The sequence below is a fragment of the Arthrobacter sp. FW305-BF8 genome, from assembly GCF_021789315.1.
Lineage (GTDB): Bacteria > Actinomycetota > Actinomycetes > Actinomycetales > Micrococcaceae > Arthrobacter.
The window spans coordinates 4632451-4690121 of the sequence record NZ_CP084561.1; the positions used below are offsets into that span (position 1 = coordinate 4632451).

Consider the following 57671-nt stretch of genomic DNA (forward strand, 5'->3'; position numbering starts at 1 on the left):
CTCGCCGGTGGCAGCCACACCCTCACAGAACAGGGCCGCGCCGGGCTTGCGGATGATGAGCATCCCCAGGACCGCCGGAATCATCCAGCCGCCGGCGTAGAGGCCGGTCAGCGGAGGGTAGACGGCGTTGACCGGGGTGGAGATGAGGTTGGCGCCCTGGGACCAGGCCCAGAAGATGACGCCGCCGGCAACGGCGATGAGCGCCGCCACAACGATGTCCGCCACGCGCCAGCTGTAGCTGGTCTTCTTGATTGCTGCAGTTGTCATGATGGTCCTCCTGAGGAACAGGAGGGGAAAGCGTTCCCCCGGCTGCGGGTGGCTGGGCCTCGCGCTGCCGGGCACTCTGAGAACTCGACTCCCTTGCGCCGGTACTAGCCGGATCAGGTTCGAGGGTCTGCGGCTGTCCGCACTCTCAGCGCCCTTCCGCGGTTGCTCTGGCAGTTGCCTTTGCATCCCGACGGCGGCGCTCCCCTGTCGTGATAAATCTGCCCTTGTGGGCTGATCCAGTTTACACCTCGTCCGGCCATGAAATCGGGGGTCGCTGTCACAATGCCGGAGTTTACATGCGGCGTCGCGACGGCGGCCCGGAGTAGATTGGGGCCATGACGCAACAGGACTCGGGCACCGCCGCCTTGCCCGCCTTTGACCCCGATTCCTCCGCCGAACAGCCGGCGGGAGCCCTGGAAGCCATGATTGGGCAGATCGAAGGGGAGATTGCTGAACTCCAGTTCCCGAGGTTCAGTAAGGACGATGCCCTGGCGCTGGGCCTGGAACTGGTCGAACGGGGCAAGGAGGACAACCTGCCCATCGCCATCGACATCACCAAGGGGGAGCAGGTGCTCTTCCATGTGGCGCTCGAGGGCGCCACACCGGACAACGAAGGCTGGGTGCGGGCCAAACAGCGGACTGCCGTGCGCTACGAGGAACCGTCGCTGTTGGTGGGCCTGCGCGGCAGGGCCGGCGGCGGACGGATCGAGGACAACGCCTGGTTTGACCAGTCGACCTACGCTGCGCACGGCGGAGCCTTCCCCGTCTATGTGCGGGGTGTGGGGGCGGTGGCTGTGGTCACCGTGTCCGGGCTGCCGCAGAAGGCGGACCACGACCTCGTGGTGCAGGCGTTGCGGGAGATCCACCGCTCCATGCGGCTAGGCTAAGGAAAGACCAGTGTTCATCACGCGAGGAGTTCCGCAATGAGTTTCTTCATCAAACTGCTTGGCACAGGCATCAGCCTGCTGGCGGGGTTCGCCGGCACCAAGGCCGTCGACACCATCTGGGAAAAAATCACGGGCCGGAAGCCGCCCAAGGGCGACAAGGACGACGTCCCCACCACACTGCGCACGGCCCTCACGTTCGCCCTCGTGTCCGCCTCCGTGAGCGCGGTCATCCAGGTGCTGGCCAACCGAGGCACCCAGCGGGCCATTACCCGCTTCGCCAAGACACAGGACATTGTCTAGGCCTCCCTGCCGGGTCGCAGCTGTCAGGACCCACCACGCCGAGGCCCCCCACACGGGGTGGCTTGCCCGGCCGCCCCTTCTGGGCCGCGACCAGGTTTCCCAAAGCACGGCAGGCCATACTGCTTCTGTTCTGAATCTGGCAGTGCTGATGACCTCGGCCGGGCTCACAACAGCCGGACCCGGCACCGCAACCTGCGGCGCCGGGTCCTTTCGCATCCTGCCTCGGCGGCCCACCGCATGCCGCCTGGAGGCCTTGAGCACGGTCTCTACAAGAGCAGCGCGGGTCCCCCCACGGCACCGTAAGAAGCCTCGAATGCCAAGGTTTTTCCAACCCCGAACCCGAACGTTTTTCCAACCACCACGATTTTTAGTGGATGCCATCAGCGTCTTTACGAGGAGACAAAAATGGTATCTACACCACATTTCCTGTCAGCCCAGCGCCTGGCCCCCCGACATCGCGGCCCCAGCCCTGCGTCCCGCCGCCGCGGCATTGCTGCCGCAACTGCCGTCCTGCTTGCGGCAACAGGAGCAGGAGCCTCCCTAGCGGCAACCCAGGTAACCCAGACGAACACGAACAAGCTGACCGCCGTCGGACCTGTCAACACCGAGTACGGCTTCCCGTCCTGGTACGAAGACAGCAACAAGACCCGCGTCGAGCTTTGCCTGGACGCGGAGAACCCGCTCTGCGGTTTCCTGCCCGGGGACATCCCGGACGAGACCGCACCCATATCGTTCCCGGGCAACTTCCCGGAAGAGGCGTTCTACATGCTCTCCGGCTCCGAACTGACTCTTCCCGGCGGGGGCAAGGCCGTCCTGGTCCTCGGCCTGGAGGCGGCCTTCGCCAACACGGTCACCGAGGGGGACCAGGTCGTGTTCGGCCGCCAGCGCATCGTCGTCAAGGGCGCCCCGGCCAACACCACCCTGACCTTCCAGCACCCCTACGGCACCATCACCATCGATACCGACGGCTCCGGCGACGGCAAGCTCGTCGAAGACATCTCACCCGCAGCAGGCAACTTCAGCACAGCGCTGAAGAGCAACATCGGACCATTCCTGAAATGGGATCCCGCCACCGCCCCGGCAGCGCCCGAGGGGTACCTGGGAGACCCGGCCCAGGACCACACCGTCACCGGAAGCCCCACCGGCTACAACAAGTTCTCCGTAAACGGCGGCGGCCTGGCCCTGGAAACCGACCAGTTCACCGTGCAGGGCAAGATCTCCACCAACCAGGGCGTCAACACTGACAGCGCCGTCCTGAACGGCAACATGATCGACGTGTTCGCCAGCAGCGGCAACGGCGCCCAACTCCAGATCGACGGACAAGCCGGCACCTTCGAAACCACCCCCATGCTCAGCGACCCCGACACCGGACGCTACTACGCCCGCGTCCAGTTCACCGGCACCGCACCGACGTCGGTCAAGGTCACCAACATCGGCGACAAGCCCGCCAGCAGCAGCCAGATCAACGTCACCAAACCCAGCGGCCTCATGATCACCAAGGCCATCTACGACGGCACCAACCTGACCGTGGGTGCCACCTCCACCGCCGGCTACCCGCTCACCGTCACCGGGCTCGGCACCATGGAAGCATCAGCCACCGGAACCGGTGCCGAGAAATCCTGGCCGGTCAAAGCCCCGCCGGCCACCGTCACCGTGAAGACCCCCGAGGGCGGCACCGCTACCCTGCCGGTCACCATCTCCGGCGGCGCTGCAACGCCCGTCGGGCTGGATCCGGTCGCGCCCGCCCCGGACCCCGGACCCGTCGTCGACACCGGTACCGGGCCCGTAGCCGGCGAAACCCAGCCCGCCGCCGCGGTGGCGGCCGCCGCTTCCACCGCCATCACCCCCGGCGGAACCGTCCAGCTGGACGGCAGCACCTCCACCGGCGCCGCCAGCTACAAGTGGCTCCAAACCGGCGGCCCCAAAGTCGCCGTCTCCGGCGACACCACCGCCAAGCCAACCATCACCCTGCCGTTCTATGCCAAGAACACCGACACCGCTCCTTTGGCGGCCAGCACCAACGGCCCGGTTGTCATGCAGTTGATCGTCACGGACACGAACGGCATCGGCAGCGCCCCGGCAACAGTCAACCTCACGGTCCAGCCGGACACCGTAGCCGTCGCCGGCTCCCGGCACCGGCTCGGCACCGAACTTCGGGTCACGGGAACCTCGACACTGGCCGGCAACACCGCCGTCCTGGCCCCGGCCACCACCGTGGTCATCTACGACACCACACCCGGCCGGGCCGCCACCAAGATCGGCACAGCACAGGTGGACACCCTCGGCGCCTGGTCCTACCGGGCCAAGCCGGGACCGAACCGGCAGATCACCAGCGTCCTGGTCCAGTCCAGCCGCGGCGGCACCGCAACCGGGGTGCTCGCCACCCGGTAGATCCAGCGATCCGCCACTACAGGTCAGGCCCCGTCTGCACAGCAGACGGGGCCTGACCCGTTAAGGACGCGGTTCAGTCGTCGGCCTCTGATGCCCGGGCCGCCTTGGCGGCCTTCTGCACCACGGCCTCCAGCTCGTCTTTGCTGAGCAGCTCCTTGTGGAGGTGCTTGGTACGGTAGCCTGCGCGGCCTACCATATGGGCCGAAACGGGGACGGTGAGCAGCTGAAAAATCCAGGCCACCAGCAGCACCGGCCACACCCACCACGTCCGCAGCTGCAGGCCCACGGCCGCGAGCAGGAGGAACAGCCCGAGCACCTGGGGCTTCGTGGCGGCGTGCATGCGGCTCATCAGGTCGGGGAAGCGCAGCAGGCCGATGGCCGCGGCGAGGGACATCAGCGCGCCCACCACCATGAACACGGCCGAAACCGCGTCGATCACAGCGTCCACGATATTGGGTTCAGGGTTCACTGGGCTGCTCCCGCCTGTCGGCCACGAACCGGGCCACCGTCACCGAGCCGATGAAGCCGATAACGGAGATGGCAACCACGAGCATCAGGTTGTTCAGGTGCCGGTTCACGGCCATGTCGATGCACAGTGCCGCGCCGAGGATGGCCAGCAGCACGTCCGCTGCGAGGACCCGGTCCAGCAGCGACGGGCCGCGGCCGATGCGGATGATCGCACCCGCGGCGGCGAGGGCCAGCGCCACAGCCGTGACGGTGAGGACAAGCCCCATCATGCTCCAGCCTCCTGGTTCAGGGCGGCAAGCTCGTCCTTCGTTCCCATAATCCGGATGAGCCCCGCCTCGGTGTCCCTGACTTCTTTACGCAGTTTGAGGACGTCCTCCCCGTTCCTCACGTTCAGCCCGTGGATGTAGAGCGTGGAGGTGGACCTGTCCACCTCCACCACCAGTGATCCCGGAATCAGGGAGATCACGTGGCCGGTGGCCGTCACCATCAGGTCCGAATGGCTCCGCAACGGAACGGCGACGACGGCGTTGGTCACTTTGGGTCCTTGGGCCACCGCCAGGTAGAACACCTGGCAGCTGGCGGCTACCACCCGGCCGAGGAACGCCACTGCGAACGGAACGGCCCGCAGGACGTTGAAGCGTCCGCTCAGCTCCACCGGCGGCAGGTAGAACAGGCGCGCCACGGCAACGGCCAGGAGGGCGCCGAAGAGCAGGTTGCCCGGGCTGAAGTCCTGCCAGAGTGCTCCCCAGACGATGACCAGCCAGACCAGCAGCGGCAGTTCCTGCCGCAGGGACACCCTCCGCCGGCTCACTTTCCGCCTCCGCTCAGCGCCGCAGCCGGGACGGGCGCGGCGTCACCGAGCACCGCCTGGATGTAGGCGGACCTGTCCAGCATGGCCGCCGCGGACTGGTCCGCCACTTGGAAGAGCGGCCCGGCGAAGACGGTGAGCGCCACGCCCAGCACCACGAGGCCCAGCGTGGACCCCACCATGGTCCGCGGCAGCAGGCGCACCGCCGTCGCGCCGCTCTCGGGGGCTGGCACCGCCAGGAGCACCGGGTCGGGGTGCTCCGCGTCCTCGGCCTTGCGCCAGAACGCGCGGTTCCACACCCTGGCGACGGCCAGGAGGGTCAGGAGGCTCGTCAGCACGCCGCCGATCACCAGGGTGTAGGCCAGCGGGGTGCCCAGTCCGATGCCGGCCTGCATCAGGCCGAGCTTGCCCAGGAAGCCCGAGAACGGCGGGATGCCGGCAAGGTTCATGGCGGGAACGAAGAACAGCAGCGCCAGCAGCGGGGACAGTTTGGCCAGCCCGGCCAGCCGGTCCACCGAGGAGCTGCCGCCGCGGCGCTCAATGAGCCCGGTGACCAGGAAGAGGCTCGTCTGAATGGTGATGTGGTGCGCCACGTAGAACACGGCCGCCGCCAGTCCGGCCACGGAGGACATCGCCAGGCCGAACACCATGTAGCCGATATGGCTGACCAGGGTGAAGGACAGCAGACGCTTGATGTCACTCTGGGCGAGGGCGCCCAGGATGCCGACGATCATCGTCAGCAGCGCCACCACCATCAGCGGCGTGTTGAGGCTGTCCCCGGGGAACAGCAGGGTTTCCGTGCGGACCATGGCGTACACGCCCACCTTGGTCAGCAGGCCGGCAAACACCGCCGTGACCGGAGCCGGTGCGGTGGGGTAAGAGTCCGGCAGCCAAAAGGACAGGGGGAACACGGCGGCCTTAATGCCGAAGGCCACCAGCAGCATGACGTGCAGGAGCGTCCTGGTGCCCTGGTCCAGCTCCGAGAGCTTGATGGCCAGGTCCGCCATGTTGATGGTGCCCGTTGCGCCGTAGACCATCGCGATGGCTATCAGGAACAGCACCGACGACACCACCGAGACCACCACGTACGTGACGCCTGCGCGGATGCGCGGGCCCGTGCCGCCGAGGGTCATCAGCACGTAGCTGGCCGTCAGCAGGATCTCGAAGCCAACGTACAGGTTGAACAGGTCCCCGGAGAGGAACGCGTTGGAGACGCCGGCCACGAGGATCAGGTACGTGGGGTGGAAGATCGAGACGGGGGCGTCCTGGTCGCCGTCGGCCATGCCCTGCCCGGTGGCATACACCAGGACGGCGAGGCTCACAGCCGAGGACACCACGAGCATGAGCGAGGAGAACTGGTCCACCACCAGGACAATCCCCCATGGCGGCACCCAGCCGCCGATGTTCACCGCTGCGGTGCCGCCGTTCCAGACGGACGCCAGGAGCAGGCACTCCAGCAGAAGGGTGAGCGAGAGCAGGGCAATACTCACCGCGCGTTGCGCGCGGGAATGCCGGATCAGCACGAACGTCAGCGCCGCCCCCAGGATGGGAAGTACGACGGCGAGCGGGGCAAGGCTTGCCAGGTTCACTTCGTGCCACCTTCCGTGTCCGTGTCCGTGTCCGTGGTGAAGTTTGCGGAGCCGGGTTTCTCCTCCAGCGCCGCGTGCTCCGCCAGGAGCGTCCGCCCGCCTGCCTCGACGGTCGCCGCCGATTCGGCTGCGGCGGAACCGTCCGAGGCGAGCATGGGCAACGGGAACTCGGAGGTTTCCACGGGGATGACGGCGTCGTCCTCCGCGTCGAAGCTGGGGGTTTCGGCCACGCGGCGGTCCTCGATGTCGTCTTGGATGTCGTCCTGCCGGGCAAGCAGCCAGGTCCGGTAGATGATGCCCAGCATGAAGGCCGTGACTGCGAAGGAAATGACGATGGACGTCAGAATCAGTGCCTGCGGCAGGGGGTCGTTGTAGGACGCGGGGTCCGTGTCCTTGCTGAAGAAGGGAGCCAAGCCTGCGTAGCCGCCGGTGGCGAGGATCAGCAGGTTGGTGGCGTTGGCCAGCAGCATCAGCCCCAGCAGCACGCGCGTGAGGCTGCGTTCCAGGATCAGGTAGATGCCGCAGGCGTAGAGGGCGCCCATGACGGTCAGCAGGGTCAGGTTAACGGTCATGGCTTGCCGCCTTGGGTTGATCCGGCCGGAACGCCGGCGGGCACCTGGTTGCTGCCCTCGAAGCCTTCCTGCCCGGTACCCTCCTGCGCGTCCATCTGCAGGGGACGTTCCTCAAAGTGTTCGTCGATCTCGGCGCCAAGGCTGCGCAGCACATCCAGCACCAGGCCGACCACGACGATGTAGACCCCGGTGTCGAAAATCGTGGAGGTGACGAATTTGATGTCGCCAAAGACTGGAAGCCAGAACTCAATAATGGCGCTCTGGAACACCTGGCCGCCCAGCAGCACCGGCGCGGCACCGGACAACGCGGCGGTGGCCAGGCCGATTCCCAGGAGTGTGCCGGCGCTGATGGGGGTGGCTTCGTGCAGTTCGAAGCGGCCGCCCGCCAGGTAGCGCAGTGTGAGGGCCAGTCCGGCCATGAGTCCGCCCGCGAAGCCGCCGCCGGGGAGGTTGTGCCCGGCCAGCAGCAGGTAGAGCGAGAAGATGATCATAGAGTGGAAGACCAGCCGGGTGACCACTTCGAAGATGATGGAGCGGCGCTCCGGTGCCAGCGTGCGCCCGGCAACGAGCCACGGGTCCCGCGCGGCGGCCGCAAACTTGCGGGTCAGCGCCAGGGCGGCGCCGTCCCGCGATGATTTGTCCACGCCGTGGCGCCGGCCGACGGTCCCCTCAGCCACGGCGGACGCCGTGCGCAGCCGGTCCCCGCGGCCCCGGACGAAGATGAGGCTCGCCACGCCGGTCGCGGCGAGCGCCAGCACGGAGATTTCGCCGAAGGTGTCCCATGCTCGGATGTCCACCAGGGTGACGTTGACGATGTTGAGCCCGCCGCCGCCCTCGTAGGCCAGCTTCGGGAACTCGAGGGAGACGGGCGTGGCGATCCGGGCACCCATGGCGTGAATGGCGGCGAAGACCATGGTGGCGCCGAAGGACAGGCCGATGATCACGCGGACCACCCGGTACTTGCCGCCGGTGCGGTCGCGCAGCTCCGCAGGGAGGCTGCGCATGGCCAGCACGAACGCCACCAGGATGATTGTTTCCACGAGCATCTGCGTCAGGGCCAGGTCCGGGGCTCCCTGCAGCGCGAACATCAGGGCGATGCCGTAGCCGGTGACCGAAACCATGAGCACGGCAAGGAACCGCTTGTTGGCCCGAACGGCGGCGAGCGCCCCGATCACGATCCCGGCACCTGCCACCAGCTGCAGTGGCGAGTTGGGGTCGACGAAATACAGCCCTTCGGGAAGCGGCTTGTTCGCGGCGATCAGGGCGGACAGGGGCAGGACGAAGGCGACGCTGAGGATCACGGCCAGGTAGAAGTACAGCGAACCGCGCTGCGTGCGTCCGGTGATCCACACGGCGACGTCGTCCAGGGCACCGATGGTCAGCTGATAGCCGCGGTCGGCGTCGAACCAGGGCGGGATGGCACTCTGGATCCGGTCCACCAGCCCGCGTCCGTAGAACATCGCCGCGCCGGCGGCGAACGTGATGGCGGTCAGCCCTAAGGCTGGGGTCAGACCGTGCCACAGCGCCAGGTGCCCGGCGGCACCTGCCGCGGAGCCGGCGTCGGACGTTCCTTCCGTAAGCTGCGTTCCCCCGGTAAAAAGGGCCGCGTACGGCTGGATCCAGGCGTCCACGGGCGCCGGCCACAGGCCGTACACGATGGTGAGGACGCTCAGGGCTGCCGGTGCTGCCAGGAAGGAGGGGCGAATGGCCTTGAACGGGGTGCGCTCTACGCCCGGCTTCACCGCGAAGGCTCCCCACATGAAGCGCGCGCTGTAGGCGAAGGTCAGCACGGAGCCGAGCACCACGCCCGTCAGGACCACTGCGCCCCAGGGGCCGTGACCGGCCGCTGCAGTGAAGTGCACGAACGCCTCGAGCACCGACTCCTTGGCGACGAAGCCGCCCAGCAGCGGGATGCCGGCCATGGATGCGGCGCCGATGCCGGCAACGATGCCGAGGGCACGGGAGGAGCGGAAAACGCCCGAGAGCTTGCGGATGTCGCGTGTGCCCGACTGGTGGTCGATGATGCCCACCACGAGGAAGAGGGTTGCCTTGAAGAGCCCGTGCGCGAGCAGCATGGCCAGGCCGGCGAGGGCGGCGTCGGGCTTTCCGAGACCCACCACCATGGTGATGAATCCCAGCTGGCTCACGGTGCCGTAGGCCAGGATGAGCTTGATGTCCGTCTGGCGCAGGGCCCGGTAGCCGCCCACCAGCATCGTGGCCAGGCCGAGCCCGAGGACCATCGGCAGCCAGTAGGCAGTGTCGGTGAAGCCCGGGGCTAGGCGGGCCACGATGTACACGCCGGCCTTCACCATGGCGGCGGCGTGCAGGTACGCACTCACGGGAGTTGGTGCTGCCATGGCGCCCGGAAGCCAGAAGTGGAACGGGACCAGCGCGGACTTGGTCACCGCGCCGACCAGGATGAGGACGACGGCGGCGCCCACGGCTCCCGCTGCCGGCCCCGAAACCAGCTGCGGTGCCTGTTCGAGAACGGCGGAGATCCGGTACGTGCCGGCGCTGGCACCGAGCATGATCAGGCCAACGAGCATGGCCAGGCCGCCGGCGGTGGTGACCATGAGGGCCTGCAGCGCGGAGCGGCGGGCCGCCAGCCTTGTCCGTGCATAGCCGATCAGGAGGTAGGACAGGACGGTGGTGAGTTCCCAGAAGATGAACATCATGAGCAGGTCGTCCGCGGTGACCAGGCCGAACATCGCCCCGGCGAACGCCAGCAGCTGCGCGCCGAACCCGCCGAGGTAGCTGTCCTTGTCCTTGAAATACCGCGCGCAGTACACCAGCACCAGGGCGCCCACGCCGAGGACCAGCAGGGACATGACCCACGCCAGGGCGTCCATGCGGAAGGCGAATTCGATGCCGAGGCCCGGGATCCACGGGACAGTTTCTGCGGGCGAGCCGTTTTCTGCTGCGCCGGTTTTCCCGGGAGACCCGGTGCCGTAGACGGCGGCGTGCTGGAACAGGAGCCAGACGAATGAACCGGCCGGGACCGCGGCGAGCGCATAAAACGAGTTACGGCCGAACTTCCGGAAGACGAACGGCGCCACAGCGGCCACCGCGAAGTGCACGGCAAGGACTGTGATCACTGGTATCTCCGCAAAGTCAGAATTCGGTTATCAAAAGTTGGAGCTGGCGGTCATTCGTTGGGTTCGGTTCCGACAGTTTATCAAGGGGGTACTGACAGTTTTCCCCGCGACGGCCGGGCGCAGGGTAAGTTTCGCGAGTTCGCGGGAGGGTTGCGGGTCCCTGTTCGCCACGGGCGGATAGCATCGGCCTATGAACTCCGCAGCCGCATCCGAGGCAACGCAGCCGCCGTCGGAACTTGAAGCAGGGCCGCAGGCGTCCAGCAAGGGCCGCGTTCTGGCCTGGGCAGCCTGGGACTGGGGGTCCGCGGCGTTCAACGCCGTCATGACGACGTTCGTCTTCACCGTCTACCTGACCTCCCAGGCGTTCGGCGGCGAAGACCAGGCGTCGGCGGTGCTCGGCGGGGCCCTGGCCGTAGCAGGTGCGGCCATCGCCCTGCTCGCGCCCGTCACGGGTCAGCGGTCCGATACCGGGGGCCGCCGCAAGTTCTGGCTGGGACTCAACACGGCCGCCGTCGCGATCCTGACAGCACTGTGCTTCTTCGTCTTTCCCCGGCCCGAGTTCCTCCTGCTGGGAGTGTCCCTGATCGCCCTGGCCAACGTGTTCTTCGAGTTCGCCGGCGTGAACTACAACGCCATGCTGGCGCAGATTTCGACGCCGGGGAACATCGGCAAGGTCAGCGGGTTCGGCTGGGGCATGGGCTACCTGGGCGGCATCGTGGCCCTGCTCATCGTGCTCCAGCTTTTCGTGCAGCCGCGCTTCGAGTGGTTCGGTGCCTCCACGCAGGACAGCCTCAACATCCGGCTGGTGGCCGTATTCTCAGCCCTGTGGTTCGTCATCTTCGCGCTGCCGGTCATGTTCGCCGTTCCGGAGCTGCCCAAGCCGAAGCGGGCCGCAAGCCTCGGGTTCCTTGCCTCGTACGGGCTGCTGGCCCGCAGGATCAAGGCGATCTACCGGACCAGCCCGCACACCATCTTCTTCCTGCTCGCCAGCGCCATCTTCCGGGACGGGCTGGCGGCGGTCTTCACCTTCGGCGGGATCATCGCGGCCGGGACCTTCGGCTTCGAACTGCCGCAGGTCATCTTCTTCGCTATATTCGGCAACATTGTGGCGGCCGCAGGCGCGATCATCGGTGGTTTCCTGGACGACAGGGTGGGGCCCAAGGCCGTGATCATCGGCTCCCTCACCGGCCTGCTGGTCGCCGGAACAGTCATCCTGGTGCTGGGCAACGGCAACCACACGCTCTTCGGGGTGCCGTGGTCAGGGGCCACGACGTTCTGGGTTTTCGGCCTGTTCCTTTGCCTGTTTGTTGGGCCGGCGCAGTCCTCGTCCCGCGCATATCTGGCCCGGCTGGCGCCGCAGGGCGAATCCGGTGAGCTCTTTGGCCTGTACGCGACCACCGGCCGTGCCGTCAGCTTCCTCGCCCCGGCCCTGTTCACGCTGTGCATCACCGTCGCCACTCCCCTGGTGTCTCAGGGGGACGCGCAGCGCTGGGGCATCTTGGGCATCATGGTGGTGCTGTTCGCCGGGCTGCTGGTCCTCCTGCCGGTCAAGGCCCCGAGCGACGCCGAGATCGCCGTCGTCCCGCAGTCCTAGCCCGCCCGGCATCGAGCGCGCGCACGGGCCTTTAAGCCTTCCGCAGGGCGCACAGTTTCAGCCGAAATCGCGGGTTCGCAGACTAGGCTGATGTTATGAACGTGGAAGAGACGGACCTCCCGGGTTTGGGCCGGCGCAAGGACTTCATGACAGCATCCGGCCGGCGTATCGGGGTGGTGGAACTCCGCGAAGGCCAGACCGAACTTTTCGTCTCCACGTGGGATGACCCGGACACCTGCCAGGCCTCGATACCGCTAACCGGCGACGAGGCGGCAACGCTGGGGAATCTGCTCGGCGGCCAGCACCTCGCGATGAAGCTGACGGAGGCGCACAGGGAAGTGCCGGGGATCACCACGAGGCAGTTCTCCATCGCCGCGGATTCCCCGTTCCAGAACCAGCCCATGGGCAAGGCCTGCATCCGCACCCGGTGCGGTGTTTCGATTGTGGCGATCATGCGTGAAGGTGAGGTGGTCCCGTCGCCGGGTCCCGACGTCCTCCTTCACCCCGGTGACCTGCTGGTCGCTGTCGGCACGCAAGAAGGCCTGGACGCTGCGGCCGACATCCTGCGCAACGGCTGACCGTCATGGACCGCGTGGCCCTGACGCTCATCGAACTGGGGGCAGTCGTGTTCTGCCTCGGCCTGCTGGCGAGGCTGGCGGGCCGGATCGGGATGTCCCCCATTCCGCTGTACCTGGTGGGTGGATTGTGCTTCGGCGCGGGCGGCGTGGTGGAACTGAGCGGGATGAAGGAGTTTTCCCACCTGGCGGGTGAGATCGGGGTCATCCTGCTCCTGCTTATGCTCGGTCTGGAATATACGGCCACCGAACTTGTGACCGGCCTTCGCCGATCGTGGAAAGCCGGGATCCTCGACTTCGTCCTGAATTTCGTCCCCGGGGCTGCCCTCGCTGCCCTGCTCGGCTGGGGAGTGGTCGGCGCCATGGTTATGGGCGGGGTTACGTATATATCGTCATCGGGCATTGCGGCCAAGGTCATCACGGACCTTGGCCGTATCGGTAACAGGGAAACTCCGGTTGTGCTCTCGATCCTGGTTTTCGAGGACCTGGCGATGGCGGTTTACCTGCCAATCCTCACCGCCACGCTCGCCGGGGTCAGCTTCCTGGGCGGCATGCAGACCGTGGGCGTCTCGCTGGCTGTTGTCACCGTGGTGCTGCTGGTGGCCCTGCGGCACGGACACCACGTCTCCAAGGCCGTGCACAGCGAGAATTCGGAAGTCTTCCTGCTCAACCTGCTCGGCGCCGCACTGCTCGTGTCTGGCGTGGCGGCGGCCCTCCAGGTGTCCGCCGCGGTGGGCGCCTTCATGCTCGGCATCGCCATCTCCGGCGCCACGGCCCACAGCGCTACGCGGATCCTCGAGCCGCTGCGTGACCTCTTCGCCGCCATCTTCTTCGTGGCGTTCGGGCTCAACACCGACCCCTCTTCCATCCCGCCGGTGCTGGCGTGGGCGCTTGTCCTTGCAGTCCTCACCGCCGCCACCAAGATCATCACCGGAGCATGGGCCGCCAAGCACGCAGGGATCGCACGTCCGGGCCGCTTCCGCGCCGGAGCCGCGCTGATAGCACGCGGCGAGTTCTCCATCGTCATCGCAGGCCTAGCCGTGACCTCCGGGGTGGTGTCGGACGAGCTCGCCGCCCTGGCCACAGCCTACGTCCTGATCATGGCGGTCCTCGGCCCGTTGGCCGCCCGCTACATCGAGCCGGTCGTCAAGAAGTTCTCCCGCCCGGCGCGGCCGGAGCCGGTCCCGGCTTAGGTTTTGTTCGAGCGGGACCGCTTCGAGTTCGTCCGCGGCGTTCGTCGAGACGTGAGATCTCGACGCTTCCGAGGCCGCTAAGCGACGAGATCTCACCTCTCGGCGCGCCACCCGCACCGCACCAACGCGTCCAGCACACGCTGAGCGCACCCGTCGAAGCCCCATGTCCTGACCTGCGACGCCGTGATGGTCACCGAAGTCCAGCCGGTCGCCGCGATGGATTCGTCCCGGCGGATGTCTGATTCACGCTGGCGGGGTTCAAGATGGTGTCTGCCGTCGTAATTCACTGCCACTTTGAATTCGGGAAAGGCCTGGTCCGGCCACGCCAATTCCCAGCCAGTTTCATCCGTGACCACGTAACCCAGCTTCGGTTCGGGGAGGCCCAGCCTGCCCAGTGCCAGCCGAAGCCGGGTTTCGGGCGCCGAGTCCGAGCCCACCCTGGCCAGTCCCAGCGCTCTCTTGGCCTTGCGGATTCCCCGCGCACCGCTACGGCCCTCCACCTGCTGCCGCAGATCGGCCAAGGAACACAGGGCGAATTTCCGTGGGCCAAAGCTTCGGGACTGGCTGCAGATGAAGAAATCAGCTGCAACCACCAGATCCTCGAGCTCAAGGATGGCGGCGAGATCCAGCCATGTCCGCGCCGGGCTCGTGACCGGAACGCCGTCGAGCTCCGTGACGTCGGCACCGAGCAAATCTAGCCGGTGGCCGGCCACACCCTTCCGCACGGGCCGGTTTCCGCCGTCGAACCTCGCCAAATGCACCCGAAAGTCAGTCTGGACGCTCCACGGAAGCGGGCATCGCCACAAGCGGCCGGCGGTACCGAGGCAGCAGGCGGATGACGGACACAGCCTGGAAAGCAGCCGGCAGGTGTGCGCAAAGTCCTGTTCGATGCCCCACGGCACGCGCACCCCACGGCTCGCCACCCGAAGGTCGCTGCGCCAGGCGCGCTGCGCGGCAACACCCGCAGAACGTTGCTCGTCGAGGGTGAAGGACCGGCCCGCGAGCTGGCCAGGCAATGGCGACGGCTTTCTCATGGGCCATTGTGTGCACGTCCGGGCCGGGCCCCTGCGGTTATCCCCAGTGTGGAGGAGAGGTGACCAGAGCGCCCCTGCCGTCGAGACGTGAGATCTCGACGCTTTCCAGGCCGCTAAGCGACGAGATCTCACCTCTCGGCGCGCAGCGCCCCGGGCGCTAAATGTCCGTGCGGTGGAAGTTCAGGTGGCTCCGGCTCGCGGTGGGCCCGCGCTGGCCCTGGTAGCGGTTGCCGTACTCGCCGGAGCCGTAGGGATACTCGGCAGCGGAGGTCAGCCGGAAGAAGCAGAGCTGGCCGATTTTCATGCCGGGCCAGAGCTTGATGGGCAGCGTGGCCATGTTGGACAGTTCCAGCGTGACGTGTCCGGAAAAGCCGGGGTCGATGAAGCCGGCCGTGGAGTGCGTCAGCAGGCCGAGGCGGCCCAGTGAGGACTTGCCCTCAAGGCGGGCGGCGATGTCATCCGGCAGCGAGACGGTCTCGTACGTGGAGCCGAGCACAAACTCGCCGGGGTGCAGGATGAACGCCTCGCCCTCCTCCACCTCCACCAGCCGGGTCAGGTCGGGCTGATCCTCGGCGGGGTCGATGTGGGCGTATTTGTGGTTGTCGAAGAGCCGGAAGAAGCGGTCGATCCGGACATCCACCGAGGACGGCTGGACCATCGCGGCGTCGAACGGATCGAGGACGATCCGTTCGGAATCAATTTCGGCACGAATGTCGCGGTCAGAGATCAGCACACCCTCAAAAATACCATTGCAGAAATACCGTCGCCGCTCCCCTGCCCGGCCACACTGGCAACGCCCACGGTCAATGCCTGGACCAGTAAGCGCGCCCCGGAGCGATCACCTGGAGTTTTTGTGCAGATATTGGCCGCAAAAGGCCCTTCAACTCGCGATATCTGGACAAAAACTCAAGGGGAAGAGCGGGGTCTCAGTCCGCCGTCGTCCGTCCTTCGATGACGCCCGGCAGCTTCTCGAGCTGCCGCACCGCCGCCCTGAGCCGGCCCCGATATGCCGGGCGGACAAAGCTCCAGAAACTCTTGGAGGGGGCCTCCAGTGCGAACCGCACCCGGGTTCCGGCGCTCTCGGTGCTGAGGTAGAAACCGCCGCGCAGGAGCGACGGGCCGGACACCACCTGGAACTGGATTTCGGCGCCGGGCCGCGCCTGGGTGATTTGGTAATCGCGAGCCACGGGGCGGCCCCTCGGACCATCCATGGTCACCTGGTACCCGGCCCCCACGCTGCCTGCGCTTCCCGAACTGAGCCCTACGCTCCGGACATCGGTCTGCCACCTCGGTAGATTGGCACCGTCCAGGAGGAACGCGTAGACCGTCATGGCGTCGCGCGCAACGAGGACCTCGTGTTCTGCACCTGCCATGGGGATCCTTATCCGACGTCGGGCTCTGCCTTGCGTAGCCCGTTCCCCTGTACTGCAACTACCGAGATTCAGGATAGTCACATGCGCCGGCCCGCGGCCGCGCACCGCCCGGGCCTTTACCGAACAGTTACGGGAGCCTCCCTGGCTGGGTTTGCCGACGCGCCCCGAGCCGGATCCCAGATGGCCGGCGACGCCGCACAACTGCGCTAAGCTAGGTTCTGCCCCGGGCAGTTTCCGGTGCGACTGCGGCTGTAGCTCAATGGTAGAGCGCTAGCTTCCCAAGCTTGATACGCGGGTTCGATTCCCGTCAGCCGCTCCAAGCCTCCCTTGAATGCACCGCCTCTGGCGTCACGCCGCCCGGCGCACCACCCGCAGCAGTCCCCGCCGGTTACGCAGGTCCACCTCCAGGGTCAGCTTACCTTTGCGGGCAAGCACGACGGCGACAGTCGCCGCCGCGAGCGCCGGCACCCCTCCCGCCACCAGCAGGCCGGCGTGCGGATCCACATGCTCGGCGATGAACCCGATCATGGGTCCGCCGAGGGCCTGGCCGCCGATCAGCACCATGATGTACAGGCTCATTACGCGGCCGCGGATGCCCATGTTGGAGCTGGTCTGCACCAGCTGGTTGGACGCAGTGAGGAACATCAGGCACCAGAACCCGGACAGCACCAGGGCGGCGCCGAAGAGTGGCAGGGTGGGCACGGAGGCGGAAAGGCACAGCATCAGCCCGTACATGCCGGCGGCCAGGACAACGGACCGCAGCCGCAGCTGCCTCCGCCTGGTGGAGGCAACCGCACCGGTCAGCGCACCGAGTGCCACAAGCGCATTCAGCATCCCGTAGCCGCCCGCGCCGATTCCGTACACGCGGTCCGCGAACGCGGCGAGCAGCACCGGCAGGCTCATGGCGAACACTGAAATGAAGCCCACCATGAGCCACGGCCAGTAGATGGTGGGCTTGCTCAGCGCGTACCGCAGCCCCTCCCGCAGCATGCCTTTGGACTTGGGCGCCGGCTTGCTAACGAACAGCTCGTCGCGCCGCAGCAGCAGGAGCATGGCCACGGTGGAGCAGCAGGCCACGGCGTTGGCGGCGAAGGCCCACCCGGCGCCGACGGCGGTCAGCAGCACCCCGGCGATTGCCGGACCGATCAGGCCGCCCAGCTGGAACGTCGTCGAGTTCACGCTGATGGCGTTGCGCAGATACCGGGGCCCCACCAGTTCATGGACGAACACCTGCCGGGCCGGCTGGTCCAGCACTGTGACGAGGCCAAGTACCAGCGCGATGACGTAGACATGCCAGACCTGGATCATCCCGCTGAGCGCCAGGGCGGCGAGCGCTGCGGCGAGGACAGCCGCAGCCGACTGACACAGAATGAGGATTTTGCGCTTGGAGAACCGGTCCACGATCATCCCGCCCCACGGTCCCAGCAGAAGCGATGGCAGGAACTGCAGCGCCACGGTGAACCCGACGGCGGTGACGGAGCCGGAGAGCTGGAGCACCAGCCAGTCCTGGGCGATCCGCTGCATCCAGATGGCTATGACGGCAATGAAGTGGCCCATGGCGAAGAGACGGAAGTTGGGAACCCGGAGTGAGATGAAGGTGTGACGCCACGGAAGGCGTTCACTGACGACGGCGACGGGCTGGGTGACGGTGGCCAGTGGCGGCGGTGGGGGTGTCACAGGAGTTCCTCAGGTCAGCGGGCCGGCGGGGATGCCCTCAACGCTATGGCGCACACCTTCAATTGTGGAAGACTATTGCTCCTATAACTATCATTGCCCAACGTAATGACTGCCCGGCGGAAGGAGGACGCATGTTCGAACCGGCCCAGCTCAGGTCCTTCCTGGCCGTTGCCGAAACGTTGAGCTTCACCAAGGCAGCAGAACGCCTGGGCCTGGCCCAGCCGACGGTTAGCCAGCACGTCCGCAAGCTCGAGGTCGCGGCCAAGCGGAGGCTCATCAGCCGGGACACGAGGGACGTCAGGCTGACGGACAACGGCGATGCCATGGCCGGCTTCGCCCGCAGCATCCTCGCGGCCCACGATGCCGCGGCCCGCTACTTTTCCGGCTCCGCCATGCGCGGGCGGCTGCGCTTCGGAACCGCGGACGACCTCGCGATCACCGGCCTGCCGCGCATCCTGCGCGAGTTCCGGCAGATCTACCCGCAAATCAACCTTGAGCTCACCGTCGGCCAGAGCGACCAGCTGTACAAGCGCCTTAATTCCGGCCAGCTGGACCTCGTGTTCGTGAAGTGGGTTGCCGGCGCGAAGGACGGCACTGTGGTCCAGCACGACACCTTTTCCTGGGTAGGACTCGAACAGACCGCACTCGAGCCGGGCCATCCGGTGCCGCTGATCGCCTATCCCGCACCCAGCCTGAGCCGCAAGCTTGCCATCGACGCGCTCGAATCCGTGGGCCGGACCTGGCGCATCACGTGCACCACCAAGCAGATCAGCGGCGTTCTGGCGGCAGTCCGCGCCGGCATCGGGGTGGCCGTGATGCCGTCCTCACTGGTGCCCGAGGACCTGAAAATCATCACCCGCCGCTTCGAACTGCCGCCGGTGGGCGACGTCGATTTCACGCTGATCAGGAACCCGCTGGCGAACGCCGCAGTCATCGACGCCCTGACCCAGGCCATCATGGGAAGAACCCTCAAGAAGCCTGTTTGAGCCAGCCGGGACCGGGGTACGGAAGCAAAATGATTGATAACGGTTCGCAGCTGGCCTATGCTGTGACTGTTGCGGTCATGCAGCGGCCGATAACACGCACAGGTTTCGATAACGAACATGCTTGGTAATGACGCCCGCGTGTTCGGGATAGGTACGCCGTGACCACAGCCGCAAACCCCCGCTATACCCGCCACTCCATGCCCCTGGACGCCGAATATGTCGGCCAGCCCAACTGCGAAAAATGCGGAACAGACGAGTTCATCTACCTTGAGTCTTTCGTGCCGCCCAAGCACCGCCAGGACGGCAGCGTCCGGAAACTGGGCGAAGTCGCGTACACCTGCACGCGCTGCGAGGACTTTTCCGCACACAGCGTTCCCGCGTCGTGGGCTCCACCCGGCTGGTATCTGGGCTAAGCAGCAAACACAACAGAACGGGCGGGCGCCTTATGGGTGCCCGCCCGTTCTGCTGCCTGCCCCGCTGGATCAGCGAGACTCTAGGTCAGCAAGACTCTAGATCAGCAAGACTCTAGATCAGTGCATCGGAGAGGTGGTTCGGCGTGCCGAACCGGTGCGCCGTGATGCTGACAGCCTGCTCGTGCAGGAACGGCAGCAGCTCAATACGGCCGGCTTCCGTCACCTCGTGGGCGTAGATGGCGAGGTCCGGACGGCCGCCGGTCGCCTCGGCCAGGTCAGCTGCGGAGCCGCCGATCAGGCGGATGCGTCCGCCGGACAGCTTGCCCGCCGCGGCGAGACGTCCCGCGGATGCCAGCCACTCGGCGTCGTTCTCCACCGTCACGGCGATGTCCAGCCCGGTGAGCACGGAACGCAGCTGGGCCGGAAGCTCGACGCCGGAGGAGACAGTGAGCGGGGCAGCGGCCAGCACGCCGGCGCCTACTGTCCGGACGAGGGCCCGGAGGGACCCGCCGTCGGACAGCCGGACGGTGACCGGCAGCGCACGGTAGCGGAAAATGTTCCGCTCTGCGCTCAGGCCCGAGACGTCCTTGGCGGTGCCGAATTCGTCCGCCCAGGCAAGGGCGTCGGAACCGAGCGCCCGCTGGAGGGCCTCAACGTCAGCAGTGCTGAGTTCGCCCTTCACGGCGTCCACGAGCCGCTGCACCCGGCGGTTGGCGATGCCCGCCGAAGCGCCCTGGGTGCTCTCGGTGCTGGTCCAGTCACCAAGGCCGGCGAGGTAATTGGGGCCGCCCGCCTTGGTGCCGGCGCCAACTGCCGACTTCTTCCAGCCGCCGAACGGCTGGCGCTGCACGATGGCACCGGTGATGCCGCGGTTGATGTAGAGGTTGCCGGCCTGGATGGTGTCCAGCCACAGCCCCAGCTCATCCGTATTAAGGGAATGCAGACCGGCGGTCAAGCCGTACTCGATCTGGTCCTGGATGGCGATGGCCTCTTCCAGGGTGTCCGCGGTCATGACGCCGAGGACGGGACCGAAGAACTCGGTCAGGTGGAAGTAGGATCCGCGCTTGACGCCGTAACGCACGCCCGGGCTCCAGAGCCGGCCGGTCTCGTCCAGCTTCTTGGGCTCAACGGCCCAGTTCTCGCCCTCGCCGAGGGTGGTCAGCGCGTTGAGCAGCTTACCCTTCGCCGGCTCAATGATCGGGCCCATCTGGCTGGTGGGGTCCTCCGGGTAACCAACCTTCAGGGAGGTGACGGCGTCGATCAGCTGGTTGTGGAACCGCTTGGACTTGGCAACCGAGCCCACCAGGATCACCAGGGAGGCGGCGGAGCACTTCTGTCCGGCGTGGCCGAAGGCCGAGTAGGCAACGTCCTTCGCGGCCAGGTCCAGGTCCGCGCTCGGGGTGACGATGATGGCGTTCTTGCCGCTGGTCTCCGCGAGCAGCGGCAGGTCCTTGCGGAAGGAGCGGAACAGCTCGGCGGTCTCGTAGCCGCCGGTCAGGATCACGCGGTCCACGGCCGGGTGGGAGATCAGCTGCTGGCCGAGCTCGCGTTCGCCCAGCTGGACCATGGTGAGCACGTCGCGGGGCACGCCGGCTTCCCACAGCGCCTCAATCATCACGGCACCGCTGCGGCGGGCCTGCTTGGCAGGCTTGATCACGACGGCGGAGCCGGCGGCGAGTGCCGCGAGCGTGGAACCGGCGGGGATGGCCACCGGGAAGTTCCACGGCGGGGTGACCACGGTGAGCTTCGCCGGAACGAAGGTGGCGCCGTCAACCTGGTCCAGCTTGCGGGCGGACTCGGCGTAGTAGTGGGCGAAGTCCACGGCCTCGCTGACCTCGGGGTCGCCCTGGTCGATGGTCTTGCCGGTCTCGCTGGCCATGACCTCAAGCAGGTCGGCGCGGCGGGCCTCGAGGGCGTCGCCGGCGCGGTGCAGGATCTCGGCACGCTCGGCGCCGGACAGCGCACCCCATGCCTTGCCCTTTTCGACGGCCGTGGCAATCACGGTGTTGAGGGTGTCCGCGTCGGTGATGGTGGCGGCTTCAACGGAGGCGTTGCCCAGGGTCGACGCCGCGACGCGGTCCAGGATGGCCCGGCCCCAGTCGCGGTTGGCCGGCAGGGACGGGTCCGTGTCCGGAGTGTTGTGGAAGCCGGTGCGGGGCATCAGCTCTGCCGGCTGGCTGCGGTTCTGCAGGCGATTGGGCGGCGGCACCTCGTCGTCGAGCTCTTCCAGGGAGGACAGGAAGCGCTGCTTTTCGCGTTCGAAGAGCCCCTCGTTTTCGCTGAGTTCGAAGACGGCCGACATGAAGTTTTCCTGGCTGGCACCCTCTTCGAGGCGGCGGATCAGGTAGGCGATGGCGACGTCGAATTCGGCCGGGTGCACCACAGGCGTGTAGAGCAGCAGGGAGCCGACGTCCTTCTTAACCGCCTCAGCCTGGCCCTGTGCCATGCCGAGCAGCATCTCGAATTCGATACTCTGCTGTGCGGTATCCGCGATGCCGCGCTGCTTGGCCAGCAGCCAGGCGAAGGCAATGTCGAACAGGTTGTGCCCGGCGACGCCGATGCGGATGTTGCCGATCCGGTCCGGGTGCAGCGCGTAGTTGATGACGCGCTTGTAGTTGATGTCCGAGTCCAGCTTGGTGCCCCACGTGGCCAGCGGCCAGTCGTGCAGCGAGGCTTCTACCTGCTCCATGGGAAGGTTGGCGCCCTTGACCACGCGGACCTTGATGGCCGCGCCGCCGTCAGCGCGGCGCGCGGCAGCCCATTCCTGCAGCCGGATCATGGCGGCGAGGGCGTCCGGGAGGTAGGCCTGGAGCACGATGCCGGCTTCCAGGTTCTTGAACTCGGGCTTGTCCAGGATCCGGGTGAAGACCGCGATGGTCATGTCCAGGTCCTTGTACTCCTCCATATCCAGGTTGATGAACTTGTTCTTTTGCCCGGCGGCGGAGTAGGAAGCGGCGCGGGCGAACAGTGGCGTGAGCTTCTCGACGACGTGCTCCACGGCCTCGTCGAAGGCCCAGGCCGAGTGCGGGGCCACAGTGGAGGACACCTTGATGGAAACGTAATCCACGTCCGGGCGGGCCAGCAGGGTGTGCGTTCCCTCGAGCCGGCGTGAGGCCTCGTGCTCACCGAGCACGGCCTCGCCGAGCAGGTTCACGTTGAGCTTGATGCCGTCCTTGCGGATCTTGGCGATGGCCGGGCCCAGCTTGGAGTCGGTGGCGTCAACGATGAGGTGGCCCACCATTTCGCGGAGGACCTTGCGGGCCACAGGGATGACAACCTGCGGCAGGACCGGTGCCATGCGACCGCCCAGCTGGACAGCGCTGCGCATGTACCAGGGCAGGAAGGCGGGAACCTTCGGGGCGAGGGCGGCGAGGTTGCGGGCGGCGACGTTCAGGTCCTCGGGACGGACCACGCCGTCGACGAAGCCCACGGTGAAGTCCAGCCCGTTCGGGTCCTTCAGGACGCCGGCGAGCTGCTCTGCGGAAGCGTCCACGGGCATCTTGGCGGCTTCGGTCAGCCAGCGGCGAACGAGGGCAATTGCGTCAGTGGCCAGGGCGGTCGCTTCGGCGACGTCGGACCCTGCCGAGGGGGTGGCGACGGCGCCGGCTGCAGCGGCGTCCTTGCCTGCCTGCACGCGGTGATCCGTGGCGGTGTTGGTCATGGCTTTCCTCGTTCTTTCAGTGCGATGTGATCGTCTTATTCATCAGTATGAGCCTCGCGTCGCTTAAGATAAAGCGATCTTTCCTTAGCAATACGCGTTAGGAATACCGATCGTTCTGGAATCCCGCCAGCCACCCGCGAGTAGAGCCGCCCGGCCCCGCCTTGGAGGTGCGCACGCGTCGTCGAAATCCCCGCAGGACGTGAGGACGCGTCGAGGGAAACACCGCAGGACGTGAGGACGCGTTGAAGGCCTCGAACCCTCCCTCAGCTTTCGCCGCCAAAACCCCAACGCGTCCTCAGCTCTCGCCGCTTAAACCAAAACCCTCCCGTACCTTGGGGCGCGGGAGGGCTCGTCGGTGACGCGACAGAGGTGAACGGGCTACACCTGCGTGTGCATCTCCACTGCTTCGTCGTGCCGCGGGCTGTTCGGGTTCATCAGCGAGTGCCGCTTGCCGTAGCCGAAGTAAATCACCAGGCCGATCACGAGCCAGATGCCGAAGCGCAGCCAGGTCTCCCAGTGCAGCTGGAACATGAGGAAGGCGGAAGCCAGGACACCAAAGGCGGGGACCACCGGCATCAGCGGCAGGCGGAAGGTCCGGGGCGCCTCCGGCTTGGTGTAGCGGAAGATGATGACGGAAACGCAGACCACGACGAACGCGGCGAGGATGCCGATGTTGGTGAGGTCGGCGACGGCCTTGATGGGGAACACGCCGGCCAGCAGCGCCGAGGCGATGCCGCCGATCCAGGTCACGCGCTGCGGCGTACCGTGCCGGTCCGTCTTCGAGAACCAGCCGGGGAGAAGGCCGTCGCGGCTCATGGAGAACCACACGCGGGTGACGCCGAGAAGGAACGTGAGCATCACGGTGAGGATGGACAGCACGGCGAAAACGGAGATGATGGTGGCGATGACGGGAAGGCCGACACCCTGGAACGCCGACGCGAAGCCAGCGGCGGGATCGATGTCCTTGTAGTTCTGCATGCCGGTGAGCACGAGGGTTGCGGCAACGTAGAGCAGCATGGCGATGATGAGGGACAGGATGATCGCCTTGGGCATGTGCTTCTTGCCATCGGTCGCCTCTTCGGCCGCAGTGCTCATGGCGTCGTACCCGAACACGGCGAAGAACACGGTGGCCGAGCCCGCCAGGACCGGTCCGAAGCCGCTGGGCATGAACGGGTTGAAGTTTTGGGTGTTGATGTAGAAGACGCCCAGCCCGATGATGAACAGGATCAGGACAACCTTGATGGCAACGGCAATCAGTTCGAAGCGGCCGAAAGTCTTGGTGCCGCGCGAGAGGATCCAGGTGACCAGCAGGCAGACAAGGATGGCGGGAATGTTGATGATGCCGCCCTTGCCCTCATCCATGGTGGAGGTCATCCAATCGGGCATGTGGATACCGATGCCGGACAGGAAGGCGTCGAAGTAGCCGGAGATGCCGATGGCCACCACGGCCACGATGGCGATGTACTCCAGCAGCAGGTCCCAACCGATGAACCAGCCGATGATTTCGCCCAGTGCCACGTAGCCGTAGGTGTACGCCGAGCCTGCACGCGGGATCATGCCCGCAAACTCTGCGTAGGAGAGCGCCGCGGCAGCCGAGGCCAGTCCGGCGATCAGGAAGGAAATGAGCACCGCAGGCCCGACGCCGGGCGTATCGGCACTGCCGTGCGCCACAAGGCCGGCCAGCGAAAAGATGCCCACGCCGATGATGCCGCCGACGCCGATGGCGGTCAGCTGCCACAGCCCGAGGGACTTGAACAAGCCGCTGTGCTTGTTCTCTACTTCGATGTCGTCAATGGGCTTGCGCCTCAAAATTGACTGCGATGGATCTGTTGTACTCATCGGGACTCCTGCGTAGGTGCGGCCCCACCATTTCGCCCTGTGATGGGGGTAACTCAATCTGTTTAGTATGCAAGCAGTGTTGCATTAGATAAAGTGCATACTTCTAACCAGTATTCATTAGTCCAACTATTCAGTTGTGCAACCCAAGGAACAGCCCATGCTTGATGTCCGCCGGTTGAGGCTGCTCCGCGAGCTGAAGATCCGGGGCACGCTCGCCGAGGTGGCAGCAGCCCTGCAGTACAGTCCTTCCTCAGTGTCCCAACAACTGGCCCTGCTTGAGAAGGAAGTAGGGGTGGAACTGCTCAGGAAAACCGGCCGCCGCGTGCAGCTGACCCCGCAGGCCGAGGTTCTGGTGGCGCATACAGCACACTTGCTGGAAACCCTGGAGCAGGCCGAGGCAGACCTGGCCGCCTCCCTGACCACCGTCTCGGGAACCGTGCGGATCGCCGTCTTCCAGTCCGCGGCACTGGCGCTTATGCCGGACGCGCTGACGCGCCTCTCCGCGACCTACCCCGAGGTCCGGATCGAAATGACACAGCGCGAGCCCGAGACGGCGCTGCATGAGACGTGGGCCCGTGACTTCGACCTGGTCATCGCCGAGCAGTACCCCGGCCACGCAGCGCCCCGCTACCCCGAGCTGGACCGTGTCCGCCTCACGAGTGACGCCATCCGCCTCGCGGTGCCGCCGGCCGCTGAGGGCAGGGCGAAAGTCGACTCGCTAGCGGACACAGCCGAGATGCCCTGGGTGATGGAACCTCGTGGTGCGGCTTCACGCCACTGGGCGGAACAGGCCTGCCGGAGTGCAGGCTTCGAGCCCGACGTCCGCTTCGAAACAGCTGACCTCCAGGCCCAGATCCGCCTGATCGAGTCGGGGAACGCCGTCGCCCTGATGCCGGATCTGGTGTGGACCGGCCGGGGCACAACGGCCCAACTGCTGGATCTTCCCGGCAAGCCCCGGCGTACGGTCTTCACCTCCGTGCGGCGCTCCGGCGCGCAGCGGCCCGCCATCCTCGCGGCCCGCGAAATCCTTGCCTCCACCGCCGCTACCATTGCGGCTGCCCAGGAAATCGATACCGGAGCCGACGCCTCCGGCGCCCCGGCGGGAGCAGGAACCGCCGCGGCAGAGGCAACAGCAGAAGGACCAGCAGCCGCCAGAGAAGGCGGAGAAGCGGTCTAGCAGATGTTCCCTGGCTCACAGCCAAGCGTTGACGCCGGCGTTAGACTGTTGACGTTATGAATCGCACAATGTTTAAGTCCAAAATCCACCGGGCCACTGTCACGCACGCGGACCTGCACTACGTGGGTTCAGTCACCGTTGACCTGGACCTGCTCGACGCTGCCGACATTTTGCCCGGCGAGCTCGTGGCCATTGTGGACGTCACCAACGGTGCCCGCCTCGAGACCTACACCATCGCCGGCGAGCGTGGTTCCGGCGTCATCGGGATCAACGGCCCCGCAGCCCATCTGGTGCACGAGAACGACACCGTCATTCTGATCACGTATGCGCAGATGACCACCGACGAAGCGAAGGCCTACGAACCCAAGGTTGTCCACGTGGACAAGGACAACCGCATCGTCCAGTTGGGCAACGACCCCGCCGAAGGCCTCACCCCCGGGCTGCTGCGGCCGCCGTTCGCACTCAACAACGCCGCGCTGAGCTAGGACCATCGCGCGCGTCCGGCCAGAACGGGCCCGGCACAACGGCGAGATCCATGCCACAAGGCCACCCGCGGCTGAATAAATCTGATTAGGCTGGGATGGTGGATGCCACCCTCTGCCCTAGCCTGCCCCTGGCGGCAACCCCGTCGGCAAGCCCGTGCTAGGCGTCCTCGCAGGCTTTTTCGTGGTCTGGTCCATCATTCTGGTGGGCATGTTCGTCGGCAGGCGCAAGATCCTGGGCGAGAATGCCCGCCAGGTCCTGAGCGGACTGACCTTCTTCGTCGCCAGCCCCGCACTGCTCTTCGAGACGCTGAGCAGGGCAAGCCTCCGTGACGTTTTCGCCGCCCCGCTGCTCGTTGCAGCAGTTGGCGCCGCCGCCACCGCCGCACTGTTCTTTGTCATCGTCAGGTTCCTGCTCAAGCGCACCGTCCCGGAAGCGCTGATGTCGTCCATGAGCGCCTCACTGGCGAACTCCGCCAATCTGGGCATCCCGATAGCCGTGTATGTCCTCGGTGACGCCAGCCACGTCGCTCCCCTGCTGATCTTCCAGCTGGCGTTTTTCACCCCGATGTTCCTCATGGCCCTTGACGCCACCACCAGCTCACACCGCACCACGCCGCTTCGGTTCATCATGCTGATCCTGAAAAACCCCATGATCGTGGGCTCGGCCCTCGGGCTGCTGGTCGCCGGAACGGGATGGCAGCTCCCGCCGCTGCTTCTGGAGCCGATCCACCTGATTGGCGGCGCCGCAATTCCGGCCATGCTGATGGCCTTCGGCATGAGCCTGAACGGGTCAAAGCCGCTGCAGGCAGCCGCAGGCCGGAGAACCGACGCCCTGCTGGCCAGCGGCTTCAAGCTCTTCGTGCACCCGGCCATCGCCTATCTGTTTGCACGCTTCGCCCTCGGACTGGACGGCCCGGCGCTGTTCGCCGTCGTGGTCACGTCCGCCCTGCCCACCGCGCAGAATGTTTTCGTCGCCGCCAGCCGGTACAAGGCCGGGCTCACGGTCGCGAAGGACACCGTCCTGATCACCACGATCGTGGCCGTGCCTGCGATGATCGGTGTGGCCCTGCTTCTGGCATAACTGCCGCCCCGTCCCCAACCGCTCCGCGGCTGCCGCCCGAACTGGAGGAAACCTTGAACACCACCCTGGACACCGTGATCATCGGAGGCGGAGCCATGGGTTCCGCTGCCGCCTGGGCGCTGGCCGACCGCGGGCGTGACGTGACCCTGCTCGAGCAGTTCACGCCCGGCCACCTCAAAGGTGCCTCGCACGGCGCCACCCGGAACCTGAGCCTCGCCTACGCCGAGCCTGAGTACGTGGCCATGCTGGCCGAGGCGCTGAAGCTGTGGGCCGAGCTCGAGGACGCGAGCGGCGAGCGCCTGCTGGCGCGCACCGGCGTCGTCAACCACGGCCCAGACCCGCGCCTCGGCGAGATCCACGCAGCACTGAACAGCGCCGGCCTCCGCGCGGACTTCGTTCCGCTCGCTGAAGCCGGCGAGCGCTGGAGCGGCATCCGCTTCGACCAGCAGGTTCTGCACATGCCCGACGGCGGCCAGCTCAACCCCGAGGCCGCCCTTCCGGCGTTCCAGAGGCTCGCGGCCGGGAACGGCGCAGCAATCCGGCACGGCGTGAAAGTTGTGCGGCTGGAAATACTCGACGACGGCGTCCGGCTTACCGTAGAAGACGGCGGCCGGACGGAGGTGCTCACCGCCCGGCAGGCGGTGGTCACCGCGGGCGGCTGGACCTCCAAGCTGCTGGCAGGTGCAGTCGCCACGCCGCGCCTGACCGTCACGCAGGAGCAGCCGGCCCACTTCCGCATCACCGACGACGGCGCCATTTGGCCCGGGTTCAACCACTTCCCCGGCGAGGGCGGGGACTACGCCGGCTGGTACTCCCCCGTGTACGGCATGCTGACACCCGGAGAGGGCGTCAAGGCGGGCTGGCACGGCGTGGGACCAGTAGTGGACCCGGACCGGAGATCCTACCTGCCCGAACCGCGCCAGCGCGCAGCCCTGCAGCAGTACGCGAGGGACTGGCTGCCCGGCGTGGACGCCGACGCGATGACCGACATCAGCTGCACGTACACCACCGCCCCGGACCACAACTTCGTGCTGGACCGGATCGGGCCCGTGGTCATCGGGGCGGGCTTCGCCGGCCACGGCTTCAAGTTCACGCCCGTGGTGGGCCGGATCCTGGCCGACCTCGCCACCGGAGAGGGCCCCGCACCGGCCATCTTCGCCGCCGCCCGGGCCTAGGACCGCGCACCCCTCAGGCCTTTGCCCCAGGGGTGGCTACCCGCAGGCGTCAGACGCGGACCAGTCCGGCTGCCTCCGCAAGGAGCTCCACCGAACGCAGCCGCTCCGCGGTTCCGTTGCTCTGGTGCGCCACGATGAGCTCGTCGGCGTCGGCGTGCCGGGCGAAGCCCTCCAAGTAGTCCAGCACGACGTCCGGGGTGCCCACAGCCGAGTACTTCATCATCTGCGAGACGTGCTGTCCCTGCGGCGAGTCCAGGATCATGTCCGCCTCGTCGTCGGTGAATTGCCGCCCGCCGCCGAAGAACAGCGAGACGCGGGCCCGCATCGTGGCGCGCAGCATCTCCTGGGCGTCCGAGGCAGCATCCGCAGCCACCACATTGACGCCGGCGATGACGTGCGGGGCGGACAGCTGCTCCGACGGTTTGAACTCCCGCCGGTACACGGCGACGGCGTCCTGCAGCGCATTCGGGGCGAAGTGGGACGCGAAGGCGTACGGCAGTCCCAGCTGGGCCGCCAGCCGCGCTCCGAAGAGGGAGGAGCCCAAAATGTAGAGGGGCACGTTGGTTCCCCTGCCCGGCGTAGCCTCCACTCCCTGCACGCGGGTGGGCCCGGTGAGGTAGCCCTGCAGTTCCAGGACGTCCTGCGGGAAGGTATCGGCCGAATGCGGGTCACGGCGCAGTGCCCGCATGGTGTTCTGGTCGCTGCCGGGCGCACGTCCCAGGCCCAAGTCGATCCGGCCGGGGTGCAGGGTCTCCAGGGTGCCGAACTGCTCGGCGATTGTGAGCGGGGAATGGTTGGGCAGCATCACGCCGCCTGCTCCCAGCCTGATGCTCTCGGTGTGAGCGGCCACGTGGGCGATCAGCACGGACGTGGCCGACGACGCGATGGAAGACATGTTGTGGTGTTCGGCGTACCAGACGCGCCGGTATCCGAGCCTTTCGGCCAGCTGCGCCATGGCGACGCTCCCGGCAAGGCTCTCCGCCGCCGTCTGGCCCTTGCCGATGGTTGCCAGGTCGAGGATGGAGAGGGGAACAGTCACGGCGGGACGGCCTTTCTTAGGGGGTTGCGCGGCTGCCGGCCCAGCGGTGGTCCGGCACATTGGGAACAACGACGGCGGCGCCCGGGTTATTTCTGTCCGGCCCGGTGACGCTGTCCACATATCCCGCCCATCCGGTGGCCGCTATGCTGGCGGCATGGCCAACAAGTCCACTGCAGATAAAGTAGCCACCATCCAAAAGGGCTACGCCCTGGAGGGTGCCACCATCGAGCTGGGCGCCGCCATCGTCGACGGCGAACTGCACAAGGACGCTCCGGTCCGGTTGCCGCTGTCCATGATGAACCGGCACGGGCTCGTGGCCGGCGCCACCGGCACGGGCAAGACCGTCACCCTGCACATGATGGCGGAACAGCTCTCGACCGCCGGGGTGCCCGTGTTCCTGGCGGATATCAAGGGCGACCTTTCCGGGCTTGCGACGGCGGCCGCCGGAAGCGACAAGCTGGCCAAGCGGACCGAAAGCATCGGGCAGGCGTGGTCCGGGAAGACGTTTCCGGTGGAGTTCCTGGCCCTCGGCGGGGACGGCGACGGCATCCCGGTCCGCGCCACGATCACGTCGTTCGGGCCCATCCTGCTCTCCCGCGTACTGGAGCTCAATGACACCCAGGAATCCAGCCTCCAGCTCGTGTTCCACTTTGCGGACAAGAACAACCTCGAGCTGGTGGACCTGAAGGACCTGCGCGCCGTCATCCAGTTCCTCATCTCCGACGAGGGCAAGGAACCGCTTAAGGAATTGGGCGGCCTGTCCAAGGCCACTGCCGGCGTCATCCTCCGGGAACTCGTGGGTCTCGAGGCGCAGGGCATGGAGCGGTTCTTCGGGGAGCCGGAGTTCGACACCGCCGAACTGCTCCGGACGGCGCCTGACGGCCGCGGCGTCATCAGCTGCCTGGAGCTGCCAACCTTGCAGACCAAGCCGATGGTTTTTTCCACGTTCCTCATGTGGCTTCTCGCGGATCTGTTCGAGGACCTGCCCGAAGCCGGCGACCTCGACAAACCCAAGCTTGTCTTTTTCCTCGACGAGGCGCACCTGCTCTTCAGTGACGCTTCGAAGGCCTTCCTGGAAGCCATCACCACCACCGTCCGCCTGATCCGCTCCAAGGGAGTCGGCATCTTCTTCGTCACGCAGACCCCGAAGGACGTCCCGGCGGATGTCCTCGGGCAGCTGGCCAACCGGGTCCAGCACGCCCTCAGGGCATTCACGCCGGAGGATGCGAAGGCGCTCAAGGCCACCGTCTCCACGTTCCCCATCAGTGACTATGACCTCGAGGAGACCCTGACGTCGGCGGGCATCGGCGAAGCCGTCATCACGGTCATGAACGAGCGAGGCGCCCCGACGCCGGTTGCCCTCACCCGCCTCCGGGCGCCGGAATCCGTCATGGGCCCCAGCGCCGCCGAACTGGTCAGGAGCACCGTGGCGGGGTCGGCGCTGCTTGCGAAGTACGGCACTGCGGTGGACAACGTCTCCGCGTACGAGAAGCTGACCGGCAAGGCCGGGGCCCCCACCGGCGCCGCGGCCGCCGGGCAGCCGCCGGTGCCTTCGCCCGAGGTGTTCGTCCCGGGCAATCCTGATCCAACGGCGATCGACGACGAAGCGCGCCGGATCGAGGAGGAGAACCTGGGCCGTCCCAGCAGCAGGCAGCCCGGCAGCGGGCGGGCCGAAAACGGACGGCCGGACGGCGGGCCGGTCTCGGCGCCCCCGGCCAGACGCCAGGCTCCCCCGTCCGGCGGGATGATGGAGGACATCACCGGCGCCCTCGGCGGGGCCCTTGGCAGCGGCCTGAAAAGCATGGCTCGGTCCATGGGAACGCAGCTCGGCCGGGAACTCCTGCGGGGCGTTTTCGGCACCTCTTCCCGGCGGCGCCGCTAGCGGAAACGCAGCGCCGACAGCGGCGGCTGCGTCCCGCCGTCGGGCTTTCCTGCACGGTGGGCGGGCGTCATGGGGACCACCCCTACTCCAGAGTTGCCTGACGTTGCAGGTAACGTGGGGTGCGTGCAAATGAGTCAAGCGTTGGTGAAGACGGCGGCCGGATGGCTGCTGGGCCTCATGCTTGCCATCGTTGGCGCCATCGTTTCAGTCAATCTGGTCAACTCCTCCGTGGCCAGTCCGCAACAGCCCGTGCGCGAATATCTGGAGGCCCTGCAGCACGGCGAAGGTGAACGGGCGCTGGGCCTGCTCCGCGCGTCGGTGCCGGACGCCGACGCCGCCATGCTCGACGGCACCGCGCTGCAGACCTCTGCGGCGCGGATCACGAACGTCAAACTCGGAGCCGCGGTGGGGCGTGGCGGCAACCGCGTGATGGTGCCGATGGACTACACCATCGACGGCAGCCAGCTGCACACCGAGTTCCTGCTGGAGAGCACCGGCACAGAATGGCTGTTCTTCCACAAGTGGTCCTTCGTGCCTGCCACGCTGCCCACCGTTGACGTGACAGTGGTGAACTCCAGTGAGGCAACGTTAAACGGCGTGCCGGTGAACATGCCCGGCGGCCACAACAGCTTCGCGGTGTTCTATCCGGGCGAGTACGAGGCGTCCCTCAACGGCCAGTACTTCGCCGCTCCGCCCACGCGGGCCACGGTCTCCGGAAGGGAGGCTCCCGCCGCGCCCCTGAACCTGCTCACGCACGCCACCGACGAACTGAACCAGGCGGTCTCCGCACGGGTCAAGGAATTCCTCGACAAGTGCGCGGCCGAAGCCGGCCGGCAGCAGCAGCTCCAGCCGGACTGCCCGTTCTACCACGTCACCAACAACCGCGTGGTGCCCGGGACCATCAAGTGGAGCATCACCGACTACCCGAAGGTCACCATCGAGCCATTTGACGGCAGGTGGGTGGTGGCGCCGCTGGACGGCAAGGCAAAGCTCACTGCGGAGCAGATCGACCTGTTCAACGGCGCCGTCTCGCCCCTGGGCGTGGAGCACGATTTCAGCTTCACGACGCGTCTGGACATTACTGGCGACACCATCAAGGTCACGCCGCTCCTCACCTTCTGAGGCCCCGCCTCCAACTGACCCGGCCGGGCTGTTTGGTTGGACTGGCCCACCTTCAACGGCCTGTCCCCATTTTCACGGGCCCAGCAACCGCCGGTAAGGCCCAAAGCTGGGCTGGTCCGGCTGCGGCCAGCGCGATGAACCACGGGCCAGAACCTCCCGCACTTGGGCCAGCATGGCTTCCGGGGAGTGAACAACGTCGTCATAGAAGAAGCGAAGGACCGGCAGCCCCCGCACGGCGGCGGCATTGTCCCGCCGCCGGTCCTTCTTGAACTGCCGCGATTCGAGGTGGAAGGCGATTCCGTCGATTTCCACGATGAGGAAGCCTTCCAGCAGGAAGTCCACGCTTCCGATCCCCTCGATCCAAACCTGCGTTTCGGTGGCGATCCCCGCTTCACGGAACAGAACCCGGGCCAGAGTCTCCAGGAGCGAATCGGCGCCCCGTTCTACTCTTGCCAGAACGTCCCGCGCTTTTCCGCACCGGTTGCCAGTCAGGTATCCGCGTAGGAAAGCGAGGTCAATATCTCCGCGGTTGTAGGCGCACTCCACCATCACCAGGGATTCCAGGGGCGGCAGGCAGAGCAGGGCCTGGAGCAAAACATCCGGGAGCGCGGCGATGGTCCCGTGGCGTCTCCGTTGCGTCAGGGCAAGCCGGTGGTTGACACAACCGTCTCCTGCCCGGCCGTTGCTGTGCCAGTAATGAGGCTGCGTTGCGGGACGGAGTTGCCACAGTTTGTACCCCGGAGCAGCGGACACGCAGGTCAGGAGCCCACGAGAACGTCCAGCCGCCACCAACTCGGGATCGGCGCCGGGAACGGCGAGCAGCCCGCGCTCCACCCGCCAAACCGCGCCGCTTCGCACGGCGAGACGAATGCCGGCCTCCGTGCCGCCCCGGGCCACCACGTCCCGCGTCAGCAATACCCCACCGGCTGCTTTGATGATGCGTGAGGGGTCCACACGCCCAACCCTGCCTGCCGCCGGCATCCCCTGGCAGGCAGAATCTCGGCCATGTGGATAACCGGCCCGCTTGCGCCGCTGCCGGGCTGGCCCAGCTTTGAACCCGCCGACAAAAAGGCAGTGGCCCGGTTCCGCGCCGCGGGGCGGGAAACCGGGCCACTTCAGTCAGTTCCGCGACGGACCTTAGTCCATGCCGCGCAGGTCCAGCACCAGGTCGGTGTCACCGTCGGCCTGGAGCACCACGGGGATGCCCCAGTCCTGCTGGTAGAGGTGGCACGCGGCGTGGTCCGGGATCTCGCCGTCCTCGGTTTCCGGGCCGTCGCAGGCGGCAGCGCGGGCCGTGATGTGCAGGACGCCCTCCGGAACATCGGAGGCCAGCTCGAGCGTGCGGAGCAGGCCCACGGAGGTCCCGCCGCCGGACACGAGCAGCTCCGGCGGGGTGGAGGAGATCTTCAGCTGGGTGGGGTCGCCCCAGCGGTCATCGAGCTTCTGGCCGGTGGGCGCCGTGAAGCGGACCGTGAGCTCCAGCAGACCGGGCGCCACAGGGCTCTTGGGCCGGTGCGTCTGGACGGCGCCCTCGTCCACCTGCTGCGCTTCCTTAGGGATGGGCACGTACACGAGCTGGTGCTTGTTCGCCTCGACCACCACGAGCAGCGGCTCGGAGCCCGCCACCTGGGTGTGGTCGACGATCACGTCGGACGGCTCGGCCAGCCCCCGCGCCAGCGTGGACACGGTGCCTGCGGCCGGGTCGTAGCGGCGCACCGCACCGTTGTAGGTGTCGGCGATCGCCACGGAGCCGTCCGGCAGCACCGTGACGCCCAGCGGGTGCTGCAGGCGCGCCTCGGAAGCCTGGCCGTCGCGGAAGCCGAAGTCGAAAAGACCTTTGCCCACGGCGGATTCAACGGTGACGGTGGCGTCGTCGTCGATCACCAGCTTGCGCAGGGCGGAGGTCTCAGAGTCGGCCACCCAGATGTTTCCGTCGGCATCCTCAGCCAGACCGGACGGCTGCGCGAACCAGGCCTCGTGGGCGGGCCCGTCCAGCAGGCCTTCCAGTCCGTTGCCGGCGACGATCGAGACGTCCCCGGTGAGAGGCTCGTAGCTGAAGATCTGGTGCACACCGGCCATGGCGATCACCACGGCGTTCAGCTTGCTGGACCAGACGACGTCCCACGGCGAGCTGAGGGCCACGTCCAGGGGGTGGTCTCCCAGGCGTCCGGTGAAGCCGGCCGCGTCCTCGTCCACGCGGGCGGGCCCGGTCTCCAGGAGCCGCTGCACGCCGCTTCCAGCGAGGGTGGTGACGGTCCCGTCAGCGAGCGACAGTCCCCGCAGGCGGTGGTTGACGGAGTCGGCAATCACGACGTCGTAGCCCGTCTTCGCTGCCACGTCTTCCGGCAGCAGGACAAGACCCTGCGGTTCGTTGAACCGGGCGGTGCCGGCGTCGCCGTCGGCGTGGCCCTTCTCCCCGGAACCGTAAGTGCTCAGCACGGTGTGGAAGTCGGTGCCGAGCTCCAGGACGCGGTGGTGGCCGGTGTCGGTGACCAGCCAGGTCCCGCGGTCAGCGGTGCCGTTGGCACCCGTGCCGGCGGCAGCACCGGCGTCGGCCGCTGAACTGGCGGAGGCTGAACTAGCGGGCTCTGAACCGCGGCCGGCCGGAAGGTAGAGGGCCTTGCCGGGGAACCGCAGGGTTCCCGACGTCGGCTCCGGAGCCACGTAGGGGCCGTTGCCGCGGTGCAGGGTGCCGCGAGCCTCGTGCTCGGCGATCAGCTCGGGAATGAGCACGCCCAGGCCGTCCGCGTGGCCTTCGCCCGACAGGTGCGCCACGATGTAGCCCTCCGGGTCAATGACCACCAGTGTGGGCCAGGCGCGGGCCGTGTAGGCCTTCCAGGTTTCCAGCTCGGGGTCGTCCAGGACCGGGTGGTGGATCTCGTAACGCTCCACGGCGGCGGCCAGCGCCACAGGATCGGCCTCGTGCTCGAACTTCGGGGAGTGCACGCCCACGGTGACCAGGACGTCGGAGTACTTTTCCTCCAGCGGCCGGAGTTCGTCCAGCACGTGAAGGCAGTTGATGCAGCAGAAGGTCCAGAAGTCCAGGAGCACAATCTTGCCGCGCAGGGCTTCAAGGTCCAGGGACTTGCCGCCGGTGTTCAGCCAGTTGCGGCCCACCAGTTCGGAGGCGCGGACCCGGAGGTGGGTGCGTACGGTTTCGCTCATCAGCGTCCTTCCAGCTTTGAGTTGCGTTCAGCCAGCTTGGCGTCGCGTTCAGCCAATTTGGCAAACATATCGTTGTAAGCGGTGAGATCGGCGTCGTTATTCCTGTCCGCGGCCCGGTCGGTGCGCCGGGTTTCGCGTTCATCGGATCTGGACCACATGATGGCGACGCCGATCGCCACCAGCAGTGTGGGCACTTCGCCGATGCCCCAGGCCACTGCACCGCCCATTTGCTGGTCCAGGAGTGCCGAGGGCCCCCAGCTGCGGCCGAGGTTGCCGAAGTAGTCTGCGGCCAGCAGGTTGGTGCCGCCCATGATGGCCACTCCGAAGAAGGCGTGGAAGCCCATGGTGGCCAGCAGGAGCAGGAGCCGCAGCGGGTACGGCGCGCGGCGCGGCAGCGGGTCGGTGCCGATCATGCTGAGCACGAAGATGTAGCCCGTCAGCGCAAAGTGCAGGTTCATCAGCTCGTGGCCCACGTGTTCCCGCATCGCCAGGCTGAACGCGTCCGAATAGTAGAACAGCACGATGGAGCCGGCGAAGTTGGCGGCCGCGAACAGCGGGTGGGTGACCACCTGCGAGAACTTCGAGTGGACGAACAGCAGGAGCCATTCCCGGAGGCCGCGGGACCCGTCCCTCCGTGCCGGCAGGGCCCGGAGCGCAAGCGTCACGGGGGCGCCGAGCACCAGGAAGATCGGGGCAACCATGGTGAGGGCCATGTGGTCCACCATGTGCGCCGAGAACAGTACGCGGCCGTATACCGACGGCGGTCCCGACGTGATGTAGGTCAGCACCAGCAGGCCGATGATCCAGTTTGTGCTGCGGAACCAGGACCATTTGTCCCCGCGTGCGCGGACCTTGGCCACGCCCAGGAAGTAGGACACCAGGCCAAAAATCGCCACGGCAATCCAGAGCCAGTCCAGGCGCCACTCGGTCAGCCAGCGTTCGGGCGTCAGTTCAGGGGGCAGCTCGTAGCCGGAGAGGATGAATGCGGGCGAGGCGTCCGGGGCGTAGGAAGTAGGCTCCGGCGGCGCTGAACGGCCCAGGGCGACGGCGATGCCTGACGTGGCTCCCATGATCAGCAGTTCGATGAGAATCAGCTGCCAGAGCACTCGCCGCGCGGACATGGCCGCTCCTGCACGCGCCAGCTGCGGGATGACCCACTGCCGGTGCATGAAGCCGATTCCGCCCAGTACGAGTGTGGCCGCGGACTTCGCAAGGATCAGCTGGCCGTACGCCGAGCCGAAGAGGTCACCCCAGCTGGTCACCCGGATGCTGGCATTGACGACGCCCGATGCGAAGACCAGCGCAAATGCGAAACCTGCGAGCGAGGAGAACCGGCGGAGGACCGGTTCGGTGATGTCGTGGTCGCCCGGCAGGGACGCCTGGCCGCTGCGCGCCTGGGTGCTGCGGGCCTGGTTGCGCGGGGCGAGCATGCCGGAGAGCAGCGCCAGCAGGATGATGCCGCCCACCCAGACGCTGACCCCCACCAGGTGCAGGCCCAGCGAGTTGATGGCACCCTCGTGGTCGTTGGAGCTGGCGGAGTGGCCGATCAGGGCAGTGGGAACCAGGCCGATCAATGCCAGCAGCAACGTAAACGCCAGGCCGGTCAGCGACCGCACCCCGAAGAGCGCCGTTGTCACGACGGCGGCGATGATCGTCACGGCCAGCCAGGCGCGCCCGGTTTCGATGTCCGTCATGAAGTACACGAGAGCACGGGTGAACTCGGCATCCCCCGAGATGCCCTGCCCTGCCACGTCGGAGTACGTCAGCACCAGCACGGCGATGGCGGACAGCGTCCACGCCACGCCCGCCGCAGCCGCGATGGCAAGGGCGCGGGCAAAGGCCGGGTGCTCGGGTGCGTCATTGTCCTTCGACCGCGCACCACCGAGCTTGTGCGGCAGGATACCTGCGGCAAAGATGAGCCCGCCGATTACAGCGGCAAGGGAAACGTTGTGGACGGCCTTGCTGACCGGAAGCCCCCAACGTACCAGCGCGCCGGGGTCGGAGACCTCACGTGCGGCTGCGGCACCGGAGAACAGCAGCGCGGCCACCAGCCCCAGGAAGAGGGCACCGAGTCCGGCCAGCTGCCAGGCCCGCTGAATGCCGAAGGCACTGTCAGCGGCCCGGGTTCCCGAATCGGGCGCGGGTTGCGGAGTAAGGGGTTTTGCTGCTGAAGGCACCTATCCATTGTCCGCTACCGTCGCCACGGCGGCGAATCGGGGGTTCGGGAAACGAGGGTTAAAAGCAAGAGGAGCGGCAACCTAGTGGGTTGCCGCTCCTCTGAGCTGCGAAAGACTACTTCTTGGAGACAGCGGCCTTCAGCTTGGAACCAGCGGTCAGCTTGACGCTGTGGCCGGCTGCAATCTGGATGGTCTCGCCGGTCTGCGGGTTGCGGCCAGTGCGGGCTGCACGGTCGGTGCGCTCAACTGCGAGCCAGCCCGGGATGGTGATCTTCTCGCCGGCGGCGACAGAAGATTCGAAAACCTCGAACAGTGCATCGAGCACGGAGTTGACGGCCGCCTGGCTGGTGCCGGCCTTGCCTGCTACCTCGGAAACAAGTTCACTACGGTTCTTAGCCATGTATGTCCTCCTGGACGCTCTTGATTCTGGAGCCTGCACGCGGCGTGCGTGCAAGCCACTGTTCGAAAACTTACCAGCTTGCACCCATGAGGGGGATAAATTCCGCGTGTTTCCGCGACTTTTTGACCTAAATCACCGGTATTTCAAGGATTTTCAGCCCTATGGGCCCTTCCAACCGGGCCCGCCCACAGGTTCGGACGGCTCCCAGCCGGACGCTTCCTCACATCCCGTCGCCTCAACCCCGATGCTTCCTCACCTTGGCCGGGGGACTGCGGACGGGTTGGGGAAAGGGCTGCGGGAGGTGAGGGAGGGTTTGGGGAGGTCCGTTGGGTGGGCCTGTCGAAACCAGGACCCTGTCAGGGATCACCTGCTGGGTTAAATGCGGGAGAGCCCCGACCAGGGTGTCTGGTTGGGGCTCTCGACCGTTTTAATGGTTGTCCGGCGGTGACCTACTCTCCCACACCCTCCCGGGTGCAGTACCATCGGCGCTGTGGGTCTTAGCTTCCGGGTTCGGAATGGGACCGGGCGTTTCCCCCACGCTATGACCGCCGTAACCCTGTGTCCCGTCCCCCGGTGTTCCTGGGGGTGGGAAATCTTGTGGTGTTACAACTGTGGTGTTGTATTCAGTTATTGGTTGGTTCCTGAACCAAAGCCCGGTGGCGGGTTTGTTGGTTGGGAACCACATAGTGGACGCAAGCAGTCTTGTTTCTTTGTACCGCCCCCATGGGTGCAAACGCTTTTGAATCCGTTTGCGGGGGTGGTGTGTGGTGTAAGTTATCGGCCTATTAGTACCGGTCAGCTTCACGAGTCGTTAGTCCTCGCTTCCACATCCGGCCTATCAACCCAGTGGTCTGGCTGGGGGCCTCTCACACACAAGGTGTATGGAAATCTCATCTCGAAGCGAGCTTCCCGCTTAGATGCTTTCAGCGGTTATCCCATCCGAACGTAGCTAATCAGCGGTGCACTTGGCAGTACAACTGACACACCAGAGGTTCGTCCGTCCCGGTCCTCTCGTACTAAGGACAGCCCTTCTCAAATTTCCTGCGCGCGCAGCGGATAGGGACCGAACTGTCTCACGACGTTCTAAACCCAGCTCGCGTACCGCTTTAATGGGCGAACAGCCCAACCCTTGGGACCTACTCCAGCCCCAGGATGCGACGAGCCGACATCGAGGTGCCAAACCATGCCGTCGATATGGACTCTTGGGCAAGATCAGCCTGTTATCCCCGAGGTACCTTTTATCCGTTGAGCGACGGCCATTCCACAATGTACCGCCGGATCACTAGTCCCGACTTTCGTCCCTGCTCGAGATGTCTCTCTCACAGTCAAGCTCCCTTGTGCACTTACACTCGACACCTGATTGCCAACCAGGCTGAGGGAACCTTTGGGCGCCTCCGTTACTTTTTAGGAGGCAACCGCCCCAGTTAAACTACCCATCAGGCACTGTCCCTGACCCGGATTACGGGCCGAAGTTAGATGTCCAAAGTGACCAGAGTGGTATTTCAACGATGACTCCACCCGAACTGGCGTCCGGGCTTCAACGTCTCCCACCTATCCTACACAAGCCACTCCGAACACCAATACCAAACTATAGTAAAGGTCTCGGGGTCTTTCCGTCCTGCTGCGCGTAACGAGCATCTTTACTCGTACTGCAATTTCGCCGAGTTTATGGTTGAGACAGCGGGGAAGTCGTTACTCCATTCGTGCAGGTCGGAACTTACCCGACAAGGAATTTCGCTACCTTAGGATGGTTATAGTTACCACCGCCGTTTACTGGGGCTTAAATTCTCAGCTTCGCCTTGCGGCTAACCGGTCCTCTTAACCTTCCAGCACCGGGCAGGAGTCAGTCCGTATACATCGTCTTGCGACTTCGCACGGACCTGTGTTTTTAGTAAACAGTCGCTTCCCCCTGGTCTCTGCGGCCCCGATCCCCTCCCGGTCGCTAGTACCGTTCAAGGTTGGGGCCCCCTTCTCCCGAAGTTACGGGGGCATTTTGCCGAGTTCCTTAACCATAATTCTCTCGATCGCCTTAGTATTCTCTACCTGATCACCTGTGTCGGTTTGGGGTACGGGCGGCTAAAACCTCGCGCCGATGCTTTTCTAGGCAGCATAGGATCACCGAATCCCCCCTTTACGGGAGTCCCGTCAGATCTCAGGCACATGAACAGCGGATTTGCCTACCGTTCGCCCTACATCCTTGGACCGGGACAACCATCGCCCGGCTCGGCTACCTTCCTGCGTCACACCTGTTAATACGCTTGCCTCCCAGGATCAGGTCCCGCGCTCCACCAAAACCCTTCACCCACAAGGGGTGTCGGGCAGGTCTCGGGCGGTTAGTATCCCCTGTTCAACATGGGCGGTTTTTCGCCGGTACGGGAATATCAACCCGTTGTCCATCGACTACGCCTGTCGGCCTCGCCTTAGGTCCCGACTTACCCAGGGCAGATTAGCTTGACCCTGGAACCCTTGATCATCCGGCGGACGGGTTTCTCACCCGTCTTTCGCTACTCATGCCTGCATTCTCACTCGTGTAGGCTCCACCGCTGGTTTACACCGCGACTTCACCGCCCACACGACGCTCCCCTACCCATCCACACTCCTGAACCACGAAGGCTTGGAAAATATGTGAATGCCACAACTTCGGCGGTGTACTTGAGCCCCGCTACATTGTCGGCGCGGAATCACTTGACCAGTGAGCTATTACGCACTCTTTTAAGGATGGCTGCTTCTAAGCCAACCTCCTGGTTGTCTTCGCAACTCCACATCCTTTCCCACTTAGCACACGCTTAGGGGCCTTAGTTGGTGGTCTGGGCTGTTTCCCTCTCGACTATGAAGCTTATCCCCCACAGTCTCACTGCTGCGCTCTCACTTACCGGCATTCGGAGTTTGGCTGACGTCAGTAACCTTGTAGGGCCCATTAGCCATCCAGTAGCTCTACCTCCGGTAAGAAACACGCAACGCTGCACCTAAATGCATTTCGGGGAGAACCAGCTATCACGAAGTTTGATTGGCCTTTCACCCCTACCCACAGCTCATCCCCTCCATTTTCAACTGAAGTGGGTTCGGTCCTCCACGACGTCTTACCGTCGCTTCAACCTGGCCATGGGTAGATCACTTCGCTTCGGGTCTAGATCACGCCACTGCAACGCCCTGTTCAGACTCGCTTTCGCTACGGCTTCCCCACACGGGTTAACCTCGCGACGTAACACTAACTCGCAGGCTCATTCTTCAAAGGCACGCCGTCACAGCTACAAGGCTGCTCCGACGGATTGTAAGCACACGGTTTCAGGTACTGTTTCACTCCCCTCCCGGGGTACTTTTCACCTTTCCCTCACGGTACTGGTCCGCTATCGGTCATTAGGGAGTATTTAGGCTTATCAGGTGGTCCTGACAGATTCACACGGGATTTCTCGGGCCCCGTGCTACTTGGGATACTCATCAAAGGCGGCGCTCAGCATTACGGTTACGGGGCTCACACCCTCTACGGCCGGCCTTTCAAGACCGTTCACCTATACCAGCACTCACACCTCCCCGGTCCGGCAGAACCAGGACAACAAGTCCCACAACCCCGCCCATGCAACGCCCGCCGGCTATCACACATGGGTCGGTTTAGCCTGATCCGCGTTCGCTCGCCACTACTAACGGAATCACTGTTGTTTTCTCTTCCTGCGGGTACTGAGATGTTTCACTTCCCCGCGTTCCCTCCACGCACCCTATGTGTTCAGATGCGGGTCACCAGATCACTCGCGCGTCTGGCGGGGTTTCCCCATTCGGACACCCTGGGATCACAGTCCGGTTATCGACTCCCCAGGCTTATCGCAGATTCCTACGTCCTTCTTCGGCTCCTAATGCCAAGGCATCCACCGTGTGCTCTTAAAAACTTGACCACAAAAGATCAAGGAGTAATTTACGAGAGAACCATGAAAACCAACCACACCCAACAACCACACCCCGTAAGGGTGCCATCATCACGCGCAGCCAGATCCAGGTTCATATTCTTGGAAATTGCTTCTTATAAAAGATGCTCGCGTCCACTATGTAGTTCTCAAACAACAACCCCGTACCACACACCCCACACACACCCGCGCCAACAGACGCAGCAACCGTGTGATCGGTGCAGCCAGGAAACCAGAAACAAACAACCCGGACAAAGCCACGGCCAAAAGCCGCACCCTCCCCGGTCCTGTTGCCTCAGGACCCAACAGTGTGCCAAACACTAAACCGCATGAACCCCGCCCCGCACCGTTCCAGGACAGCCACCCCCGAAAGGGAACCCGTCCGTACTAGACACAGGACAAAACCACGCGGCCGCTATTTATTGATATTCCACCCATGAGCACCCGCCGCAGAACGATCGCCTGCGCAGCGGGCCTTTACTCCTGACAAACCACACACACCCCGCATACACGCGGCCGTGGGCCTGTAGGTGCTCCTTAGAAAGGAGGTGATCCAGCCGCACCTTCCGGTACGGCTACCTTGTTACGACTTAGTCCCAATCGCCAGTCCCACCTTCGACGGCTCCCTCCCACAAGGGGTTAGGCCACCGGCTTCGGGTGTTACCAACTTTCGTGACTTGACGGGCGGTGTGTACAAGGCCCGGGAACGTATTCACCGCAGCGTTGCTGATCTGCGATTACTAGCGACTCCGACTTCATGGGGTCGAGTTGCAGACCCCAATCCGAACTGAGACCGGCTTTTTGGGATTAGCTCCACCTCACAGTATCGCAACCCTTTGTACCGGCCATTGTAGCATGCGTGAAGCCCAAGACATAAGGGGCATGATGATTTGACGTCGTCCCCACCTTCCTCCGAGTTGACCCCGGCAGTCTCCCATGAGTCCCCACCACTACGTGCTGGCAACATGGAACGAGGGTTGCGCTCGTTGCGGGACTTAACCAACATCTCACGACACGAGCTGACGACAACCATGCACCACCTGTGAACCGGCCCCAAAGGAGAAACCACATTTCTGCGGCGATCCGGTCCATGTCAAGCCTTGGTAAGGTTCTTCGCGTTGCATCGAATTAATCCGCATGCTCCGCCGCTTGTGCGGGCCCCCGTCAATTCCTTTGAGTTTTAGCCTTGCGGCCGTACTCCCCAGGCGGGGCACTTAATGCGTTAGCTACGGCGCGGAAAACGTGGAATGTCCCCCACACCTAGTGCCCAACGTTTACGGCATGGACTACCAGGGTATCTAATCCTGTTCGCTCCCCATGCTTTCGCTCCTCAGCGTCAGTTAATGCCCAGAGACCTGCCTTCGCCATCGGTGTTCCTCCTGATATCTGCGCATTTCACCGCTACACCAGGAATTCCAGTCTCCCCTACATCACTCTAGTCTGCCCGTACCCACCGCAGATCCGGAGTTGAGCCCCGGACTTTCACGGCAGACGCGACAAACCGCCTACGAGCTCTTTACGCCCAATAATTCCGGATAACGCTTGCGCCCTACGTATTACCGCGGCTGCTGGCACGTAGTTAGCCGGCGCTTCTTCTGCAGGTACCGTCACTTTCGCTTCTTCCCTACTGAAAGAGGTTTACAACCCGAAGGCCGTCATCCCTCACGCGGCGTCGCTGCATCAGGCTTTCGCCCATTGTGCAATATTCCCCACTGCTGCCTCCCGTAGGAGTCTGGGCCGTGTCTCAGTCCCAGTGTGGCCGGTCACCCTCTCAGGCCGGCTACCCGTCGTCGCCTTGGTGAGCCATTACCTCACCAACAAGCTGATAGGCCGCGAGTCCATCCAAAACCGCAAAAGCTTTCCACCCCCCACCATGCGATGAGGAGTCATATCCGGTATTAGACCCAGTTTCCCAGGCTTATCCCAGAGTCAAGGGCAGGTTACTCACGTGTTACTCACCCGTTCGCCACTAATCCCCGGTGCAAGCACCGGATCATCGTTCGACTTGCATGTGTTAAGCACGCCGCCAGCGTTCATCCTGAGCCAGGATCAAACTCTCCGTTGAAGTAAAACAGACACAACCAGGAACCACGGAAATAACGCGGAAACCAGGCTGCACAAAATTTGAAACCAGCTAAAAACACCAGACCACACCACGGGGGTGGCACAGTCCGGCACAATCAACCAATTCATAAAAAATCGGTATCAACAAACTTGGCACACTATTGAGTTCTCAAACAACAGACACACCCGGCACCACCCAAACCAACGTTCAGGATCGCTCCGGAGCAACTTTTCAAACTTACCCGGTTCCACTCCCCGACGCAAATCCGTGTTTCAGGATCCTCATCGGCAGGAAAACCAGCCCCACCACACCCAAGCAACCTAAAAGTCACCAGATCATGGTCTTGATTTCGGGGATTTGGCCGCCCGCGGTTACCAGCTCTTCGCTGTCTCCCTCGCGGCGACTTGGAATACATTACACCCACCCCACCCCCAAAGCAACCCGGCCAAGAGAGGCGCCGATCCGTCCCGAAACCCTTGAATTGCCGCGGGTTTTGGGCCCGGCAACGCGGTCAACGGAGCCACCCAGGGTCCGGACCGGTTTTATGGACCGCGTCACAGTCGGGCATAACGGTCTGTGCCGGCAGCTGTTGTCCCCCCGCACCGGGATGAGTCCTCCCCGACCCAACCCGGCTGCCAGGCTGCGGGCCCGGCGCCGGCCGGCACCTTGCCACCACCAACCACACCCTCCACAAACCACAGCCTCCACAAACCACAGCCTTCACGAACCACAACCCCGAAAACGTGCGGGGCGTTGCTGTGGTGAAGTTCCCCACCGAAGCGCCTCCGGTCATCGCCGGGGACAGTCGGCACCGGCACCCCGTCCCCTTCCCCGGGTAGGCCTCTGGGCCTGGACGAAGGACCTCCCGGACCGGGTCCGCGACGCGCAGCCGCAGCTGCCGGCGACGCCGGTTGCCGGCCGGTTGCCGGCGCCCTGGCCGGTAGCCGCCGGCGAGGCCGGCACGCCCGAGAGGCGGCGGCTTTGAACGGCTCAGGCCCCGACATGGACGTCGGGGCCTGGGCCCGGTGTGGCTGCTGGGTTAAATGCGGGAGAGCCCCGACCAGGGTGTCTGGTTGGGGCTCTCGACCGTTTTAATGGTTGTCCGGCGGTGACCTACTCTCCCACACCCTCCCGGGTGCAGTACCATCGGCGCTGTGGGTCTTAGCTTCCGGGTTCGGAATGGGACCGGGCGTTTCCCCCACGCTATGACCGCCGTAACCCTGTGTCCCGTCCCCCGGTGTTCCTGGGGGTGGGAAATCTTGTGGTGTTACAACTGTGGTGTTGTATTCAGTTATTGGTTGGTTCCTGAACCAAAGCCCGGTGGCGGGTTTGTTGGTTGGGAACCACATAGTGGACGCAAGCAGTCTTGTTTCTTTGTACCGCCCCCATGGGTGCAAACGCTTTTGAATCCGTTTGCGGGGGTGGTGTGTGGTGTAAGTTATCGGCCTATTAGTACCGGTCAGCTTCACGAGTCGTTAGTCCTCGCTTCCACATCCGGCCTATCAACCCAGTGGTCTGGCTGGGGGCCTCTCACACACAAGGTGTATGGAAATCTCATCTCGAAGCGAGCTTCCCGCTTAGATGCTTTCAGCGGTTATCCCATCCGAACGTAGCTAATCAGCGGTGCACTTGGCAGTACAACTGACACACCAGAGGTTCGTCCGTCCCGGTCCTCTCGTACTAAGGACAGCCCTTCTCAAATTTCCTGCGCGCGCAGCGGATAGGGACCGAACTGTCTCACGACGTTCTAAACCCAGCTCGCGTACCGCTTTAATGGGCGAACAGCCCAACCCTTGGGACCTACTCCAGCCCCAGGATGCGACGAGCCGACATCGAGGTGCCAAACCATGCCGTCGATATGGACTCTTGGGCAAGATCAGCCTGTTATCCCCGAGGTACCTTTTATCCGTTGAGCGACGGCCATTCCACAATGTACCGCCGGATCACTAGTCCCGACTTTCGTCCCTGCTCGAGATGTCTCTCTCACAGTCAAGCTCCCTTGTGCACTTACACTCGACACCTGATTGCCAACCAGGCTGAGGGAACCTTTGGGCGCCTCCGTTACTTTTTAGGAGGCAACCGCCCCAGTTAAACTACCCATCAGGCACTGTCCCTGACCCGGATTACGGGCCGAAGTTAGATGTCCAAAGTGACCAGAGTGGTATTTCAACGATGACTCCACCCGAACTGGCGTCCGGGCTTCAACGTCTCCCACCTATCCTACACAAGCCACTCCGAACACCAATACCAAACTATAGTAAAGGTCTCGGGGTCTTTCCGTCCTGCTGCGCGTAACGAGCATCTTTACTCGTACTGCAATTTCGCCGAGTTTATGGTTGAGACAGCGGGGAAGTCGTTACTCCATTCGTGCAGGTCGGAACTTACCCGACAAGGAATTTCGCTACCTTAGGATGGTTATAGTTACCACCGCCGTTTACTGGGGCTTAAATTCTCAGCTTCGCCTTGCGGCTAACCGGTCCTCTTAACCTTCCAGCACCGGGCAGGAGTCAGTCCGTATACATCGTCTTGCGACTTCGCACGGACCTGTGTTTTTAGTAAACAGTCGCTTCCCCTGGTCTCTGCGGCCCCGATCCCTCCCGGTCGCTAGTACCGTTCAAGGTTGGGGCCCCCCTTCTCCCGAAGTTACGGGGGCATTTTGCCGAGTTCCTTAACCATAATTCTCTCGATCGCCTTAGTATTCTCTACCTGATCACCTGTGTCGGTTTGGGGTACGGGCGGCTAAAACCTCGCGCCGATGCTTTTCTAGGCAGCATAGGATCACCGAATCCCCCCTTTACGGGAGTCCCGTCAGATCTCAGGCACATGAACAGCGGATTTGCCTACCGTTCGCCCTACATCCTTGGACCGGGACAACCATCGCCCGGCTCGGCTACCTTCCTGCGTCACACCTGTTAATACGCTTGCCTCCCAGGATCAGGTCCCGCGCTCCACCAAAACCCTTCACCCACAAGGGGTGTCGGGCAGGTCTCGGGCGGTTAGTATCCCCTGTTCAACATGGGCGGTTTTTCGCCGGTACGGGAATATCAACCCGTTGTCCATCGACTACGCCTGTCGGCCTCGCCTTAGGTCCCGACTTACCCAGGGCAGATTAGCTTGACCCTGGAACCCTTGATCATCCGGCGGACGGGTTTCTCACCCGTCTTTCGCTACTCATGCCTGCATTCTCACTCGTGTAGGCTCCACCGCTGGTTTACACCGCGACTTCACCGCCCACACGACGCTCCCCTACCCATCCACACTCCTGAACCACGAAGGCTTGGAAAATATGTGAATGCCACAACTTCGGCGGTGTACTTGAGCCCCGCTACATTGTCGGCGCGGAATCACTTGACCAGTGAGCTATTACGCACTCTTTTAAGGATGGCTGCTTCTAAGCCAACCTCCTGGTTGTCTTCGCAACTCCACATCCTTTCCCACTTAGCACACGCTTAGGGGCCTTAGTTGGTGGTCTGGGCTGTTTCCCTCTCGACTATGAAGCTTATCCCCCACAGTCTCACTGCTGCGCTCTCACTTACCGGCATTCGGAGTTTGGCTGACGTCAGTAACCTTGTAGGGCCCATTAGCCATCCAGTAGCTCTACCTCCGGTAAGAAACACGCAACGCTGCACCTAAATGCATTTCGGGGAGAACCAGCTATCACGAAGTTTGATTGGCCTTTCACCCCTACCCACAGCTCATCCCCTCCATTTTCAACTGAAGTGGGTTCGGTCCTCCACGACGTCTTACCGTCGCTTCAACCTGGCCATGGGTAGATCACTTCGCTTCGGGTCTAGATCACGCCACTGCAACGCCCTGTTCAGACTCGCTTTCGCTACGGCTTCCCCACACGGGTTAACCTCGCGACGTAACACTAACTCGCAGGCTCATTCTTCAAAAGGCACGCCGTCACAGCTACAAGGCTGCTCCGACGGATTGTAAGCACACGGTTTCAGGTACTGTTTCACTCCCCTCCCGGGGTACTTTTCACCTTTCCCTCACGGTACTGGTCCGCTATCGGTCATTAGGGAGTATTTAGGCTTATCAGGTGGTCCTGACAGATTCACACGGGATTTCTCGGGCCCCGTGCTACTTGGGATACTCATCAAAGGCGGCGCTCAGCATTACGGTTACGGGGCTCACACCCTCTACGGCCGGCCTTTCAAGACCGTTCACCTATACCAGCACTCACACCTCCCCGGTCCGGCAGAACCAGGACAACAAGTCCCACAACCCCGCCCATGCAACGCCCGCCGGCTATCACACATGGGTCGGTTTAGCCTGATCCGCGTTCGCTCGCCACTACTAACGGAATCACTGTTGTTTTCTCTTCCTGCGGGTACTGAGATGTTTCACTTCCCCGCGTTCCCTCCACGCACCCTATGTGTTCAGATGCGGGTCACCAGATCACTCGCGCGTCTGGCGGGGTTTCCCCATTCGGACACCCTGGGATCACAGTCCGGTTATCGACTCCCCAGGCTTATCGCAGATTCCTACGTCCTTCTTCGGCTCCTAATGCCAAGGCATCCACCGTGTGCTCTTAAAAACTTGACCACAAAAGATCAAGGAGTAATTTACGAGAGAACCATGAAAACCAACCACACCCAACAACCACACCCCGAAAGGGTGCCATCATCACGCGCAGCCAGATCCAGGTTCATATTCTTGGAAATTGCTTCTTATAAAAGATGCTCGCGTCCACTATGTAGTTCTCAAACAACAACCCCGTACCACACACCCCACACACACCCCGCAGGGCAAAACGCATGTGATCGATGCAGCCAGGAAACCAGAAACAAACAACCCGGACAAAGCCACGGCCAAAAGCCGCACCCTCCCCGGTCCTGTTGCCTCAGGACCCAACAGTGTGCCAAACACTAAACCGCATGAACCCCGCCCCGCACCGTTCCAGGACAGCCACCCCCGAAAGGGAACCCGTCCGTACTAGACACAGGACAAAACCACGCGGCCGCTATTTGTTGATATTCCACCCATGAGCACCCGCCGCAGAACGATCGCCTGCGCAGCGGGCCTTTACTCCTGACAAACCACACACACCCCGCATACACGCGGCCGTGGGCCTGTAGGTGCTCCTTAGAAAGGAGGTGATCCAGCCGCACCTTCCGGTACGGCTACCTTGTTACGACTTAGTCCCAATCGCCAGTCCCACCTTCGACGGCTCCCTCCCACAAGGGGTTAGGCCACCGGCTTCGGGTGTTACCAACTTTCGTGACTTGACGGGCGGTGTGTACAAGGCCCGGGAACGTATTCACCGCAGCGTTGCTGATCTGCGATTACTAGCGACTCCGACTTCATGGGGTCGAGTTGCAGACCCCAATCCGAACTGAGACCGGCTTTTGGGATTAGCTCCACCTCACAGTATCGCAACCCTTTGTACCGGCCATTGTAGCATGCGTGAAGCCCAAGACATAAGGGGCATGATGATTTGACGTCGTCCCCACCTTCCTCCGAGTTGACCCCGGCAGTCTCCCATGAGTCCCCACCACTACGTGCTGGCAACATGGAACGAGGGTTGCGCTCGTTGCGGGACTTAACCAACATCTCACGACACGAGCTGACGACAACCATGCACCACCTGTGAACCGGCCCCAAAGGAGAAACCACATTTCTGCGGCGATCCGGTCCATGTCAAGCCTTGGTAAGGTTCTTCGCGTTGCATCGAATTAATCCGCATGCTCCGCCGCTTGTGCGGGCCCCCGTCAATTCCTTTGAGTTTTAGCCTTGCGGCCGTACTCCCCAGGCGGGGCACTTAATGCGTTAGCTACGGCGCGGAAAACGTGGAATGTCCCCCACACCTAGTGCCCAACGTTTACGGCATGGACTACCAGGGTATCTAATCCTGTTCGCTCCCCATGCTTTCGCTCCTCAGCGTCAGTTAATGCCCAGAGACCTGCCTTCGCCATCGGTGTTCCTCCTGATATCTGCGCATTTCACCGCTACACCAGGAATTCCAGTCTCCCCTACATCACTCTAGTCTGCCCGTACCCACCGCAGATCCGGAGTTGAGCCCCGGACTTTCACGGCAGACGCGACAAACCGCCTACGAGCTCTTTACGCCCAATAATTCCGGATAACGCTTGCGCCCTACGTATTACCGCGGCTGCTGGCACGTAGTTAGCCGGCGCTTCTTCTGCAGGTACCGTCACTTTCGCTTCTTCCCTACTGAAAGAGGTTTACAACCCGAAGGCCGTCATCCCTCACGCGGCGTCGCTGCATCAGGCTTTCGCCCATTGTGCAATATTCCCCACTGCTGCCTCCCGTAGGAGTCTGGGCCGTGTCTCAGTCCCAGTGTGGCCGGTCACCCTCTCAGGCCGGCTACCCGTCGTCGCCTTGGTGAGCCATTACCTCACCAACAAGCTGATAGGCCGCGAGTCCATCCAAAACCGCAAAAGCTTTCCACCCCCACCATGCGATGAGGAGTCATATCCGGTATTAGACCCAGTTTCCCAGGCTTATCCCAGAGTCAAGGGCAGGTTACTCACGTGTTACTCACCCGTTCGCCACTAATCCCCGGTGCAAGCACCGGATCATCGTTCGACTTGCATGTGTTAAGCACGCCGCCAGCGTTCATCCTGAGCCAGGATCAAACTCTCCGTTGAAGTAAAACAGACACAACCAGGAACCACGGAAATAACGCGGAAACCAGGCTGCACAAAATTTGAAACCAGCTAAAAACACCAGACCACACCACGGGGGTGGCACAGTCCGGCACAATCAACCAATTCATAAAAAATCGGTATCAACAAACTTGGCACACTATTGAGTTCTCAAACAACAGACACACCCGGCACCACCCAAACCAACGTTCAGGATCGCTCCGGAGCAACTTTTCAAACTTACCCGGTTCCACTCCCCGACGCAAATCCGTGTTTCAGGATCCTCATCGGCAGGAAAACCAGCCCCACCACACCCAAGCAACCTAAAAGTCACCAGATCATGGTCTTGATTTCGGGATTTGGCCGCCCGCGGTTACCAGCTCTTCGCTGTCTCCCTCGCGGCGACTTGGAATACATTACACCCACCCCACCCCCAAAGCAACCCGGCCAAGAGAGGCGCCGATCCGTCCCGAAACCCTTGAATTGCCGCGGGTTTTGGGCCCGGCAACGCGGTCAACGGAGCCACCCAGGGTCCGGACCGGTTTTATGGACCGCGTCACAGTCGGGCATAACGGTCTGTGCCGGCAGCTGTTGTCCCCCCGCACCGGGATGAGTCCTCCCCGACCCAACCCGGCTGCCAGGCTGCGGGCCCGGCGCCGGCCGGCACCTTGCCACCACCAACCACACCCTCCACAAACCACAGCCTCCACAAACCACAGCCTTCACGAACCACAACCCCGAAAACGTGCGGGGCGTTGCTGTGGTGAAGTTCCCCACCGAAGCGCCTCCGGTCATCGCCGGGGACAGTCGGCACCGGCACCCCGTCCCCTTCCCCGGGTAGGCCTCTGGGCCTGGACGAAGGACCTCCCGGACCGGGTCCGCGACGCGCAGCCGCAGCTGCCGGCGACGCCGGTTGCCGGCCGGTTGCCGGCGCCCTGGCCGGTAGCCGCCGGCGAGGCCGGCACGCCCGAGAGGCGGCGGCTTTGAACGGCTCAGGCCCCGACATGGACGTCGGGGCCTGGGCCCGGTGTGGCTGCTGGGTTAAATGCGGGAGAGCCCCGACCAGGGTGTCTGGTTGGGGCTCTCGACCGTTTTAATGGTTGTCCGGCGGTGACCTACTCTCCCACACCCTCCCGGGTGCAGTACCATCGGCGCTGTGGGTCTTAGCTTCCGGGTTCGGAATGGGACCGGGCGTTTCCCCCACGCTATGACCGCCGTAACCCTGTGTCCCGTCCCCCGGTGTTCCTGGGGGTGGGAAATCTTGTGGTGTTACAACTGTGGTGTTGTATTCAGTTATTGGTTGGTTCCTGAACCAAAGCCCGGTGGCGGGTTTGTTGGTTGGGAACCACATAGTGGACGCAAGCAGTCTTGTTTCTTTGTACCGCCCCCATGGGTGCAAACGCTTTTGAATCCGTTTGCGGGGGTGGTGTGTGGTGTAAGTTATCGGCCTATTAGTACCGGTCAGCTTCACGAGTCGTTAGTCCTCGCTTCCACATCCGGCCTATCAACCCAGTGGTCTGGCTGGGGGCCTCTCACACACAAGGTGTATGGAAATCTCATCTCGAAGCGAGCTTCCCGCTTAGATGCTTTCAGCGGTTATCCCATCCGAACGTAGCTAATCAGCGGTGCACTTGGCAGTACAACTGACACACCAGAGGTTCGTCCGTCCCGGTCCTCTCGTACTAAGGACAGCCCTTCTCAAATTTCCTGCGCGCGCAGCGGATAGGGACCGAACTGTCTCACGACGTTCTAAACCCAGCTCGCGTACCGCTTTAATGGGCGAACAGCCCAACCCTTGGGACCTACTCCAGCCCCAGGATGCGACGAGCCGACATCGAGGTGCCAAACCATGCCGTCGATATGGACTCTTGGGCAAGATCAGCCTGTTATCCCCGAGGTACCTTTTATCCGTTGAGCGACGGCCATTCCACAATGTACCGCCGGATCACTAGTCCCGACTTTCGTCCCTGCTCGAGATGTCTCTCTCACAGTCAAGCTCCCTTGTGCACTTACACTCGACACCTGATTGCCAACCAGGCTGAGGGAACCTTTGGGCGCCTCCGTTACTTTTAGGAGGCAACCGCCCCAGTTAAACTACCCATCAGGCACTGTCCCTGACCCGGATTACGGGCCGAAGTTAGATGTCCAAAGTGACCAGAGTGGTATTTCAACGATGACTCCACCCGAACTGGCGTCCGGGCTTCAACGTCTCCCACCTATCCTACACAAGCCACTCCGAACACCAATACCAAACTATAGTAAAGGTCTCGGGGTCTTTCCGTCCTGCTGCGCGTAACGAGCATCTTTACTCGTACTGCAATTTCGCCGAGTTTATGGTTGAGACAGCGGGGAAGTCGTTACTCCATTCGTGCAGGTCGGAACTTACCCGACAAGGAATTTCGCTACCTTAGGATGGTTATAGTTACCACCGCCGTTTACTGGGGCTTAAATTCTCAGCTTCGCCTTGCGGCTAACCGGTCCTCTTAACCTTCCAGCACCGGGCAGGAGTCAGTCCGTATACATCGTCTTGCGACTTCGCACGGACCTGTGTTTTTAGTAAACAGTCGCTTCCCCCTGGTCTCTGCGGCCCCGATCCCCTCCCGGTCGCTAGTACCGTTCAAGGTTGGGGCCCCCTTCTCCCGAAGTTACGGGGGCATTTTGCCGAGTTCCTTAACCATAATTCTCTCGATCGCCTTAGTATTCTCTACCTGATCACCTGTGTCGGTTTGGGGTACGGGCGGCTAAAACCTCGCGCCGATGCTTTTCTAGGCAGCATAGGATCACCGAATCCCCCTTTACGGGAGTCCCGTCAGATCTCAGGCACATGAACAGCGGATTTGCCTACCGTTCGCCCTACATCCTTGGACCGGGACAACCATCGCCCGGCTCGGCTACCTTCCTGCGTCACACCTGTTAATACGCTTGCCTCCCAGGATCAGGTCCCGCGCTCCACCAAAACCCTTCACCCACAAGGGGTGTCGGGCAGGTCTCGGGCGGTTAGTATCCCCTGTTCAACATGGGCGGTTTTTCGCCGGTACGGGAATATCAACCCGTTGTCCATCGACTACGCCTGTCGGCCTCGCCTTAGGTCCCGACTTACCCAGGGCAGATTAGCTTGACCCTGGAACCCTTGATCATCCGGCGGACGGGTTTCTCACCCGTCTTTCGCTACTCATGCCTGCATTCTCACTCGTGTAGGCTCCACCGCTGGTTTACACCGCGACTTCACCGCCCACACGACGCTCCCCTACCCATCCACACTCCTGAACCACGAAGGCTTGGAAAATATGTGAATGCCACAACTTCGGCGGTGTACTTGAGCCCCGCTACATTGTCGGCGCGGAATCACTTGACCAGTGAGCTATTACGCACTCTTTTAAGGATGGCTGCTTCTAAGCCAACCTCCTGGTTGTCTTCGCAACTCCACATCCTTTCCCACTTAGCACACGCTTAGGGGCCTTAGTTGGTGGTCTGGGCTGTTTCCCTCTCGACTATGAAGCTTATCCCCCACAGTCTCACTGCTGCGCTCTCACTTACCGGCATTCGGAGTTTGGCTGACGTCAGTAACCTTGTAGGGCCCATTAGCCATCCAGTAGCTCTACCTCCGGTAAGAAACACGCAACGCTGCACCTAAATGCATTTCGGGGAGAACCAGCTATCACGAAGTTTGATTGGCCTTTCACCCCTACCCACAGCTCATCCCCTCCATTTTCAACTGAAGTGGGTTCGGTCCTCCACGACGTCTTACCGTCGCTTCAACCTGGCCATGGGTAGATCACTTCGCTTCGGGTCTAGATCACGCCACTGCAACGCCCTGTTCAGACTCGCTTTCGCTACGGCTTCCCCACACGGGTTAACCTCGCGACGTAACACTAACTCGCAGGCTCATTCTTCAAAAGGCACGCCGTCACAGCTACAAGGCTGCTCCGACGGATTGTAAGCACACGGTTTCAGGTACTGTTTCACTCCCTCCCGGGGTACTTTTCACCTTTCCCTCACGGTACTGGTCCGCTATCGGTCATTAGGGAGTATTTAGGCTTATCAGGTGGTCCTGACAGATTCACACGGGATTTCTCGGGCCCCGTGCTACTTGGGATACTCATCAAAGGCGGCGCTCAGCATTACGGTTACGGGGCTCACACCCTCTACGGCCGGCCTTTCAAGACCGTTCACCTATACCAGCACTCACACCTCCCCGGTCCGGCAGAACCAGGACAACAAGTCCCACAACCCCGCCCATGCAACGCCCGCCGGCTATCACACATGGGTCGGTTTAGCCTGATCCGCGTTCGCTCGCCACTACTAACGGAATCACTGTTGTTTTCTCTTCCTGCGGGTACTGAGATGTTTCACTTCCCCGCGTTCCCTCCACGCACCCTATGTGTTCAGATGCGGGTCACCAGATCACTCGCGCGTCTGGCGGGGTTTCCCCATTCGGACACCCTGGGATCACAGTCCGGTTATCGACTCCCCCAGGCTTATCGCAGATTCCTACGTCCTTCTTCGGCTCCTAATGCCAAGGCATCCACCGTGTGCTCTTAAAACTTGACCACAAAAGATCAAGGAGTAATTTACGAGAGAACCATGAAAACCAACCACACCCAACAACCACACCCCGTAAGGGTGCCATCATCACGCGCAGCCAGATCCAGGTTCATATTCTTGGAAATTGCTTCTTATAAAAGATGCTCGCGTCCACTATGTAGTTCTCAAACAACAACCCCGTACCACACACCCCACACACACCCGCGCCAACAGACGCAGCAACCGTGTGATCGGTGCAGCCAGGAAACCAGAAACAAACAACCCGGACAAAGCCACGGCCAAAAGCCGCACCCTCCCCGGTCCTGTTGCCTCAGGACCCAACAGTGTGCCAAACACTAAACCGCATGAACCCCGCCCCGCACCGTTCCAGGACAGCCACCCCCGAAAGGGAACCCGTCCGTACTAGACACAGGACAAAACCACGCGGCCGCTATTTGTTGATATTCCACCCATGAGCACCCGCCGCAGAACGATCGCCTGCGCAGCGGGCCTTTACTCCTGACAAACCACACACACCCGCATACACGCGGCCGTGGGCCTGTAGGTGCTCCTTAGAAAGGAGGTGATCCAGCCGCACCTTCCGGTACGGCTACCTTGTTACGACTTAGTCCCAATCGCCAGTCCCACCTTCGACGGCTCCCTCCCACAAGGGGTTAGGCCACCGGCTTCGGGTGTTACCAACTTTCGTGACTTGACGGGCGGTGTGTACAAGGCCCGGGAACGTATTCACCGCAGCGTTGCTGATCTGCGATTACTAGCGACTCCGACTTCATGGGGTCGAGTTGCAGACCCCAATCCGAACTGAGACCGGCTTTTGGGATTAGCTCCACCTCACAGTATCGCAACCCTTTGTACCGGCCATTGTAGCATGCGTGAAGCCCAAGACATAAGGGGCATGATGATTTGACGTCGTCCCCACCTTCCTCCGAGTTGACCCCGGCAGTCTCCCATGAGTCCCCACCACTACGTGCTGGCAACATGGAACGAGGGTTGCGCTCGTTGCGGGACTTAACCAACATCTCACGACACGAGCTGACGACAACCATGCACCACCTGTGAACCGGCCCCAAAGGAGAAACCACATTTCTGCGGCGATCCGGTCCATGTCAAGCCTTGGTAAGGTTCTTCGCGTTGCATCGAATTAATCCGCATGCTCCGCCGCTTGTGCGGGCCCCCGTCAATTCCTTTGAGTTTTAGCCTTGCGGCCGTACTCCCCAGGCGGGGCACTTAATGCGTTAGCTACGGCGCGGAAAACGTGGAATGTCCCCCACACCTAGTGCCCAACGTTTACGGCATGGACTACCAGGGTATCTAATCCTGTTCGCTCCCCATGCTTTCGCTCCTCAGCGTCAGTTAATGCCCAGAGACCTGCCTTCGCCATCGGTGTTCCTCCTGATATCTGCGCATTTCACCGCTACACCAGGAATTCCAGTCTCCCCTACATCACTCTAGTCTGCCCGTACCCACCGCAGATCCGGAGTTGAGCCCCGGACTTTCACGGCAGACGCGACAAACCGCCTACGAGCTCTTTACGCCCAATAATTCCGGATAACGCTTGCGCCCTACGTATTACCGCGGCTGCTGGCACGTAGTTAGCCGGCGCTTCTTCTGCAGGTACCGTCACTTTCGCTTCTTCCCTACTGAAAGAGGTTTACAACCCGAAGGCCGTCATCCCTCACGCGGCGTCGCTGCATCAGGCTTTCGCCCATTGTGCAATATTCCCCACTGCTGCCTCCCGTAGGAGTCTGGGCCGTGTCTCAGTCCCAGTGTGGCCGGTCACCCTCTCAGGCCGGCTACCCGTCGTCGCCTTGGTGAGCCATTACCTCACCAACAAGCTGATAGGCCGCGAGTCCATCCAAAACCGCAAAGCTTTCCACCCCCACCATGCGATGAGGAGTCATATCCGGTATTAGACCCAGTTTCCAGGCTTATCCCAGAGTCAAGGGCAGGTTACTCACGTGTTACTCACCCGTTCGCCACTAATCCCCGGTGCAAGCACCGGATCATCGTTCGACTTGCATGTGTTAAGCACGCCGCCAGCGTTCATCCTGAGCCAGGATCAAACTCTCCGTTGAAGTAAAACAGACACAACCAGGAACCACGGAAATAACGCGGAAACCAGGCTG

The 57671-nt window shown here is 63.6% G+C and carries 32 protein-coding genes, 1 tRNA gene, 9 rRNA genes and 1 riboswitch (1 of these 43 running past the window's edge); of the genes, 15 read left to right on the forward strand and 27 right to left on the reverse strand.

Annotated elements, in window-relative coordinates; all coding sequences use genetic code 11:
* Nucleotides 1-267: the start of an ECF transporter S component gene (locus LFT45_RS21035; protein WP_190605597.1), read on the reverse strand. 354 nt of this gene lie to the left of the window's left edge; the window shows 267 of its 621 coding nt (coding positions 1-267); its start codon is at nucleotides 265-267; its stop codon lies off the left edge, out of view.
* 72 nt (nucleotides 268-339) lie between these two features.
* Nucleotides 340-483, reverse strand: a riboswitch (TPP riboswitch).
* Between the two features lie 119 nt (nucleotides 484-602).
* Between LFT45_RS21035 and LFT45_RS21040 the strand changes: the two genes are divergently transcribed.
* The 3 genes from LFT45_RS21040 (at nucleotide 603) to LFT45_RS21050 (ending at nucleotide 3845) form a co-directional block, all read left to right on the forward strand.
* Complete coding sequence (locus LFT45_RS21040) at nucleotides 603-1154, forward strand: heme-degrading domain-containing protein (RefSeq protein WP_236805626.1); 552 nt, start codon at nucleotides 603-605, stop codon at nucleotides 1152-1154.
* 36 nt (nucleotides 1155-1190) lie between these two features.
* Nucleotides 1191-1454: a DUF4235 domain-containing protein gene (locus tag LFT45_RS21045; protein ID WP_102973435.1), complete on the forward strand. Its 264-nt coding sequence runs from the start codon at nucleotides 1191-1193 to the stop codon at nucleotides 1452-1454.
* Nucleotides 1455-1859: 405 nt separating this feature from the next.
* Nucleotides 1860-3845: a hypothetical protein gene (locus LFT45_RS21050; protein WP_236805627.1), complete on the forward strand. Its 1986-nt coding sequence runs from the start codon at nucleotides 1860-1862 to the stop codon at nucleotides 3843-3845.
* A gap of 73 nt (nucleotides 3846-3918) precedes the next feature.
* Here the strand turns inward: LFT45_RS21050 and mnhG are convergent, their stop codons facing one another.
* From mnhG to LFT45_RS21080, 6 genes are read right to left on the reverse strand one after another with little or no spacing between them, the layout of a single operon-like run.
* The gene (gene mnhG, locus LFT45_RS21055) at nucleotides 3919-4257 is read right to left on the reverse strand and encodes a monovalent cation/H(+) antiporter subunit G (RefSeq protein WP_442863634.1); all 339 of its coding nucleotides are present in this window, start codon (nucleotides 4255-4257) and stop codon (nucleotides 3919-3921) included.
* Nucleotides 4258-4303: 46 nt separating this feature from the next.
* The gene (locus LFT45_RS21060) at nucleotides 4304-4582 is read right to left on the reverse strand and encodes a monovalent cation/H+ antiporter complex subunit F (RefSeq protein WP_236805629.1); all 279 of its coding nucleotides are present in this window, start codon (nucleotides 4580-4582) and stop codon (nucleotides 4304-4306) included.
* Complete coding sequence (locus tag LFT45_RS21065) at nucleotides 4579-5124, reverse strand: Na+/H+ antiporter subunit E (protein ID WP_236805630.1); 546 nt, start codon at nucleotides 5122-5124, stop codon at nucleotides 4579-4581. Before LFT45_RS21065 ends, LFT45_RS21060 begins: the two co-directional genes overlap by 4 nt.
* Nucleotides 5121-6710, reverse strand: a complete 1590-nt coding sequence (locus tag LFT45_RS21070; RefSeq protein ID WP_236805631.1) for a Na+/H+ antiporter subunit D — start codon at nucleotides 6708-6710, stop codon at nucleotides 5121-5123. The genes LFT45_RS21065 and LFT45_RS21070 overlap by 4 nt, the downstream gene beginning before the upstream one ends.
* On the reverse strand, nucleotides 6707-7282 hold the full coding sequence (locus LFT45_RS21075) for a Na(+)/H(+) antiporter subunit C (RefSeq protein WP_236805632.1): 576 nt from the start codon (nucleotides 7280-7282) through the stop codon (nucleotides 6707-6709). The genes LFT45_RS21070 and LFT45_RS21075 overlap by 4 nt, the downstream gene beginning before the upstream one ends.
* The gene (locus tag LFT45_RS21080; protein WP_236805633.1) at nucleotides 7279-10377 is read right to left on the reverse strand and encodes a Na+/H+ antiporter subunit A; all 3099 of its coding nucleotides are present in this window, start codon (nucleotides 10375-10377) and stop codon (nucleotides 7279-7281) included. Before LFT45_RS21080 ends, LFT45_RS21075 begins: the two co-directional genes overlap by 4 nt.
* A 190-nt stretch (nucleotides 10378-10567) precedes the next feature.
* Between LFT45_RS21080 and LFT45_RS21085 the strand changes: the two genes are divergently transcribed.
* The 3 genes from LFT45_RS21085 (at nucleotide 10568) to LFT45_RS21095 (ending at nucleotide 13739) form a co-directional block, all read left to right on the forward strand.
* A complete protein-coding gene (locus LFT45_RS21085) occupies nucleotides 10568-11971 on the forward strand; it encodes an MFS transporter (RefSeq protein ID WP_236805634.1) in 1404 nt (467 codons plus the stop codon).
* Between the two features lie 95 nt (nucleotides 11972-12066).
* Nucleotides 12067-12549 (forward strand): cation:proton antiporter regulatory subunit, encoded by a 483-nt coding sequence (locus LFT45_RS21090; protein WP_190605578.1) that lies wholly within the window; start codon nucleotides 12067-12069, stop codon nucleotides 12547-12549.
* A gap of 5 nt (nucleotides 12550-12554) precedes the next feature.
* The gene (locus tag LFT45_RS21095; protein ID WP_236805635.1) at nucleotides 12555-13739 is read left to right on the forward strand and encodes a cation:proton antiporter; all 1185 of its coding nucleotides are present in this window, start codon (nucleotides 12555-12557) and stop codon (nucleotides 13737-13739) included.
* Between the two features lie 92 nt (nucleotides 13740-13831).
* Here LFT45_RS21095 and LFT45_RS21100 read toward each other — a convergent pair whose 3' ends face one another.
* From LFT45_RS21100 to LFT45_RS21110, 3 genes are all read right to left on the reverse strand, one after another.
* Nucleotides 13832-14773, reverse strand: coding sequence for a hypothetical protein (locus LFT45_RS21100; RefSeq protein WP_236805637.1), 942 nt, complete (start codon nucleotides 14771-14773; stop codon nucleotides 13832-13834).
* 157 nt (nucleotides 14774-14930) lie between these two features.
* Nucleotides 14931-15506: a dCTP deaminase gene (gene dcd, locus LFT45_RS21105; RefSeq protein ID WP_111902374.1), complete on the reverse strand. Its 576-nt coding sequence runs from the start codon at nucleotides 15504-15506 to the stop codon at nucleotides 14931-14933.
* Nucleotides 15507-15699: 193 nt separating this feature from the next.
* Nucleotides 15700-16146: an SRPBCC family protein gene (locus LFT45_RS21110; RefSeq protein WP_236805642.1), complete on the reverse strand. Its 447-nt coding sequence runs from the start codon at nucleotides 16144-16146 to the stop codon at nucleotides 15700-15702.
* A gap of 245 nt (nucleotides 16147-16391) precedes the next feature.
* Here LFT45_RS21110 and LFT45_RS21115 point away from each other — a divergent pair.
* Nucleotides 16392-16465, forward strand: a tRNA-Gly gene (locus tag LFT45_RS21115).
* A 29-nt stretch (nucleotides 16466-16494) separates the two neighbouring features.
* Here the strand turns inward: LFT45_RS21115 and LFT45_RS21120 are convergent.
* The gene (locus LFT45_RS21120) at nucleotides 16495-17823 is read right to left on the reverse strand and encodes an MFS transporter (RefSeq protein WP_236805643.1); all 1329 of its coding nucleotides are present in this window, start codon (nucleotides 17821-17823) and stop codon (nucleotides 16495-16497) included.
* 131 nt (nucleotides 17824-17954) lie between these two features.
* On the opposite strand from LFT45_RS21120, the gene LFT45_RS21125 reads away from it, so the two are divergent.
* Together LFT45_RS21125 and LFT45_RS21130 are read left to right on the forward strand one after the other, a co-directional pair.
* Nucleotides 17955-18809 carry a LysR family transcriptional regulator gene (locus tag LFT45_RS21125; protein WP_236805649.1) on the forward strand — a complete coding sequence of 285 codons (855 nt, stop codon included), beginning with the start codon at nucleotides 17955-17957 and terminating at the stop codon, nucleotides 18807-18809.
* A 158-nt stretch (nucleotides 18810-18967) separates the two neighbouring features.
* A complete protein-coding gene (locus tag LFT45_RS21130; protein ID WP_236805650.1) occupies nucleotides 18968-19222 on the forward strand; it encodes a hypothetical protein in 255 nt (84 codons plus the stop codon).
* A 112-nt stretch (nucleotides 19223-19334) separates the two neighbouring features.
* On the opposite strand, the gene LFT45_RS21135 is transcribed toward LFT45_RS21130, so the two are convergent.
* A complete protein-coding gene (locus LFT45_RS21135) occupies nucleotides 19335-22883 on the reverse strand; it encodes a bifunctional proline dehydrogenase/L-glutamate gamma-semialdehyde dehydrogenase (RefSeq protein ID WP_236805652.1) in 3549 nt (1182 codons plus the stop codon).
* Between the two features lie 378 nt (nucleotides 22884-23261).
* Nucleotides 23262-24722 carry an amino acid permease gene (locus LFT45_RS21140; RefSeq protein ID WP_236805654.1) on the reverse strand — a complete coding sequence of 487 codons (1461 nt, stop codon included), beginning with the start codon at nucleotides 24720-24722 and terminating at the stop codon, nucleotides 23262-23264.
* Nucleotides 24723-24879: 157 nt separating this feature from the next.
* Between LFT45_RS21140 and LFT45_RS21145 the strand changes: the two genes are divergently transcribed.
* From LFT45_RS21145 to LFT45_RS21160, 4 genes are all read left to right on the forward strand, one after another.
* Nucleotides 24880-25899: a LysR substrate-binding domain-containing protein gene (locus tag LFT45_RS21145; RefSeq protein WP_236805661.1), complete on the forward strand. Its 1020-nt coding sequence runs from the start codon at nucleotides 24880-24882 to the stop codon at nucleotides 25897-25899.
* A 56-nt stretch (nucleotides 25900-25955) separates the two neighbouring features.
* Nucleotides 25956-26384: an aspartate 1-decarboxylase gene (gene panD / locus LFT45_RS21150; RefSeq protein ID WP_236805663.1), complete on the forward strand. Its 429-nt coding sequence runs from the start codon at nucleotides 25956-25958 to the stop codon at nucleotides 26382-26384.
* A gap of 154 nt (nucleotides 26385-26538) precedes the next feature.
* Nucleotides 26539-27465 (forward strand): AEC family transporter, encoded by a 927-nt coding sequence (locus LFT45_RS21155; protein ID WP_236805664.1) that lies wholly within the window; start codon nucleotides 26539-26541, stop codon nucleotides 27463-27465.
* 53 nt (nucleotides 27466-27518) lie between these two features.
* Nucleotides 27519-28640 (forward strand): FAD-dependent oxidoreductase, encoded by a 1122-nt coding sequence (locus tag LFT45_RS21160; protein WP_236805667.1) that lies wholly within the window; start codon nucleotides 27519-27521, stop codon nucleotides 28638-28640.
* A 49-nt stretch (nucleotides 28641-28689) separates the two neighbouring features.
* On the opposite strand, the gene LFT45_RS21165 is transcribed toward LFT45_RS21160, so the two are convergent.
* Nucleotides 28690-29679, reverse strand: coding sequence for an LLM class flavin-dependent oxidoreductase (locus LFT45_RS21165; protein WP_236805669.1), 990 nt, complete (start codon nucleotides 29677-29679; stop codon nucleotides 28690-28692).
* A 154-nt stretch (nucleotides 29680-29833) separates the two neighbouring features.
* Here LFT45_RS21165 and LFT45_RS21170 point away from each other — a divergent pair, with 154 nt between their 5' ends.
* Nucleotides 29834-31561, forward strand: coding sequence for a helicase HerA-like domain-containing protein (locus tag LFT45_RS21170; RefSeq protein WP_236805670.1), 1728 nt, complete (start codon nucleotides 29834-29836; stop codon nucleotides 31559-31561).
* Nucleotides 31562-31690: 129 nt separating this feature from the next.
* Nucleotides 31691-32683 carry a hypothetical protein gene (locus LFT45_RS21175; protein ID WP_236805671.1) on the forward strand — a complete coding sequence of 331 codons (993 nt, stop codon included), beginning with the start codon at nucleotides 31691-31693 and terminating at the stop codon, nucleotides 32681-32683.
* Between the two features lie 72 nt (nucleotides 32684-32755).
* Here the strand turns inward: LFT45_RS21175 and LFT45_RS21180 are convergent, their stop codons facing one another.
* The 13 genes from LFT45_RS21180 to LFT45_RS21240 all read right to left on the reverse strand — a co-directional run bounded on the left by LFT45_RS21180 (nucleotide 32756) and on the right by LFT45_RS21240 (nucleotide 57620).
* Entirely contained in the window at nucleotides 32756-33637 is an 882-nt protein-coding gene (locus LFT45_RS21180; RefSeq protein WP_236805672.1) for an endonuclease domain-containing protein, read from the reverse strand.
* A 183-nt stretch (nucleotides 33638-33820) separates the two neighbouring features.
* Complete coding sequence (locus tag LFT45_RS21185; protein WP_236805673.1) at nucleotides 33821-35848, reverse strand: NHL domain-containing thioredoxin family protein; 2028 nt, start codon at nucleotides 35846-35848, stop codon at nucleotides 33821-33823.
* Nucleotides 35848-38025, reverse strand: coding sequence for a cytochrome c oxidase assembly protein (locus tag LFT45_RS21190; protein ID WP_236805674.1), 2178 nt, complete (start codon nucleotides 38023-38025; stop codon nucleotides 35848-35850). The genes LFT45_RS21185 and LFT45_RS21190 overlap by 1 nt, the downstream gene beginning before the upstream one ends.
* A 115-nt stretch (nucleotides 38026-38140) precedes the next feature.
* On the reverse strand, nucleotides 38141-38425 hold the full coding sequence (locus LFT45_RS21195) for an HU family DNA-binding protein (protein ID WP_003803320.1): 285 nt from the start codon (nucleotides 38423-38425) through the stop codon (nucleotides 38141-38143).
* Nucleotides 38426-38861: 436 nt separating this feature from the next.
* Nucleotides 38862-38978, reverse strand: a 5S ribosomal RNA gene (gene rrf, locus LFT45_RS21200).
* 211 nt (nucleotides 38979-39189) lie between these two features.
* Nucleotides 39190-42312 (reverse strand): 23S ribosomal RNA (locus LFT45_RS21205).
* Nucleotides 42313-42862: 550 nt separating this feature from the next.
* Nucleotides 42863-44386 (reverse strand): 16S ribosomal RNA (locus LFT45_RS21210).
* A 1100-nt stretch (nucleotides 44387-45486) separates the two neighbouring features.
* Nucleotides 45487-45603 (reverse strand): 5S ribosomal RNA (gene rrf / locus LFT45_RS21215).
* A gap of 211 nt (nucleotides 45604-45814) precedes the next feature.
* Nucleotides 45815-48937 (reverse strand): 23S ribosomal RNA (locus LFT45_RS21220).
* 544 nt (nucleotides 48938-49481) lie between these two features.
* A 16S ribosomal RNA gene (locus LFT45_RS21225) occupies nucleotides 49482-51003 on the reverse strand.
* Nucleotides 51004-52102: 1099 nt separating this feature from the next.
* Nucleotides 52103-52219 (reverse strand): 5S ribosomal RNA (rrf, locus tag LFT45_RS21230).
* A gap of 210 nt (nucleotides 52220-52429) precedes the next feature.
* Nucleotides 52430-55552: ribosomal RNA gene (locus tag LFT45_RS21235) — 23S ribosomal RNA — on the reverse strand.
* Nucleotides 55553-56100: 548 nt separating this feature from the next.
* Nucleotides 56101-57620: ribosomal RNA gene (locus LFT45_RS21240) — 16S ribosomal RNA — on the reverse strand.
* Together the 16S, 23S and 5S rRNA genes form the textbook arrangement of a ribosomal RNA operon.
* Nucleotides 57621-57671 lie beyond the last annotated feature (51 nt).

Excerpts from the sequence above, each read along its gene's own strand:
- LFT45_RS21185 (WP_236805673.1), bottom strand. The coding sequence starts at position 35,848 with ATGAGCGAAACCGTACGCACCCACCTCCGGGTCCGCGCCTCCGAACTG.
- LFT45_RS21145 (WP_236805661.1), top strand. The coding sequence starts at position 24,880 with ATGCTTGATGTCCGCCGGTTGAGGCTGCTCCGCGAGCTGAAGATCCGG.
- LFT45_RS21100 (WP_236805637.1), bottom strand. The coding sequence starts at position 14,773 with ATGAGAAAGCCGTCGCCATTGCCTGGCCAGCTCGCGGGCCGGTCCTTC.
- LFT45_RS21175 (WP_236805671.1), top strand. The coding sequence starts at position 31,691 with ATGAGTCAAGCGTTGGTGAAGACGGCGGCCGGATGGCTGCTGGGCCTC.
- LFT45_RS21195 (WP_003803320.1), bottom strand. The coding sequence starts at position 38,425 with ATGGCTAAGAACCGTAGTGAACTTGTTTCCGAGGTAGCAGGCAAGGCC.
- LFT45_RS21095 (WP_236805635.1), top strand. The coding sequence starts at position 12,555 with ATGGACCGCGTGGCCCTGACGCTCATCGAACTGGGGGCAGTCGTGTTC.
- LFT45_RS21045 (WP_102973435.1), top strand. The coding sequence starts at position 1,191 with ATGAGTTTCTTCATCAAACTGCTTGGCACAGGCATCAGCCTGCTGGCG.
- mnhG (WP_442863634.1), bottom strand. The coding sequence starts at position 4,257 with ATGGTGGTGGGCGCGCTGATGTCCCTCGCCGCGGCCATCGGCCTGCTG.
- LFT45_RS21110 (WP_236805642.1), bottom strand. The coding sequence starts at position 16,146 with ATGGCAGGTGCAGAACACGAGGTCCTCGTTGCGCGCGACGCCATGACG.
- LFT45_RS21075 (WP_236805632.1), bottom strand. The coding sequence starts at position 7,282 with ATGACCGTTAACCTGACCCTGCTGACCGTCATGGGCGCCCTCTACGCC.
- LFT45_RS21090 (WP_190605578.1), top strand. The coding sequence starts at position 12,067 with ATGAACGTGGAAGAGACGGACCTCCCGGGTTTGGGCCGGCGCAAGGAC.
- LFT45_RS21135 (WP_236805652.1), bottom strand. The coding sequence starts at position 22,883 with ATGACCAACACCGCCACGGATCACCGCGTGCAGGCAGGCAAGGACGCC.
- LFT45_RS21140 (WP_236805654.1), bottom strand. The coding sequence starts at position 24,722 with ATGAGTACAACAGATCCATCGCAGTCAATTTTGAGGCGCAAGCCCATT.
- LFT45_RS21170 (WP_236805670.1), top strand. The coding sequence starts at position 29,834 with ATGGCCAACAAGTCCACTGCAGATAAAGTAGCCACCATCCAAAAGGGC.
- LFT45_RS21040 (WP_236805626.1), top strand. The coding sequence starts at position 603 with ATGACGCAACAGGACTCGGGCACCGCCGCCTTGCCCGCCTTTGACCCC.
- LFT45_RS21050 (WP_236805627.1), top strand. The coding sequence starts at position 1,860 with ATGGTATCTACACCACATTTCCTGTCAGCCCAGCGCCTGGCCCCCCGA.
- panD (WP_236805663.1), top strand. The coding sequence starts at position 25,956 with ATGAATCGCACAATGTTTAAGTCCAAAATCCACCGGGCCACTGTCACG.
- LFT45_RS21085 (WP_236805634.1), top strand. The coding sequence starts at position 10,568 with ATGAACTCCGCAGCCGCATCCGAGGCAACGCAGCCGCCGTCGGAACTT.
- LFT45_RS21060 (WP_236805629.1), bottom strand. The coding sequence starts at position 4,582 with ATGATGGGGCTTGTCCTCACCGTCACGGCTGTGGCGCTGGCCCTCGCC.
- LFT45_RS21125 (WP_236805649.1), top strand. The coding sequence starts at position 17,955 with ATGTTCGAACCGGCCCAGCTCAGGTCCTTCCTGGCCGTTGCCGAAACG.